Origin of the sequence: Chromobacterium indicum (assembly GCF_039708975.1) — a bacterium.
GTDB classification, from domain to species: domain Bacteria; phylum Pseudomonadota; class Gammaproteobacteria; order Burkholderiales; family Chromobacteriaceae; genus Chromobacterium; species Chromobacterium piscinae.
This window is the reverse complement of sequence record NZ_JAYFSJ010000002.1, coordinates 332868-389259: the sequence shown is the minus strand read 5'-3', so window position 1 is coordinate 389259 and position 56392 is coordinate 332868. Positions and strand designations below refer to the sequence as shown.

The window sequence follows — 56392 nt, the reverse complement described above, 5'->3', positions numbered from 1 at the left end:
TCGTATCCCTTTACCGTAATAGCCCGACTTCATGATTCCATCGCTGCCCACCAATCTTCCCGTCAATACGCAGGGTTCGGCGCCAACCGCCAACCAGCTGAGAACCTCGATAGACGGCTCCCGGCTGCTGGAGGCTCTCAGCCAGCCGTCCAAGCTGCCGTCGCTGATGGTGGGTGAGCTGCTGACCGCCAAGGTAGCGGATCAGCTGGGCAATAATCAGTTGGCTGTGCTGATCAAGAACGCGCTGTTCACGCTCAGCCTCCCGCAAGGGGCCAATCCTTCCGGTGACACTCTCAATCTGAAGGTGGTGTCGCTGCAGCCGTCGCTGACATTCGCTTTGCTGGACAGCGGCAAGGATGGCGCCGCCGCCGCGCCGCAGGATGGCTCGGTCGCAGTCAAGCTCAGCCAGGCGTCCCGTTACCTGACCGCGCTGCTTACGTCTTCCGAGTCGGCGACGCCGGATGCGGCAGGCTCTTCCGCGCGGGCTGCCGGCAAACCCTTGCAACTGGATGTCGCCCAGCAGCCGCCGGCGCAGGTGGCCAAGCAGCTGCAGCAGGACGTCAGGCAGAGCGGCCTGTTTTACGAATCTCATCTGAAGGACTTCAGCAACGGCCAGCACCCGTTGGAGCATCTGAAGCTTGAGCCGCAGGCCAAGCTGAGCGTGCCTTTGCATATTTTGGAGGATGACCAGAAAAGCAACCAGCTCAAGCCGCAGATGCAGGAGCTGGGAAGCTTGGTGCAACGCCAGCTGGACGGCCTGGAGAACAGGGCGATGCAGTTTCAGGGCCTGGCTTGGCCGGGGCAGCCGATGCAACTGCAGATCGAGCAGGAAAAGGCCGAGAACGAGAGGCAAGGCAGCGGGGAGGAGGAGATTCCAGTGTGGAACACCAGCCTGTCGCTGGAATTGCCATCTTTGGGCGGCATGGGTGTGCGGTTGAGGATGGTGGGACAGTCGGTGCAGGTGATGTTCAGCGCCGATGAAGGGGAAACCGGACAGATGATACAGCGCAACGCGGCCCGTTTGCAGAGCGGCATGGCCGCCGCGGGTCTGAATCTGGCCAGCCTGGTAGTGAAGCAGCATGAATCAGCAGAATGACGACAAGCGCCGCTCCGCGGTAGCCCTGTCCTATCGAGAGGGCCAGCACTCGCCGCAGGTGGTGGCCAAGGGCTACGGCCAGATGGCCCAGCGCATCATCGATTGCGCGCAGGACGCCGGCGTGTTCGTCCACGATTCGCCTGAACTGGTGTCGCTGTTGATGCAAGTCGACCTGGACAAGCATATTCCTCCCGAACTGTACCGCGCCGTCGCCGAAATCCTGGCTTTCATCTATTACCTGGAACGCCAGGCAGGCGGCAAGGACACGGCGTTCGAAGACTGGTCGGCCGGGCGCCGCGAACCCGCCGGCAATCCCTGAGCGCCTCTGGCGCCGTCATCGACAATCCCCTATCCTCGTCCGATCGCTGTTTTTCTATCGGAGAGCGGAATGCGCATTGGTTATATCGGTCTGGGCATCATGGGGCGTCCCTGCGTCCTCAATCTGTTGAAGGCGGGTTTTGACGTGAGCGTGTGGGCGCGCAAGCGGCAGAGCGCGGACGACGTGTTGGCGGCCGGCGCAGCCTGGGCGGCGAGTCCGGCCGAATTGGCTGGCCAGGTGGACGTGCTGGTGACCAATGTCTCGGACACCGCCGATGTCGAGGCGGTGTTGTTGGGAGAGCAGGGCGCGGCTCATGGCGCCCGGCCCGGCCTGGTATGCGTCGACATGAGCACCATCGCGCCCAATGGCGCGCGCCGCATCGCCGCCGCGCTTGAGAAAAAGGGTATCGATTTCTTGGATTGCCCGGTGTCCGGCGGCGAGGTCGGCGCGGTCAACGGCACGCTGACCATCATGGTTGGAGGCAAGGCCGAGGCGCTTGAGAAAGCGCGTCCGGCGCTGCAGGCGATGGGCCAGACCATCACCCACATCGGCGCCAGCGGCGCCGGCCAGGTGGCGAAGGCTTGCAATCAAATCGCGGTGGCGGTCGGCGTGGCCGCGGTCGCCGAGATCGTCAAGCTGGCGAAGGCCTGCGACGTGGATCCCGGCCCGGTGCGGGCCGCGTTGATGGGTGGTTTCGCTCAGAGCAGGGTGCTGGATGTCCATGGCCAGCGGATGATAGACGACAACTACGCGCCGGGCTTCAAGGCCAAGCTGCACGCCAAGGACATGCACATCGTGATGGACACCGCCCGCGAGCAGGGCATCAGCCTGCCGGCGGCGGAGCGCACGATGCAGCTGATAGACCAGCTGGTGGAGCAGGGCGACGGCGAGCTGGACTCCTCGGCCATTGCCAGATTGATCTGGCAGCAGAACTGACTTTCACGCTTGCACGCAAAAAGGGCCGCGATATCGCGGCCCTTTTCATATCCGTGTCATGCTCGCATCAGGCGATGCGGTCTTTCAGCTGTTTGCTGGCGACGAAGGAAACCTTGCGCTTGGCGGCGATCTGGATGGTTTCGCCGGTCTTCGGGTTGCGGCCGGTGCGGGCGGAGGTTTCCTTTACCTTGAACTTGCCGGCCACGATGCTGATCTCGCCGTTGCTGGCCAGGGTGTCCAGCAGCACTTCGTCGAAAGCGCCCAGAACGCGCAGCACATCGGCTTTGGTCAGGCCGGACTTGTCGGAGAGAAGGGCAATCAGTTCGGCTTTGGTCATGGCAATGAGTCTTTCAAGAGGAGTAAAACCTCATTTTCTGCGATTTTACGCTGCGAAGAAAGGTAAAAAAGATGGGCCGGCTTGTAAATGCCCATCCCATATCCTTGACCGTGGCATGGCCGCCGCAAGAAACAGAACGTTTCTATCTGATTTTCCATGGATTATCATGCTCGAGATAGTTTGGTTAAGTTTTGAATGCCGTGTTTGCGGCATGGAATCTCAAGGAGCGTGAATGTTGGCAGCAGCGAGAATCGCCGTGTTGGCGACAGTATTGGCCTTATCCTGGCAGCCTGCCATGGCCAAGCGAGTGGCGGGGTCCAGCAATCTGGTGACCGAAGACAGCTACGTCAATCATGATGGCGTGCGGGTGCATAAACCCATCCACGCCAAAAGCAAGCCGGCCAACGCCACCGCCCGCTGCCGAGATGGCAGCTACAGCTTCAGCACCTACCATCGAGGCACCTGTTCCGGCCATCGAGGCGTGGCGGAATGGTATCGCTGATGGCAGAGTGTGGTATTGAAATGTCGGTTGTGCAAGCCTTTGTCTGGTAAGGAATTTTATCGGATATTTCATGTCAAAGTAATTCACCGATCCAGGCACGGGATGGAGGAGCGAGCGATGAGGTCGATCAGTTGTTTATTGTGCGCGGCGCTCGCGCTGGCGGGACCGGCTGCGTGGTCTGCGCCTGGCGGGCATGGCGGTGGCCACGGACAGAGCGAGGGCAATGGCGCGGCCCACGCGGGAATGGGGGCGGCGGATGCGGCCTCAGGCAAGCGCGTCTCGGACAAGCTGGCCAGTGATTCCCGGCTGTCCGCCAGCTTGGCCGCGAAGTTGCCGCCGGGCGCCGATGTGCAGCAAGCCGCCGCCGGCTTCCGCAATCTGGGCAGCTTCGTGGCTGCGGTCCACGTCAGCAGCAATCTCGGCATTCCCTTCGGCGAACTCAAAGACAAGATGATGTCCGGTGATTCATTGGGCCAGGCCATTCATGCGCTGAGGCCGGGAGTGGATGCCGACGCAGCCGCTCGTCAGGCGCGAAGCCAGGCGCGGGCGCAACTAGCGGCGCGCTGACCGAGCGGTCAATTCGCTAGGCGGGGCAAGAGCCCCGCCGCCGTTTTATCGCCTGCCGGACTTGCGCTCACAATTTGAAGCGGGCGGTGACATGCTGCAGATTCTGCGACAGGGAATTGAGCTCGCTCGAAGTGGTGGCCAGCTCCTCCACCGTCGCGCTGTTCTGTTCCGCCATCTGCGACACCTGCTCCATGTTCTGCGCCAGCGTCAAACTGGCCGCCCGTTGCTCCGCCAGGCTGGAGGTGATGCTGGCGATGGTGCCGACGATGGATTGGGTGCTGCTCTCGATTTCCTGCATCGAGCTGCTCGCCTCGTTGGCGCTGCCCGAGACTGCCTCCACGCTGGTCAGGCTGCCCGCCATGCTGTCCACTACCCGGTGGGCGTTCTGCTGGATCGCTCCTATCATCTGGGTGATCTCCTGAGCCGAACTGGTGGTGCGCTCCGCAAGCTTCCGAACCTCGTCCGCCACCACGGCGAAGCCGCGGCCCATTTCTCCGGCGCGGGCGGCCTCGATCGCCGCGTTCAGGGCCAATAGATTGGTCTGGTCGGCCACGTCGCGGATCACGGTGACGATATTGCCGATGCGCTGCACTTCATCGGTCAGCGACCGCATCTGCTCCGAGGTGCTGGAGACAGACTGCGTCACGGTGCCGATCTGGCCGACGGAAGCTTGCACATTGTGGCCGCCGCGGCTAGCCAGCTCTCCGGCGGCGCGCGCCTGGCCGGATGCCTGATCGGCATTGTCGGCGACATGGTTGATGCTGACCGTCAATTGCTCGATGGTCGCGGCCGCCGACGTGGTGGCTTCGGACTGTCGCTGCGCGCCGCCGGCCACTTCTTCCGACATGCTGGCCAATTCGCGGGCGGCGTTGGACACGTTGTGCGCGTTTTGCTGGATGTTGGACACGACTTCGCGCAGTCCCTTGCGCATTTCCTGAATGTCGCGGGCGATGGTGATCGCCTCGTCGCGCGCGGTCGGCAGCGGCTCGTCGGATCCGGATAGGTCTCCCTGTTTGATCTGCTGTACCAGTTGCGCCGATCGGTGCAGCGGCGCGGTGATCAGGCGGGAGATGAACCATGCGGCCATCGCGCCCAGCGCCAGCGCGAGCAAGGTCACCATGATCATCAGGTGCCGGGCCTGGGTGTAGCTGTCCTGGCCGTCTTGCACCGCCTGTTGCATTTTATCGCTCTGATATTTGGCCAGTTCCTTCAATGCCGCCATGAAGGCATTGTTGGATGACGCGAAGTGCTGCTTCAGAAACAGATAGGCGGGCGTGCCCTTGTTGGTTCGGGCCAACTGGTACATCGGCGCGTATTGCTGAGCCAGCACGGCGCGCGTCTGCTTTACTTTGTCCATCAGCTCGCGGCCCTGCGGCGTCACTATGAGCGTGTCCAAGGCTGCCATGTCCTCGGTGTTGGACGCGCGCATGCTTTCCACTTTCGCGATCTCCGATTCGATCATCTCAGGATCAGGTGCGATGATAGCGTTGCGCACGCCTCGGCCGATGTCCAGCGTGGTGGTCGTGATGCGGTTGATCAGCACCACTTTGGGGTAGCGATTGCCAGTGATGTCCCTGGTTTTTTGTTGCAGGCCATCCATTTTGAATATCGCCATGCCCACGACGATCAACAACATCGCCAGTAGCGAGCCGAATCCGACGAAGAGCTTTTGCCTGACTGTCAGTTGATAAAGCATTGTACTTCTCCACTGTTGTTCTATCTGCGGGCTAAATGAATGGCCATCTTTATATTAGGTGCTTGATGCGGGACCAACAGGTTTTCGGCAAGGGCGGGTGCGGCTGCATCGGGGCTGAGAACCTGTTCGCAGTTTCGAGGGAGAGAGCGAACAGGTTTTGAGGCGTGCTTGGAGCGGGTTTGCCTGCTTCCCATCCCAAAGCAGAGCCAGGAGGCGGCTGGCATTTGGTCTAGAACAATAGAGATTCGCCTCGAGGTGCTTGCCGTGAAAACGGCATGCTGAAGCGCTCGCTGCGGCGCGCTGGTCCTTTGTGCGCTCGTACCGTGCATGCAGGGCCTGTCTGGCTGTGACAGCCGCGTGTGACCGTCGAAGAGCGGTGTGTCGTCGTCGTGTAGAGAGAGGCTTGAGATTGCCGGCTTGCCGCCGATATTCTGTAGGGAGCTTTGAAAAGAGTGTGCGAGAGCATGTGCCTGTCACCATCGCACATGCGGATACTGTTCTGCGGACCGGTCGGCTGGCGGTGATCCGGAATCATACTTTTGCGGGGATTGGGCGTAATATCTGCCAAGCCACGGTGGTGTTGCAATAAGGCAATAGATGTGACGTATAGAAGGCGTTGGAGAGCATGCCAATGCTTGATCTTGATGTAATCCTCTCATTGCAAGTTAGCGAGGTCGGTAATGTCTTCCAAGTGTTTATTGATTATTCCGCCTAACATCACCTTCGAGGCGTTTGTCAATCCGTCCGCAAACAGCAAATACTGGATGCACAAGAATGGACGGAAATATGGCGTTCTGATCACTGATGTTCCTCTCGGTGTCTTGACCATCAGCGCCTGGCTGAAAGATAGATGCAATGCCGAGGTCCAGGTCGTGGATTTCAATACGGAAATACATAAAACATGGGATAGCCCGGAGGCAACCTCATTCCATGACTGGTTTGAAGAGGTTTTCCTGTCTATAAAACAGTCTGGATTCGAGCCGGATTTGATAGGATTTTCATCTCTTTTCATTACCGGCTATGACAACCTGTTGGCATTGGCTGCAGTCGCTAAAAAGATTTTCCCGGGCGCGTTCAGAATATGCGGCGGTAACTTGCCGACAACCATGTATCGAGAGCTTTTCTCCGATAGCCCGGATGCGTTTGATGCGCTCTGCTTTGGCGAAGGCGAGTTGCCTATCACAGAACTGATGGCGGCGGAAAACAAGGCTGATTATTGCAATGGCTCTGCTCAATGGATCACTAAAGAGAATCTGAAGCAGGGTGCGATGTATCAGCATAACTTTATTTCTAATCTGGATGAGATCCCCGATTTGGATTATGACTGCATTGATCTGAAGGATTACCACCTTAATCCAACCATCAAGGCATACACTTCCATTGGTGATAGAACAAATTATATTACGTATATGGGGAGCCGAGGCTGTCCATTTCATTGCACATTCTGCGCCGCGCATACGGTGCACGGACGGAAAATGCGGAGCTTCACGATAGAGAGGATAGAGCGCGAGTTATTCGATCTATGTGAAAAGTATGCTCCCAATACGCTGGTTATCGAAGATGATATGTTTCTTTGGGATAAAGAATGGGCCGCCAGCGTTTTGAAAATCGCGCAAAAGCTGAATTTGACCTGTTTCTTCCCGAATGCGCTTGCATTGTATGCGCTGGATAGGCCCATGTTGGAGGAGTTGCACCGTACCGGCGTCAGGCAGTTGACGCTCGCAGTCGAATCAGGCAGCGCAAGAGTGTTGAAGGAGGTGATGAAGAAGCCGCTGAAGCTTTCCATTACCAACCGGGTTGTTGCGGATTGCCGAGATTTGGGAATCTACACCGACTGCAACATCATCATCGGCATGCCTGGCGAAACATTGAATGACATCAACGATACCCGGGAATTCCTGCGCTCTCTGGATGCGAACTGGTATCGGATCAATGTTGCGACGCCATTGGCGGGCAGCGAGATGTACATCAATGCGGTCAAGAACGGCCAGATAAAAGGCGATATACGCATGGCGGGCTATAAGCGATGCGTAGTCGAAACCAAGGACTTTACGCCTGCGCAAATTGAGTCCATTGCTTATGACATCAATCTGGAAATGAATTTTCTGCGCAACTCTGATATTAAATACGGAAACTATGAGCGTGCATTGGAGACATTCGAAAATGTCTTGTTGCTGCGTAATGACCATGCTCTGGCGATGTATAAAATCATTGAGTGCAAGAGATTGATGGGCGGTGGGCCGGTTAATGAGGAACTGTGGACCCGGTTGGAGGACATGGTGCAAGCGACGCCCTTCTGGAGTAAATATTTTCAGGATCATGCCTTGGCGTTCCGGGATTGGACTGAGGCCGAGTTGAAAACAGGGTAGCGCGGGATATATAGGCGGGAGCCATGAGCCGTCCTTTCAGGAGAGAGGGCGGCTCTTGGCATTTGGTCCCTGATGTGAGTCATGCGCTCATGGCGACTGCAGGGGGAGGCGGCGTTGTGAAAGCGCAGCCAAAGACCAGCGCCATGGAAATGGCGCTCAAATCGCTCCCTGGCTTTGATCCAGGCCTTGATTTGCTTACTCATGTTCCACCTCATACTGAGTGGCTGCTTCAAGCCCTCATTGCTGCTGGAACGTCAAAAATTTGAACAGCGAATAGATCGGGTGTATCCAAACGAGCCTGTGAATAGCACTCTGGGCACCCCTTGGGTACACGGCAAGCGTGCGCTTTGTTGACACTCAATGGCACGACTTGAAATGAATAAAGCCCCGGTTGACGGGGCTTTTGTGGTTTCAATGACACGCAGTGACGCGTCGTGAAAGCTTACTCGATGTTTTGGATCTGCTCGCGCATCTGCTCGATCAGCACCTTCAGCTCTACCGAGGCCTGGGTAGTGTCGGTGGAGACCGACTTGGAGCCCAGCGTGTTGGCCTCGCGGTTCAGTTCCTGCATCAGGAAATCCAACCGCTTGCCGGACTGGCCGCCAGACTTGAGGATACGGCGGACTTCGGAAAGATGGGTGGTCAGGCGCGATAGCTCCTCGTCCACGTCTATCTTTTGCGCGAACAGCGCGAATTCCTGTTTCAGCCTGTCCTCATCCACACTGCCCAGCGCTTCCTGCAGGCGGCCGGACAGCTTGGCCATGTAGTTCTCCAGGATTTGCGGCAGCTTGGGCTTGATGGCGGCGACGATGGCGTCCATCGCCTCGATGCGCTCGATCAGCACCGCCTTCAGCTTCTCGCCCTCGCGGCCGCGCGAGGCGTTGAAGTCTGCCAGCGCGGTCTGCAGCGCATCCAGGCACAGCTGGTGCAGCACTTCCGGCGCCAGTTCGTTGCTTTTCAGCACGCCAGGCCAGCGCATCAGTTCGCCGACCGTCAGGCCTTTGCTTTCACCGTTCTGCTTTTGCACCTCACGCGAGACTTCCAGCAGGCGGTTCAGGAAGGCCTGGTTCAATTCCAGCGTCGGCGCGGCGCTGTCCACCTGATTGAGGCCGACGCGGCACTCCAGCTTGCCGCGGGTGACGCGGGCGGCGATCTGCTCGCGCAGCTGCGGTTCGATGATCCGCAGTTCCTCCGGCAGGCGCATCTGGATGTCCAGGTAGCGATGATTGACGGCGCGGATTTCCAAGCTCAACATTCCGCCAGGGAATTCCCGGGTGGCGGCGGCAAAGCCAGTCATGCTCAATATCATGCGGAGCTCCTGTATCGGTATTTTCGAATGCTGGGCCCGAATTGCTTTGCTAAGCTCAATTCAGGGCCAGTGGACACTATAACAACTGCCATTCGATGACTCAATCCAGCAAGCAGACTCCGCTTCCGGCAGGCTATCGGCTCGCCGAGTATACGATTGTGCGCCAACTGTCGGTGGGTGGCTTCAGCGTTGTTTACCTGGCCTTGGATGATGACGATCGCAAGTTTGCCATCAAGGAATATCTGCCCCGCAATCTGGCGGAGCGCAAGCAGGATCGCGCGATAACGGTGCCGCACGAGCTGGATCGCGACGCCTTCAATTTGGGGCTGAAATGCTTTTTTGAGGAGGGCCGGGTGCTGTCGGGCATATCCCACCCGGCGGTGGTGAGGGTGAGCAACTTCTTTCGGGCGAACCAGACGGTTTACATGGTGATGGAGTATGCCGACGGCCGCTCGCTCGGGCGGGAGCTGGAGCTGGTTGGCGGGAGGATGGAGGAGAGGCTGATCCGCAAGTGGTTCGCCGCATTGTTGTCAGGATTGCGGGAGGTGCATAGCCAGCGACTGCTGCATCTGGACATCAAGCCGGCCAATATCTATCTGCGGCGCAGCGGCGTGCCCTTGCTGCTGGATTTCGGCGCCTCGCGGCAGACGCTGTCGCGCAAGGACAAGCACTTCGCCGCGATGTACACGCCGGGCTTCGCCGCGCCGGAGCAGTACGAGAAAGACCAGCCTCTGGGGCCATGGACTGATATTTACGGGATAGGCGCCTGTCTGTACGTCTGCATGGGAGGCGAGACGCCGCAGGCCGCCAGAGAGCGGCGAGAACAGGATTTGCTGGTGCCGGCCAGCCAGGCTTTCCGTTACCAGTATTCACGCGAACTGACCACCCTGTGCGACCGTTGCCTGACCCTGGAGCCGAACCAGCGGCCGGCATCGGTGCTGGAGATTCAGAAGATACTGCAGCAGACGGAGTACAGCCAACCGGAGCGCCCGTCAGCGGGAGAGGGCAATCGCCTGGTGGGCTGGATAAAAGGCTTGGCCGGCGGCCGGCATAGAGAGGGGCAGGGATGAAGCTTTCTATCTTTCAGGAAAGCCGGGTGGGGGGGCGCAGCTACAATCAGGACCGGTTGGCCATCGCGCATTCTCAGGAAACGGTGATGCTGGTGATGGCCGATGGCATGGGTGGACACATGCGCGGCGAGGTCGCCGCGCAGATCACGGTGGATCTGCTGTGCGAGCTGTTCTACCAGCAGGCGGCGCCGACGCTCAGCCATCCCAACCGCTTCCTGGTGAATGCCATCAGCTCGGTGCACCAGGTGATCCTGGAGTACGCAACCGACCATCGGCTGCCCGACGTGCCCAGCACCACGGTGGTGGTGGCTATTTTGCAGCATGGCTATCTGTATTGGTGCCACGTGGGCGACTCCCGGCTGTACTTGCTGGACGGCGGAGGGCTGCGCCTGCGCTCGCGAGACCATTCCCAGGTTCAGCGGTTGATCGACCAGGGCCTGCTGACCGAGGAGGCTGCCAAGACCCATCCCGAGCGCAACAAGATCTACAACTGCCTGGGGGCATCGGGCGAGCCGGACATCGACATCGGCGAGCGGCAGGAAATCGGTCCGGGCTGTTCCATCATGCTCTGCACCGACGGTCTTTGGTCGCAGGTGCAGGACGCCGAGCTGGAAAAAGTTTTCTCCGGCCGCAGCGTCAACCAGGTGATGCCGGCGCTGATCAATGTCGCCGAGCGCCGCGCGGGCAACGGCGGCGACAATCTGTCGGCGGTGGCGGTGACGCTGCTGGAGGACGGTTTGGCGCTGGGCGAGCGCGACGACGTCTTGGATACGGAAAAGACGCCGCCGCAGAAGGCCGGCAGGCTGATCCTGGAGTCCAATCTGGCGACCATGCACCAGGAAATATTGGCCAGCCAGGTGGGCAAGGACAGCTGAGCGCGCGCGGCTGCTATAATCGCCATCGATATTTCTTCCTCCAAGGGCCATCATGCGACCTTCCGAACGTAGTGCCGACGCGATGCGCGTTGTGCGTCTGACCCGCTCTTACACCAAGCACGCCGAGGGTTCGGTGCTGGTGGAGTTCGGCGACACCAAGGTGATCTGCACCGCCAGCGTCGAGGAAACGGTGCCGTCTTTTCTCAAGGGCAAGGGGCAGGGCTGGGTGACCGCCGAGTACGGCATGCTGCCGCGCTCCACCGGCAGCCGGATGCGCCGCGAGTCCGCCGCCGGCAAGCAATCGGGCCGCACCCAGGAGATCCAGCGCCTGATCGGCCGCTCCCTGCGCGCGGTGACGGACCTGGCCAAGCTGGGCGAGCGCCAGATCGTCATCGACTGCGATGTGATCCAGGCGGACGGCGGCACCCGCACCGCCAGCATCACCGGCGCCTATGTCGCGCTGGCCGACGCGATTCAGGGGCTGATCGACGCCGGCAAGCTGAGCGTCACCCCCTTGCGCGACCAAGTGGCGGCGGTGTCGGTCGGCGTATACCGGGGACTGCCGGTGCTGGATCTGGACTATCTGGAAGATTCGGACTGTGAAACCGACATGAACGTGGTGATGACTGGCAGCGGCCGCTTCGTCGAAGTGCAGGGCACTGCAGAGGGCGAGCCGTTCAGCGAGGAGGAGATGGCGGCGATGCTGGCGCTGGCGCGCAACGGCATCACCGAATTGCTGGAGCACCAGCGGCGGGCATTGAAAGCCTGAAACCCGCTGACTGACGTTCGCTGGATAGAGAAAAGCCGCCCTTGGGCGGCTTTTTCATTTCTTGGCCGATTTGGCGATGAAGGCCTGCAGCGCCTTCTGGAATACCGGTGCGGACACGCTCATATTGTCTTCCAGTTTGCGGCGGGCGGCGGGTGGAGCCGAGCTTTGAACTGCGACGATGGTGGCCTGGCCCTTGGCGTCGATGATGAAGATCGGCGAGCCGCTATTGCCCTCCAGCGTGTCGCAGCGATGGGTGAGGCGGCCGTCGCCGCGCAGCGCGGTAGCCTTGCAGCCATGATGGGCGCGCAGATGGCGCTGATCGTCTACCGGGTAGCCGCCCTGGGTGATGGTCCAGTTCTGTCTGGACAGCAGCGTTTTCAATGCCTGGGCGTCGCCGGAGAATACCGGCACCGTGCCCTGGCTGTTGCCCAGCGGCGTGGCCAGCCGCACGAAGGCGAAGTCGCGCGGCGCGATGCGCGGCGGGATGTACAAGCCGTCGCGTTTGCGGATCAGGCCTTTGAGGAAGGCTTTGTCCACCTGCACTTCCTTGATGCGGCTGAGCGCCGTGTATTCGTCGCCCCACAGGCCGACGGTGAAGCTGGTGGCGGGGTCGAAACGGCCCTTCTCGTCGACGAAGCAGTGGCCGGCGGTCAACACCACGTCCGGGGCGACCAGGGTGCCGGTACAGATGGTGCGGGAACGGGTTTCCAGCTGGCCCACGCTGCGCCAGGGCGCGCGTTCGGGCTTTTCCAGCACGCGGTCATCCTTGCCGAAGAACAGGATCTTGTGCTCTTTGCTGAGCGGCGCGGAATGGGCGAGGGCAGGGATCAGGGCGAGGCAGAGGGCAATGCGCGGCAGCTTCATCGTGGTGGCACCTGGAAATGGAAACGGGGCGCCGAAGCGCCCCGTGCAATGCTATGCCGCTGAGTGATCAGACGGCGTCGGCACTGGAATTACTTGGCAGCGGAAGCGGCCTTCTTCTTACCGGCTTTCTTGGCCGGAGCGGAAGCTTCTTTCTTGGCAGCTTGAGCCTTTTGAGCAGCGGAAGCTTCTTTCTTGGCTACGTGCTTTTTGGCGTGCTTGTGGGCAACCTTCTTAGCCGGAGCGGAAGCGTCGGCCTTGGCGGCTTGGGCTTTCTGAGCAGCGGAAGCTTCTTTCTTGGCAGCGTGCTTCTTAGCGTGGTGCTTGTGAGCCTTCTTGGCCTTCGGAGCGGAAGCGTCGGCCTTGGCGGCTTGGGCTTTCTGAGCGGAGGCTTCTTTCTTGGCTACGTGCTTCTTGGCCTTCTTGGCCTTCGGAGCGGAAGCGTCGGCCTTGGCGGCTTGGGCTTTTTGAGCAGCGGAAGCTTCTTTCTTGGCAGCGTGCTTCTTAGCGTGGTGCTTGTGAGCCTTCTTGGCCTTCGGAGCGGATGCGTCGGCCTTAGCGGCTTGGGCTTTCTGAGCGGAGGCTTCTTTCTTGGCTACGTGCTTCTTGGCCTTCTTGGCCTTCGGAGCGGAAGCGTCGGCCTTGGCGGCTTGGGCTTTTTGAGCAGCGGAAGCTTCTTTCTTGGCAGCGTGCTTCTTAGCAGCGTGCTTGTGAGCCTTCTTGGCCTTCGGAGCGGAAGCGTCGGCCTTGGCGGCTTGAGCCTTCTGAGCGGAAGCGTCCTTCTTGGCTACGTGCTTCTTGGCCTTCTTGGCCTTCGGAGCGGAAGCGTCAGCCTTGGCGGCTTGAGCTTTTTGAGCGGAAGCTACTTTTTTCTTTTCGGCCTTCTTGGCCTTGTGGATTGCCGGAGCGGAAGCGGCGGCCTTTTCAGCGGCGAAGCCGTTAGCGGACACCAGGCTGAAAGCAGCGGTCAGGGCGAGCAGAGCCAGCTTTTTCATTTACGAAACTCCTAAGTTTCTTTCGATTGGGTTGAAACGGACCCGAAGAAGTCCTAATTCAGGGCGAATGCTATCGGTGGCAAGATGTAGCGTCTAGGGCAGGCATGTATCTCAATGTTACAAAATGTACATTAAGCTGTCGGCCAGCGAAGCAGAAAGCGCGCGCCGCCCATCGGCGAACTTTCCACCTTGATGCTGCCCCGGTGGGCGCGGGCGATGCCGGCGACGATGGCCAGCCCCAGCCCGTGGCCGCCGGTCTTGCGGCCGCGGCTTTCATCCAGCCGGATGAAGGGGTCGAACACCCGCTCGCGGTCTTCCTCCGGGATGCCGGGGCCGTCATCGTCGACGATGATGCAGCATTGCTGCTTGTCGACCAGGATGTGGGTGGCGACGACCGCGTTGGCGTGGCGGCGGGCGTTGGACAGCAGGTTGTCCAGCGCGCGGGTGATCAGGTGTTCGTCGGCGGTGATGGTGAGCTCTTCGCCGGCCGGTTCGATCCAGTGGATTTCCTGCGCCAGCGCCGCCTGGCCGGCGATGCGGTCGCGCGCCCAGGGCAGCGCGTTGAAGCTGCTCAGGGTCAGCGGCGCTTCCGGCCGGTCCAGCCGGGCGTGGAACAACAGCTCCTCCACCAGCTTGTCGATGGCGGTGAGGTCGCGCTCTATGGCTTGCCGCTCCGGCGCTTCTTCATCTCCCTCCAGCAGCGCCAGCCGGTAGCGCAGCCGCGCCAGCGGCGTGCGCAGCTCGTGGGCGACGGCGTTGGTCAGCGTCTTCTTGCTGTTGATCAGCGCGCCGATATTGTCGGCCATGTGATTGAAGGCGACGCCGAGATGGTGGACGCCCGAATGCGGCGGCAGGTCGACGCGGGCGGACAGGTCGCCGTTGGCCAGCAGGCCGGCGGTGCGTTCCAGCGCCACCAGGTCGCGCCAGTGGGGGCGCATCCACAGGAACACCGGAATCGCCAGCGACAGGCCCAAGAGGCCCAGCAACGCGTAGTCGAACCACTTGAGCCGGTGCAGGAAGAACAGGTAGCGCAGCGGGCCGGCCACTAATAGATAGTTGCTGTCCTGCAGCTTCTGCAGGAACAGGTATTTGTCCTCCAGCATCACGATTTCGCCGCGGTCGAGCGCCTCTCTCGATTCTTCGTCGAGGATGTAGTTGCTCATCTTCTCCACCTTCACGCGGAAGGTGAAGCCGTAGTCGGCGTTGGCCAGGGTCTCGCTCCAGCGATCTTCCGGCACGCCGCGCAGGTCGGCCTCGATCAGCGACAGCGTGGTGCGCAGCAGATCGGCCAGATAGCGTTCGCCGACGTCGTCGACAGCCTGCTTGTACACCACGCCGACCATCACCACCGCGACCAGGAAGCAGGCCATCAGCAGCAGGTAGAACTGGACGAAAAGGCGGCGCATCCGCGCTTACTCCCAGCCGGACAGCGAGAACAGGTAACCGCGGTTGCGCACGGTCTTGATGCGGAACGGCTCGCTGGGGTTGTCGCCCAGCTTCTTGCGCAGGCGCGAGATGGCCACGTCGATGCTGCGGTCCAGGCCGTCGTAATCGACGCCGCGCATTTCCTTCAGCAGCAGGTCGCGGTTCAGGGTTTCGCCGGCGTGGCTGGCCAAGAGCCACAGCAGGTCGAAGTCGGAGGTGGACAGCGGGATCTTCTCGCCGGCCAGCACCACGTCGCGGCTGACCGGGTCGATCGACAGCTGGCCGAACACCGCCTTGCGCGAACCCTTGGCCGGCAGCGCCTCGGCGGGCTGGGCCGGTCGCAGATTGCGCAGCTGCGCGCGCAGCCGGGCCACCAGCACAGACGGCGGCGTGGTTTTCAGGATGTAGTCGTTGGCGCCCAGCTCCAGGCCCAGGATCTGGTTCATGTCGCTGTCCAGCGAGGTCAGCATGATGATGGGGCCGTCGAATTTGGGCCGCAGCTCGCGGCAGATCGACAGGCCGTCCTTGCCCGGCAGCATGATGTCCAGCAGCACCATGTCCGGCGCTTCGCGGGCGATGGTGTCCAGCGCGGCGTCGCCGCGCGGCTCGATCACCACTTCCATTTCGTGGCGGGACAGGAAATCGCTGATCAGTTCGGCGAGGTCGGCGTCGTCTTCGACGAATACGATGCGATGGGTCATGCGGGTATCCATGCGGTTGATTGGCGGTTTGCCGGCAAGTATCTCGCGCCGGGGGCCGCGGCTCAAGTGCGGACAACCGCTCAGGCGGGCTCCCGGCCGGGCAGGAACAGCGGATTGAAGCCGATGCGCGCGAAACCGGCCTCGCCGGCCAGCAGGTCCAGCGCCAGGCTGGCCAGGTCGTCGGCGCCGGCCTCCGCGCCGGCGTCCAGCAGCAGGGAAATCTGCTTGAGCGCGCCATGGCATTCGCCGCAAGCCTCCACTTCTCGCGCGCTTCGCTCCTGGTGCGGCTGCTGGTGGTCGGGCGCGGCGGGAACGTGGTCCTGCGCCGCCAGCGAGTAATAGCTGAGATCGCGGCTGTTGCCGCAGGACAGGCAGCGCACCCGGCCTACCGGCCAGGCATGGCTGCACATCGAGCACACCACGTAGCGCTGGGCATGGCCGCTGTCGCCGCGCAGCAGCTGCGAGGCCAGCGGCAGGCCGCCGCAGCATGGGCAGCGCGCTTCCTGGCTTTGCGGCTCGGGCAGCGGGCGCTGGCGGATGCTGCGGGTGGCCTGAGCCTGCAAGGCTGCGCCCAGCAGCGGCAGCGCGGCGAACAAGGGGCCGTCGGCTGGATAGTCGCCGTTGATCAGATGCTCGGCCAGCCGGCTGAGTGCGGCGGCGTCCAGCGCCAGCAGGGCATCAAGACTGGCCTGGACGGGGGCGGGCAGCTGCGGCGCCAGCGCCTGGGCCAGTTTTTCCAGCGCGGCGCGCGGATCGAGCCGGGACGCGTCGTGCAAGGCTTGCTGCTGTTGGCAGATGGCGGCGCACAGCCGCAGAAAATCGGCCATCGCGTGGCCGTCGGCCAATTGCAGCAGCCGCGCGGCGCGGCGGGCGAAGATGTCGGTCGACGGCCGCAGCACGGCCGGGCTCATCAGCGGGGCGTCGCCGGCGCGGATCTGTTCGGCTGGCAGGATGGGTTGGGTGGGGGTCATGGTTGGTCGCGGCGATTTATTTTGAGAGTAGCCTAGCGTATTGAGACAGTATCTGGGTTGTGTCCGCTGCGCGGACGATATTTAGGTGGCGGTTCCGCTCGCCGGACGGGCCAGGGGCTGTGCGGCCAGCCCTGTCGCTGAGCGAATCGAAGATTCGCACGCAGAGGCGATCCCCGGCCGCCCCTGCAGCCCGCGAAACCCCGCTCAAAAAGCGGTTGGCAAGGCGCCGCCGAAACTAGCCGCGCGCTAGCGTCGCGCGGCGTCGAACAAATCGGCGGCTTAAAACCTTGCCAGCCGCTTTCTGGGCGGCGCGTGCTGAAGGGGATGATGGTCGCGCCGTTGTCCAGGCGCTCATGCGGCCAAGCGCTAAGGCCCGCCTGCCATTGCCGGATCATGATCCTATTTCTTCCCCGTCATTTCCTTATACCAGCCTGGATGATGCTTCTTGGCCCAGGCATGGGTGACCACCCCCTCCACCATCGCCCGTATCGTGCCCTTCACCCACAGCGCGGCGTAGACGTGAACGATGATGCTGGCGATCAGCGCGGTGGCGGCCCAGGCGTGCAGCAACAGGGCGAGGCGGATCACCGGGATGGGGAAATAGCCGGAAAAGTACTGTCGCCAGGCGATCAGGCCGGTGACCAGCATGGTGGCCACGCACAGGGTCATGATCCAGAACATCGCCTTCTGGCCGCCGTTGTACTTGCCCACCTCCACCGTCTCATGGCCGCGCAGCACGTCCTTCACCGCCATCATCCATTTGATGTCCTGGCCGTTGACCAGATTGCGCCGCCAGTAGCGGAAAAACTGGACGAAAAAGCCGACGAACATCAGCACGCCGACGAAGGGGTGCACCATGCGCGCCAGCTGCGGGGTGCCGAACACGCCGGTCAGCCAGAAGAAGGCCGGGTAGAACAGCGCCAAGCCGGACAGCGCCAGCAGCACGAAGCAGATGGCGACGATCCAGTGGTTGATCCGTTCGGCGGCGCTGTAGCGCTGCAGCAGCTTTTCCTTCATCGCTTGTCCTCCTCGCGGGTTTCGCTTTCCTCGTCATCGGCGCGGTTGGGGCCGACGGTGATGTAGTGCAGGAAGCCGAACAGGCCGGCGGCGGCGATGCCTATCGTCGCCAGCGGCTTGAGCAGGCCTTTCCACAGCTGCACGGTGGGGCTGATTTCCGGGTTATTGGGCAAGCCGGAATACTGCTCCGGCTTGTCGGCGTGGTGCAGCACGTACATCACGTGGGTGCCGCCCACGCCTTGCGGGTCGTACAGGCCGGCGTGTTGATAACCGCGCCGCTGCAAGTCGGCCACCCGTTCCGCCGCCACTTCCTTCATGTCTTCCTTGGAGCCGAACTGGATGGCTCCGGTGGGACAGGTCTTGACGCAGGCGGGCTCAAGGCCGACGGCGACGCGGTCCGAGCACAGCGTGCATTTGTAGGCCTTGTTGTCTTCCTTGCTGATGCGCGGAATGTCGAACGGACAGCCGGCGATGCAGTAGCCGCAGCCTATGCAGTTTTCCTGGTGGAAGTCGACGATGCCGTTGCTGTACTGGACGATGGCGCCCGGCGACGGACAGGCTTTCAGACAGCCGGGGTCGGCGCAGTGCATGCAGCCGTCCTTGCGGATCAGCCACTCCAGCTTGCCGTTGCTTTCCTCCTCGGCGAAGCGCATCACCGTCCAGGCTTTGGCGGACAGGTCGGTGGGGTTGTCGTAGACGCCGATGTTATGGCCGACCTCCTCGCGGATGTCGTTCCATTCGGAACAGGCTACCTGGCAGGCCTTGCAGCCGATGCAGGTGGAGGTGTCGATCAGCTTGGCCACTTCCAGCGTCTGGCGGACCTTGGGGCTTTCGGTCGGGCTGGCGGAGCGGCGGTGGATATCCAGGGATTGCAATGGCATGAGCCGGGCTCCTTACAGTTTTTCCAGCTTGACCAGGAAGGCCTTGTACTCGGGCGTCTGGGTGTTGCAGTCGCCCACGGCCGGCGGCAGCGAGTTGGTCAGATAGCCTGGCCGCGCCACGCCTTCCCATCCCCAGTGCAGCGGGATGCCGATCTGGTGCACGGTCTGGCCGTTGACCTTCAGCGCCATCAAGCGCTTGGTCACCACCGCCTTGGCCTTGACGAAGCCGCGGTTGGAGCTGACCTTGACCATGTCGCCCTGGACGATGCCTTTTTCGCGGGCCAAGGCTTCGCCGATCTCGACGAATTGCTCGGGCTGGGCGATGGCGCTCAAGAGCACCGACTTGGTCCAGAACTGGAAATGCTCGGTCAGGCGGTAAGTCGTCCCGACGTAGGGGAAGTCTTTATGCGTGCCCAGCCGCTTCTTGTCGCTGTCGAACAGCCGCACCGCCGGGCTGGAGACGACTTTGGGATGCAGCGGGTTGGTGCCGATCGGGCTCTCCATCGGCTCGTAGTGTTCGGGGAAGGGGCCGTCCACCAGCTTGTCGGCGCAGAACAGCCGGCCCACGCCTTCCGGGTTCATGATGAAGGGCATCATGCCGGAGTCTGGGGCGGCGTCGGCCTTGAAGTCCGGCACGTCGCCGCCCACCCATTTGTCGCCGTTCCAGCTGATCAGCTTGCGCTTCGGGTCCCACGGCTTGCCGGACGGATCACAGGAGGCGCGGTTGTAAAGGATGCGGCGGTTGGCCGGCCACGACCACGACCAGCCCGGCGTGTTGCCAAGGCCGGTGTCGGTGTTGTCTCGGCGCGCCATCTGGTTGCCGGCCTGCGGCCAGCAGCCGGAGAAGATCCAACAGGCGCAGGCGGTGCGGCCGTCGTCCTGCAGCACGGCGAAGCCGGGAATCTGCTCGCCCTTCTTCACCAAGGTCTTGCTCGGGTCGGCCGGGTCCGGCAGATCGGCCAGCGCCTTGCCGTTCATTTCCATCGCCAGCTCGCTCGGCGTCGGGGCCTTGGGGTTGCGGTAGTTCCAGTTCACTTTCAGGATGGGGTCGGCCAGCTTGCCGCCTTCCTTGCGGTAAAGATCGCGGATGGCGACGAACAACTCGCCGATGATCTCGTTGTCGCCCCTGGCCAGGCCCGGCGGCTCAGCGCCTTTCCAATGCCATTGCAGCCAGCGCGCGGAGTTGACGATGGAGCCGTCCTCCTCGGCGAAACAGGTGGACGGCAGCCGGAATACCGTGGTTTGGATCTTGGCCGGGTCGACGTCGTGCGCTTCGCCGTGGTTCTGCCAGAAGGTGGAGGTCTCGGTGGCGATCGGGTCGATGATCACCATGTACTTGAGCTTGGAGAAGGCCTCGGTCACCTTGGCGGCGTCCGGGAAGCTGGCTAGTGGATTGAAGCCCTGCACGATGAAGCCGTTCATCTTGCCCTGGTACATCAGCTCGGCCATGTGCAGCACGTCGTACATCTTGTCCCACTTGGGTAGCCAGTCGTAGCCCCAGTCGTTTTCCTTGCTCGCGTTGTCGCCCCACATCCATTTCATCAGGCTGACGAAGAACTTGGGCGTGTTGCTCCAGTAGTTGAACTGGTTCGCCTGCAGGGTCTTGGGCGTGGTCTTGGCGAGGTAAGCGGCCAGGTCGGGGTGGTCGGCTTCGCTTGGCAGCGTCAGGTAGCCGGGCAGGCTGGTGGACAGCAGGCCCAGATCGGACAGGCCCTGGATGTTGGAGTGGCCGCGCAGCGCGTTGACGCCGCCGCCGGGCATGCCGATGTTGCCCAGCAGCAATTGGATCATCGCCATGGTGCGGATGTTCTGCGAGCCGGTGGTGTGCTGGGTCCAGCCCAGCGCGTACAGGATGGTGCCGGCCTTGTCCGGGCGGGCGGTCTCGCCCAGTTCCTTGCACACCTGCAGAAAGCCGTCCACCGGCGTGCCGCAGATGTTGTTGACCACTTCCGGCGTGTAGCGCGAGTAGTGCTGCTTCAGCAGCTGCCACACGCAGCGCGGATGTTGTAGCGTGGGGTCGGTCTTGGCGTAGCCGTCGTCGCCCAGCTCGTAGTTCCAGCTGCTCTTGTCGTACTTGCCCTTGGCGGCGTCGTAGCCGGAGAACAGGCCTTCGTCGAAGCGATAGTCGTCGCGGACGATCAGCGCGGCGTTGGTGTAGGCCTTGACGTAGTCCCAGTGGATCTTGTCGTTCTTGATCAGCCAGTTGATCACGCCGCCCAGAAAGGCGATGTCGGAGCCGACGCGGATCGGCAGGTAGAGGTCGGACACCGAGGCGGTGCGGTTGTAGCGCGGATCGACCACGATCAACCGCGTGCCGCGCGTCTTCTTCGCCTCTATCGCCCACTTGAAGCCCACCGGGTGCGCCTCGGCGGCGTTGCCGCCCATCACCAAGATGAAGTCGGCGTTCTTGATGTCCACCCAGCTGTTGGTCATCGCGCCGCGGCCGAAGGTGGACGCCAGCGCGGACACGGTCGGGCCATGGCAGACGCGGGCCTGGGCGTCGGTGGCGACGATGCCCAGGCTGCGGATGAATTTCTGCGAGATGATGCCGGTTTCGTTGGAGCCGGCCGACGCGGTCAGCATCGCGGTGGACAGCCAGCGGTTGATCGGCACGCCGGCGGCATTTTTTTCGACGATATGCGCGTCGCGGTCATCTTTCATCAGCCGGGCGATGCGGGCAATCGCCTCGTCCCAGCTGACGCGTTTCCACTCGCTGCTGCCGGCCTCGCGCACTTCCGGGTATTTCAGCCGCTTGGGGCTGTGGATGAAGTCGAGCAGGCCGGCGCCCTTGGGACAGAGCGAGCCGCGGCTGACCGGATGGTCCGGGTCGCCCTCGATATGGTAGATCTCGCCGTGCGTGTTCTTGGCGCCGTCGCCCAGCCCGTACAGGATCAGGCCGCAGCCGACGGAGCAGTAGGTACAGGTGTTGCGGGTTTCGCGCGCGCCCATCAGCTTGAACTGCCTGACTTCGGCCAAGGCCAGCTGCGGCGCGAAGCCCATGGCGACCAGGCTGGATGCGCCCAGCTGAGCGGCGGTCAGCTTGAACAGCTGGCGTCGGGTGACTTGCATCGTCTTTCCTCCAGAGTACCCGCGCTACCGGAGGCGAACGGATAAACCAAGTGGATTTTATTTCTGAATCTTTATTCTTTTATGCTACTCCGATGAAGGGCTAATGACCACCTTGTTGACATGGCTTTTGCGGGGCAAGCCGGAACCTGGGGCGGGGAGGCTGCGCGATGAATGGCGCGAATGGAACCAGACCGCTGCGGTAAACCGGCTGGCGGCGGGGAGGTGTCCCGCCGGCCCGTCCTGTTATTTGTAGCAGTTTTATTACTATTTTCAGTTTATTGATTAAAACTATCAGTTTGGCGAATCATTGTGCCAGCCTCCGCCTAGCGCCTTGAGCAGACCGACGCTGGCTGCCAGTTGGCCGCCGCGCAGCTGCGCCAGTGTCCGTTGCGCCGCCAACTGGCTTTGACGGGCGCTCGCCAAAGCCAGCGCGCTGTCCAGGCCTTCGCGGTAGCGCAGCTGGCTGACGGCGTAGGCTTTGTCCTGATTGCGCACCGCCTCGTCCTGTTGGCGGCGCGCCTGATCCAGCCCGTGCAGCGAGCCCAGCGCGTCCTGGGTTTCCTGCACCGCCTGCAGCACGGTTTGGCGGTAGCTGGCCAGCGCGGCGCGGTAGCCGGCTTCGGCGTAGTCGACGCCGGCGCGGGTCTTGCCGTTGTCGAACAAGGTTTGCGTCGCCTGCAGACCGATGCCCCAGATCAGCGCCGGCGTGGAGAACAGATTGGCGAGGCCGGTCGATTCGCTGCCGATGTAGGCCGGAGCCAGCGTCAGTTGCGGGAAGTAGGCGGCCTTGGCGACGCCGATCTGGGCATTGGCGGCGGCCATCGCCCGCTCGGCGGAGGCGATGTCGGGCCGGCGCTGCAAGAGATCGCTGGGCGCGCCGCTCGGCAACGCCGGCAAGGCGGCGGGCAGTTGTCCTGGAGCAAGCCGGAAGGAGGCGGCCGGCGCGCCGCTGAGCGTGGCCAGCAGGTCTTCGCCCGCGCGGCGCTGGTTGAGCAGCAATTCGCGCTGGGCGCGGCTGGCGGCCACGGAAGCGGTCTGCTGCGCCTCGTCGCCGGCGGAGGCCAGGCCGGCCCGGTGGCGGACGCGGGTCAGATCCAGCACGCGCTGCTGCGCGTCCAGGATGCCGTCCAGCAGCCGGATTTCCTCGTCTTCTTGGCGCAGCTGCAGGTAGGCGCTGGCCAATTGGGCGGTCAGCAGCAGCTCGACGTTGGCGCGGTCGGCGGCGGCCTGCTCGGCGCTGGCGCGCGCGCTTTCGATGTCGCGCCGCACCCGGCCCAGCCAGTCGATCTCGTAGCTGACGCTGAGCATGGGTTTCAGATCGCTCTGCACCGTGCCGCTGTTGCCGGCGCCGTAGGCGGACTGGGGCCGGTCGGCGGAGACGCGGCTGCGCGATGCCGCCGCGCCCAGGCTGGCGGCGGGCAGCGCGGCGGCGCCGTGGACGCGGCTTTGCGCCTGGGCCTGGTCCAGCCTGGCCAGCGCCAGCTGCAGCGTCGGGCTGCGGTTTAGGGCGTCGGCCTCCAGCCGGTTCAAGTCCTCGTCGCCGAATATCCGCCACCAGTCGCGCTTGGGCAGCGCATCGGCGGGCGCGGCCGGCAGCCAGCCGGCGTCGCTTTTCCATTGCGCCGGCAATTCGCTGGCGGGGCGCTGGTAGTCGGGGCCGACGGCGCAGCCGCTCAAGGCGGCGGCGATCAGCAGAGAGAGCGCGCGCATCGGCTTACTCTCCCTCGGCCGGGGCCACGACGCTGACCAGTTGGCCGTCATTGATCGAGTCCGGCGGGTTGATGATCACCCGGTCGCTCGGCTTCAGGCCGGCGCGGATTTCCACTTCATGGCCGTAGTCGGTGCCGACAGCCACCGCTTGCAGATGGACCTTGCCGTCGGCGCCGGCCAGCGCGACGCGGGGGCCCTTGGCGCCGAACTGCAGGGTGTTGGTGGGCAAGGTCAGGCTGTCGCCGGCGGGCAGCTTGAACGAGGCGTCGACATACTGGCCGGGCATCAGGCCGTGGTCGGCGTTGGCTACCGTCACCTCCACCTGCAGCGTGCGGGTGGACGGATCGATGGCGCCGGCGGTGCGCGCCACCTTGCCGGAGACCGGATGACTGGGGGCCTCTTGGCGCGAGATGCGCACGGTTTGGCCGACGCGGATGTCGGCCGCGCGCGATTGCGGCACGTAGGCGTACAGATGCAGCTTGTCGATCTGCGCGGTGGCGAACAGCGCTTGCGCGCTGCCGCCGTTGCCGGCGTTGACCAGGCTGCCGGTGTCGATGTTGCGGCGGGTGACGATGCCGTCGAACGGCGCGACGACTCGGGCGAAGTCCTGCTGGTCGCGCAGCCGCTTCAACTCGGCCTCGGTTTGCTGGTAGGCGGCCTGCTTCTCGTCGAATTCCTGCTGCGACACCGCGTCCTGCGCGCGCAGCGCCTTCCAGCGCAGGTAGGCGGTTTTGGCCAGGCCGAAATTGGCTTGGGCTTCCTGCACCTGTTTGTCGATGTCGGGGATGTCCAGCTCGGCCAGCAGCTCGCCTTTCTTCACCGGCTGGCCGATGTCCTTGTACCAGCGTTTGATGTAGCCGTTGGTGCGGGCGTAAATCTGCGCCTCGGCCATGCCTTGCAGCGTGGCTGGCAGCGTCAGCATGGCTTCGCCGTGGCCCTGGCGCGGCGTGACCACGCTGACGGTGAGCGCCTCGTGGCGGGCGGCTTCGCGGGCCAGCGTCTCGGCGTCGGCGTGGCGGACCAGCAGCGTGCGGCCAAGGCCGATCAGCAGCAGCGCGACGGCGACGATGGCGGCGACGCGCGCCTTGCGCACCACCGCGCCGCGACGGGTGTGGTGCAGGTGGAGTTCGGGCAGGCCCTGGCGGTCATGGCGTGGGTCGGTCATTTCAAGCGTCCTGTGCGGGAGCCGCGGGGGCATCGGCTGCGTGTTGTTTGCGTTGAGCCAGGTAGCGGTGGAAGCTGGCGAACACCACCGGTACGAACAGCAGGGTGGATACGGTGGCGAACAGAAGGCCGCCGATCACGGCGCGGCCGAGCGGAGCGTTCTGCTCCGAGCCTTCGCCGATACCGATGGCCATCGGGATCATGCCGATGATCATCGCCAGCGCCGTCATCAGCACCGGCCGCAGCCGGGTGGCGCCGGCCTCCAGCGCCGCCGACAGCGGCGGCAGGCCGTCCTGCAGCCGATGCCGCGCGAACGACACCACCAGGATGCTGTTGGCGGTGGCCACGCCCATGGTCATGATGGCACCGGTCAGCGCCGGCACCGACAGGTCGGTGCCGGTGACGATCAGCATCCAGGCGATGCCGGCCAGCGCCGCCGGCAGCGCGCTGATGATGATGAAGGGGTCCAGCCAGGACTGGAAATTCACCACGATCAGCAGGTAGACCAGCGCGATGGCGCCGAGAATGCCGACGCCGAGGCCGATGTAGGACGAGCGCATCGTCTCCACCTGGCCGCGCAGCGCGACATGACTGCCCTTGGGCAGGCCGGCTTCTTCCTCGTTGATCACCTTCTGGATGGCCGAGGCCACCGAGCCCAAGTCGCGGCCGCGCGCGCTGGCGTAAATGTCGATAGACGGCAGGATGTTGTAGCGGGTGACGATGGCGGCTTCGCGGCCGGGCGCGGCGCTGACCAGATTGCCCAGCGTCTGCTCGCCGGCGCCGCGGCTGCCCGGCGCGTTGACCGGCAGCTGCAGCAGCTGGTCCATGCTGCCGATCCGGTACTGCGGCGCTTGCGCCTGCAGGTTGTAGACGATGCTGTTGGATGGATTGAGCCAGAACGCCGGCTGGGTTTGCTGGCTGCCGGACAGCGGCAGCAGCAGGTTCTGCGCGACGTCGAACGGCGCGATGCCCATGCCCTGCAAACGGGCGCGGTCCATGTTCAGCTTGATCGCCGGCGCGTCCAGCCGCTGGTGCACATGGACGTCGGCGGCGCCGGGAATCGCCTTGATCCGAGACAGCAGGCGGCCGGCGAAAGCGGCGTTGGCGGCGTAGTTCTTGCCGAAGATCTGCACGTCGATGGCGGCCGGCGAGCCGAAATTCAGGATCTGGGTGATGATGTCCGCCGGCTGGAAGAAGAATTCCACGCCGGGGAAGCGGCGCTCCAGCCTGGCCGGCAGCGCGGCGATGTAGTCGGCGCTCGGCTGGTGGCCGGGCTTCAGCGAGATCAGCACGTCGGTGTCCAGCGTGCCGATGGTGCCGGAGTTGCTGTACGACAGGTTGATGCCGCTATAGGGCAGGCCGATGTTGTCGATGATGGAGTCCAGCTCGCCCGGCGGGATTGCCTTGCGGATCTCGGCGTCCACCTGATCGGCCAGGACGGCGGTGTCCTCGATCCGGGTGCCGGTGGGCGCGCGCACGTGCAGCTTGATCTGGCCGGTGTCCATCTCGGGAAACAGGTCGCGGCCCAGCAGCAGATACAGGCCGCAGGAGGCCAGGCAGAAGCCGAGAAAGGCCGAGATGAAGCCTTTGCGGTGCGTCAGCAGGTGGCTGAGCAGGTGCACGTACCACTCGCGCAGCCGTTCGAAGCGGGCGTTGAAACCCTGGTGCACGCGGTGTATCCACGCCGACACGCGGCCGTCGTGGTGGCGATGGCCCATCAGCAGCAACGCCAGCGTCGGCACCAGCGTCCGCGACAGCACGTAGGAGGCCAGCATCGCGAACACCACCGCTTCGGCCATCGGCACGAACAAGTAACGCGCCACGCCTTCCAGGAAGAACATCGGCACGAAGACGATGCAGATGCACAGCGTGGAGACGAAGGCTGGAACGGCGATCTCGCCGGCGCCGTCCAGAATGGCGGTGTACAGCGGCGAGCCCATGTGCAGATGACGCTCGATGTTCTCAATGGTCACCGTGGCATCGTCCACCAGGATGCCCACCGCCAGCGCCAGGCCGCCCAGCGTCATCACATTGATGGTTTCGCCTATCATGTGCAGCGCGACGATGGACGAGAAGATCGACAGCGGGATGGAAACGGCGATGATGGAGGTGGTGCGCCAGTTGCCGAGGAACAGCAGCAGCATCACCGCGGTCAGCGCGGCGGCCACCAGCGCTTCGTGGATCACGCCTTCCACCGCCGTTGTCACGAAGATGGACTGGTCGGCCAGCAGGCTGACGCGCAGGTCCTTGGGCAGCAGAGGCAGCAGGCCGGGCAGCTTGTCCTTCAGATGGCCCACCACGTCCAGCGTCGACGCGCCGCCGTTCTTGTAGATGGACATCATCAGGCCGCGCTGGCCGTTCTGCTTGACGATATTGGTCTGCGGCGAGAAACCGTCGCGCACGTGCGCTACTTCGCGCAGGAAGACCGTGGCGCCGTTGGCCGACCGCACCGGGATGTCGTTCAGCCCGGCGATGGTGTCCGGCGAGCCGTTCAGCTCGACGTTGTACTCGGTGCCGCCGATCTTGGCGGTGCCGGACGGCAGAGCTAGGTTCTGGCTGTTGACCGCGTTGATCACGTCGGCCGGCGTCAGGCCCTTGGCGGCGATGGCGCGGGTGTCCAGGTCCACCGACAGCAGCCTCACCTTGCCGCCGTAGGGGTAGGGAATGGCGATGCCCGGTATCGTCACCAACTGCGGCCTGAGCGTATTGATGGCGGCGTCGAACACGTCCTGTTCCGACATCGATTTGCTGGCCAGGCCGATCTGGATCACCGGCACGCTGGACGCGGTGTACTTGATCACCAGCGGCGGCGTGGCGCCGGGCGGCATCTGCTTGACCACCGCCTGCGATACCGACACCACCTGGGCGATGGCGGTCTGGATGTTGACGTTGGGCTGGAAGAAGATCTTGATGATGGCGATGCCGGCCAGCGATTGCGACTCGATGTGCTCGATGTCGTTGACGGTGGTGGTCAGCACCCGCTCGTGGGTCTGGGTGATGCGGTCGGCCATCTGCTGCGGCGCCAGGCCGCCGTAGCCCCAGATCACGCTGATCACCGGGATGTCGATCTCCGGCAGCACGTCCACCGGCGTGCGCATGATCGCCAGCGGCGTGGCCAGCAGGATGACGATGGCCATCACGATGAAGGTATAGGGCCGTTTCAGGGCCGTTTCGACGATCCACATATTGGACGGTGCGTCCTCTCTTCAGATTGCCGCGCCCGGGCGGCGGATTTCCGGCGCGGAGGTCCCGGTCCGGGCGGCTCGGCGGCGCGGTTGTTGCGATCCGCGCCATGCCTTGTTGCAGCTTATGCCAGCTTGAAGGCGTGTTGTGGGCGGATCGTGCTGGGTTGCGATCGGGTTTTGTTAATGAGTGATGCGAGGCCGCCGCGCGCAGCGCGCTGGCATATTCGCCGCGTTCAAGCAGGATTAACTGGCCAGGCGGCTATGGCGTTGACACTTTTCGGCTGGGTAGTAAAAAAATAATCTACTTTACTATTTTAGCCAGTAGAAACCCCGCCGCGCGCAGGGCGGGGCGGGGTTGGAGACGGGCGGAAAGCGCGCTCAGGCGTGATGCTTGCGCGCGTAGCTGTTGAGCGAGACCACCCGGGTCTTGCCGATGCGGTGGCGGTAGATCTCGCGCAGGTAGCACACTGCTTTCTGCACGTGCTCGCGGGTCAGCCGGATGTCGTTGATGGACACGAACTTCTTGCTGTCGCGGATCAGCTCGCGGTACTTCTTCTCGTACATCGGCTTGATCGCGAACCAGTTGGTGTCGAGGATCTTGGCCGGGTTCTCGTACTCGTTCAGCAGCCGCTCCAGCACCGTTTCGTCGAAGGTGTCGGCGGTGATCAGGTCCAGAATCACGTTGTCCAGGCTGTCGTCGAAGCGATGATTGCCGTGGGCGAAGCAGCGCTTGATGTAGGCGACGATCAGCGTCAGGAAGTCGTCGCTCAGACAGGGGCTCTTGGCCACCAGCGTGGTCAGCGACAGATTGGTGGACGCGCCGATCACCAGCGCGTAGCGCTTCAGCGTGGTGCTGGGGAACAGGTCGTTCAGGTGGCGCTTCAGCCGGTTCAGGTCCAGGTAGGACAGCTTGTAGCCCTTGGGCAGCGACAGGATGGCCACCACCGACGAGCAGTTCTGGAAGAAGAACAGCTGGTTCAGCTTGTCGGCCGAGTAGCCGGACTGCTTGTAGTCGGCCAGCGCCGCGCGGTAGTTGGCCGACTCGATCGGCAACAGGCTGATGCCTTCTATCGCTTGGGTCTGCTGGTTGAAGTGCGGCAGGTCGATCGAACGGTAGAACAGATCGTCGATGTCCAGCTTGTTGACGAAGCCGTCCGAGCCCAGCGGATCGGACACCACCGATTCGGCGTAGGCCACCGCGACCGGGCCGGCCAGGCTCATGAACAGGTCGTTGGCGTCCAGCCGTATGGTTTCGCCCATGTCGATGCCGGCGCGCAGGAAGTAGTTTTCGTCGTAGTCGCTGGTGACGGCCTGCGCGGTCAGGATGTTGAAGATCTGCTGCGAGATGTACTGGTTGGCGTGGCGCTCCATCGCGTTGACGTCGAGATGCTCGATGTTGCCGCCTTCGCTCTCCTCGGCGTAGCGCATGATGTCGTTGGAGATCAGCATCATCGCGTTCCACGGCCGGATGCGGCGCATCACGCTCTCGGCGCCGGCCTCTTCGTTGTCGAAGTTGTAGGAGAAGTCCCACTCCTCGGACAGGTATTTGCACAGCAGCCGGCCGGCGTTGATGTGCAGCGCCTCCGAGCCCTCGGCGTGCTGGCCGGAGATGTTGGGCAGGATGCAGATGCCGCTGGTGAAGATGGGCTCGAACACGAAGCCGTAGTCGTCGCCCTGATCCCCCTTGCCCTCGTTGCGGGTCTCGAAGGTCTTGCTCATGTAGGCGTACTGCTGGGCCAGGCCGAATTCGGACGCCATGCCGGAGCCGGTGCCGCCGCCCGCGCTGAAGATGTAGAAATACAGCCGCGACTGGTTGGCCTTGATGCCGCAGGAGTCCACCAGATAGGAGTGGATCAGCGTCCAGTCCGGGTCGGAGAAGCTCAGCGTGTCCTTGTTGAGGATGATCTTGGCCAGGTACTGGCCCAGGATGGGCGCGTTGCCGGCGCCGCCGGCGTGGACCTCGGCCAGGTCCATGATCTTCAGCTTGTTGTAGTTGTTGATGAAGTCGCCCTGCTCGCCGCGGCGGGAGAAGCGAATGCGGCCCTTGATGTCCTTGTCCAGGTCGCCCAGCATCACCATCGGCTCGATCAGGAAGGCCGGCTTGGCCTCCTTGTGCTGCGACAGCAGGTTGCGGCGTATCCAGCGCCGCGGCCGCTGCTCCTGCTCGGGCGCGCTCTTGTCGTCCTGGTTGAACTCGTTCAGGTAGAACTTGCGCGCGTTGTACACCAGGGTGGCCACATCCAGCGCGATATTGGAGCCGCAACGGCCCAGGCCGATCAGGCAGACCGAGGGGAAGGGCTTTTCCGGCGGGCCGATCTGGCCGTCTTCGGCATCGCGGGTGAAGGCCATGCCGCGCAGCGTGTCCAGATGTTGCAGGATGCGGTTGGTGTCGTGCTCGATGAAGTATTGATACAACCCGTTCTGGCCACGCTCATTCAGATTCAGCAATTGGCGCGTGGTGGCTGCCTGCGGGGTGGCGGGAGCCGGCTCGTCGGGGGTTGTCGGGGGATTCGAGGACTGGTCGTACATAGATTGCATGATCATCCATTCTCTCTTCAAGGTTACCCTTGGTTCGGGCGGCCGGGCCGAAGCGGCCGGCCGTTCCTGTCAGCAGCGTGCTTATGGTGTTTTGGTGTTATTCACATTCCATTGTCAGGTCCAATTGGCATTTTGACCACTAAATTCTGTGTAATGGATGGCGGGGGAAAGGCAAGGTGCGGCTAACTTGCCGCAATGGCGGGGCGTTGACGGGGGGCGGAAAGAAAAACGCCGCCCGGAAGGGCGGCGCTGAGGGATGCGGCGGGGAGGGCGCTCAGATGCGGCGCGCCAGTTCCTCGGCCTTGCCCAGGTAGTTGGACGGGGTCATTTCCAGCAGGCTGGCCTTGACCGGGTCCGGCAGCTCCAGGCTGCGGATGAAGGCGTGCAGCGTTTCGCGGGTGATGCCGCCCTTGCCGCGGGTCAGCTCTTTCAGCTGCTCGTACGGGTTGGCGATGCCGTAGCGGCGCATCACGGTCTGCACCGGCTCGGCCAGCAGCTCCCAGGCGCCGTCCAGTTCGGCGGCTATCAGGGCCGGATTGATCTCCAGCTTGTTCAGGCCCTTCAGGCAGGACTTCAGACCCAGGATGGTGTAGCCGAAGCCGACGCCCATATTGCGCAGCACGGTGGAGTCGGTCAGGTCGCGCTGCCAGCGGGAGATCGGCAGCTTCTCCGCCAGATGGCCCATGATGGCGTTGGCCATGCCCAGATTGCCTTCGGAGTTTTCGAAGTCGATCGGGTTGACCTTGTGCGGCATGGTGGAGCTGCCCACTTCGTCCTTCTTCACTTTCTGCTTGAAGTAGCCCAGCGAGATGTAGCCCCAGATGTCGCGGTTCAGGTCGATCAGGATGGTGTTGACGCGCATCGCCACCTGGTACAGCTCGGCCATGTAGTCGTGCGGCTCGATCTGGATGGTGTACGGATTGAAGGTGATGCCGAGGCCGGTGACGAAGCGGCCGCACAGGCTTTCCCAGTCGATGTCCGGATAGGCGGCCAGGTGGGCGTTGTAGTTGCCGACCGCGCCGTTGATCTTGCCCAGGATTTCCTGGTGCACCAGCTGCTCGCGCTGGCGCTTCAGGCGGTAGACGGCGTTGGCCAGTTCCTTGCCCATCGTCGACGGCGTGGCCGGCTGGCCGTGGGTGCGGCACATCATCGGCGTGTCGGCCAGCTCATGCGACAGCTTTTGCAGCTTGTGGATCACCTCGTCCAGCATCGGCAGCAGCACGGTGTTGCGCGCGGTCTTCAGCATCAGCGCGTGGCTGAGGTTGTTGATGTCCTCGGAGGTGCAGGCGAAGTGGATGAATTCGCTGGCGGCCATCACTTCCGGATTGCCGGACAGGCGCTCTTTCAGCCAGTACTCGATCGCCTTGACGTCGTGGTTGGTGCGGACCTCGATCGCCTTCACCTCTTCGCCGTGCTCGACGCTGAAATTGGCGATCACGTCGTCGATCTCGCGGATGGTGGCGTCGGAGAACGGTTTGACCTCTTCGATGCCCGGCTCGGCGGCCAGCATCTTCAGCCATTCCAGTTCCACCTTGACGCGGCACTTCATCAAGCCGAATTCGGAGAACAGGTTGCGCAGGCCTTCCACTTGGGCGGCGTAGCGGCCATCCAGCGGGGAGAGGGCGGTCAACGTAGTCAGATTCATGCTGAGTATTTCCAAACGTGGTTTGCCAAACTGCGGCGGGTTGCTAGTACAGATTCGTTTCAGGCCGCGCTGTCCGCCAGCCTGCGCCTGAGGCCGGCGGCCAACAGGCCGGCCGCTTCGGGGCGGAAGCGGAAGAACAGCTCGGGCTCTATCATTTCCAGCTCCATGACGGCGAGGCGGCCTTGTCCGTCGCGGACCAGATCGACGCGCGCGTACAGCACGTCGAACGGCACCGCGCGCACGGCGGCTTCGGCGAAGGCGATTTCTTCGGCGCTGGCCTGGTGCGGATGCACGCTGCCGCCGTGGTCGTCCTGCACGCGGAAGTCGCCGGGCTTGGGCGTCTTGCGTATCGCGTGGCTGTAGCGGCCGTCCACCACCATCAGCGACAGCTCGCCTTGTTCCAGCACCTGGCGCTGGAAGGGCTGCAGCAGCATCGCTTCGCGCTCGACCAAATCGCCGAACGCGCACTCCAGGCGCAGGCCGTCGCCAGCGTCGAAACGGTAGGTGTGGCGCGCGTTTCCGGACACCGCCGGCTTGAGGATCAGCTCATTCCAGCCGCTGGCGTCGGCCAGTTGCGTCAGGGTGCGCCGCTCGCCTTTTTCAATGTAGAGGGTGGGCACCACGGCCACGCCCTTATTTTGCAGTTCGACGAGGTAGCGCTTGTCCAGATTCCAGCGGATCAGTTCGGCGGCGTTGAACAGCCGGCATTGCCGGGACACGCGGGACAGCCAGGGCGAGAATTCGCCGAGGCGCTCGAAATAGTCCCAAGTGGTGCGGAACAGCAGCGAGCGGGCCTGGCGCCAGTCGAAACCGGCGTCGTCCCAGGCGAGGCGGCAAACCGTCAGGCCGGCGTCGCGCAGCGCGTCCAGCACCAAGCCATCCTCATGATGCACCTGACGGCTGTACCAGTCCTCAGGCTTGTGTTCCAGCTGGCGGCTGTCGGTCAGCACCGAGACGTCGAACAACATGTCTTTATCTCAAAAGAAACGGGCGACTGGCGCCCGTTTGTTTTCGCTTACATGCCGGGCATCATGCCCTTCATGCCTCGCATCATCTTCATCATCCCGCCCTTGGACGAGAACTGCTTCATCATCTTCTGCATCTGCTCGAACTGGTTCAGCAGGCGGTTCACCTCCTGCACCGTGACGCCAGAGCCGGCGGCGATGCGGCGCTTGCGGCTGGCCTTCAGCAGTTCCGGTTTGCGGCGCTCTTCCATGGTCATCGAGTTGATGATGCCTTCGATGCGGCGCATCGACTTCTCGGCCTCGGCGCCCTGGACGCCCTTGGCCATCTCGCCCAGCTGGCCCGGCATCTTTTCCAGCAGGTTGGCCATGCCGCCCATCTTCTTCATCTGCTGCATCTGGGCCTTGAAGTCCTCGAGGTCGAAGCCCTTGCCGGACTTCAACTTCTTGGCCATCGCTTCGGCTTCCTTCTGATCGATGCCCTTCTGGACTTCCTCGATCAGGGACAGCACGTCGCCCATGCCCAGGATGCGGCTGGCTATGCGGTCAGGATGGAAGGGCTCGATGCCGGTGACCTTCTCGCCGACGCCGATGAACTTGATCGGCTTGCCGGTGACGTGGCGCACCGACAGCGCGGCGCCGCCGCGGGAGTCGCCGTCCATCTTGGTCAGCACCACGCCGGTCAGCGGCAGCGCTTCGTTGAAGGCCTTGGCGGTGTTGACCGCGTCCTGGCCCTGCATCGCGTCGACGACGAACAGCGTTTCCACCGGATTGATCGCGGCGTGCAGCGCCTTGATCTCCTCCATCATCGCTTCGTCGATGGCGAGGCGGCCGGCGGTGTCGACCAGCAGCACGTCGAAGAAATGGCGGCGCGCGTGGTCGATCGCGGCGCGGGCGATGTCGACCGGCTTTTGCGACGCCTCGGACGGGAACCATTCGACGCCCACTTGCGAGGCCAGCAGCTTCAGTTGCTCGATGGCGGCCGGACGGTAGACGTCGGCGGACACCACCAGCACCTTCTTCTTCTGGGTTTCCTTCAGCCTTTTGGCCAGCTTGCCGACGGTGGTGGTCTTGCCGGCGCCCTGCAGGCCGGCCATCAGCACGATGGCGGGCGGCACGGCGGCCAGGTCGAGCTCGTCGTTCTTCTCGCCCATCAGCTTGACGAGCTCTTCGTTCACCACGCCTACCAGCGCTTGGCCCGGGGTCAGGCTGCCCATCACGTCCTGGCCCAGCGCGCGCTCTTTCACCTGGGCGATGAAGGTCTTGATGACGGGCAGCGCCACGTCGGCTTCCAAGAGCGCCATGCGCACTTCGCGCATCGCGTCCTGGATGTTGGATTCGGTCAGCCGCGCGTTGCCGCGCAGGGTTTTCATCACGCCGGACAGGCGGCTGGTCAAGTTGTCTAGCATGGTGCTGTCCTTACTCTCTGCCAACGAACGGCAGCTTGGTGTAGACTTTCAAATCCATCGATTTTACCACGAGCCGCCCGGGCCGCGCCCGGATTTGATCACATACCTAATATGACCAGCCTACTGCTCGTTCTGTCCTTGCTCCTGATCCTGTCCTACGGGGCCTTCACTTGGCATTACCTGGCCAACTGGAAAGGCGCGGCGCGCTGGCCGCGCAATCCACGGCTGGAGCACAGCCTGCTGGGGCTGCTGCTGCTGGTGCAGGCCTTCGTCGTCGTGGCGCCGCTGAGTACCAGCGGCGGCCTGTCGCTGGGTGTGGGCCATGCGCTGAGCGTGGTGGTGTGGATCATGCTGCTGATCTACTGGACCTGCAGCTTCTTCTACAAGGTGGAGGGCCTGCAGTTGTTCATGATGCCGCTGGCCATGGCCGCGCTGGCCTTCGCCATCGCCTTCCCGGGCCGGCACATGGTGAGCGACCTGTCCAATCCCGCCTTCGTGATGCACATCCTGGTGTCCATGCTGGCCTACAGCCTGTTCGCGATCGGCGCGTTGATCGCGGTGCTGATGCTGATCCTGGAGCGGGCGCTGCACCACCGGCGGGTGTCGATGCTGGCCAAGCAATTGCCGCCGCTTTTGACGCTGGAAAAGATGATGTTCCAGGTGATCGCCGTCGGTTTCCTGCTGCTGACGCTGACGCTGCTGACCGGCGTCTTGTTCTCCGAGGAAGTGTTCGGCCAGGCCGCCGCGCTGACCCATAAGACGGTGTTCGGCGTGATCTCGTGGCTGATCTTCGCCGGCCTCCTGGTGGGGCGCCGCCTCAAGGGCTGGCGCGGCAAGGTGGCGATACGCTGGGCGCTGGCCGGTTTCCTGTCATTGATGCTGGCATACGTGGGCAGCAAGGTGGTCTTAGAATTGATCCTGCAGCGCGGGTGAGTCCGCTCGCCTCGCGCTGACGCATACCAATACATTTCACGACTGCACTTTCATTAGGAGCTTGCCATGAAGAAGCTGTTCGCTGTCTTTGCCGGTTTGCTGTTGCTGTGCAATCTCGCCTGGGCCGCCGTTAATCTGAACACCGCGACGCCGCAACAACTGGAAGCCTTGAAGGGCATCGGCCCGGCCAAAGCCAAGGCCATTGTCGATTACCGGACCAAAAACGGCCCGTTCAAGACGGTCGACGATCTGAAGAAGGTTTCCGGCATCGGCGACAAGACGCTGGAAAGCCTGCGCAAGGAAGTCACCGTAGGCGGGGCCGCCCCGGCCGCCAAGCCTGCTGCCGCGAACGCGAAGCCGGCAGCTGCCAAGCCCGCCGCCAAGTAAGGGCCTGCCGGCCAGAGCCGGCGCCGCATTTAAACCGCCATGCCGTTCTGGATGGCGGTTTTTCATTTTTCGCGGATTTTTTAATTTGCCGATTTGATTGATGAGGGGAGTTCTTGTTGCTAATTGGCAACAATGTGACAGTTTTGTTGTTTTTGCGCGTCTTCTTGGCACTGTGCAGGCTGTGACAAGTATTTTGTAAACAAGTAGATAGCGCTGTCCTGTTGTTTTTTTGCTGATTTTTACCTGTCATGACGGGGCTGTCTTTGTTTTTTTGCAACGCCAGTCTTATATTGGCTACAGCGATCGACGGAACATACCGTCGGCACATAAATGTCCAGGCAAACGGTTTCGCCGGGAAGCCCACAGGACAAAATCAACTGACTTGAAAGGATTTGCAATGAACAAGAAGCTCATCGCCTTGGCGTTGGCTGCCCTGCCTGCGGCGGCCATGGCCGACGTGACCATCTACGGTCAGATCCGTGGCGGTTACGAATACAACAAAACCTACAACTCCACTCTGAGCAAGGATGCCAATGGCAAGCCGCAAGGCAGCTCCGAGGTCAATGACTGGACGTCGCGCCTGGGCTTCAAGGGCAACGAGGATCTGGGTAATGGCCTGAAAGCGATCTGGCAGGTGGAAAGCGCGATCAGTGTCGATGGCACCAATTCGACCGGTTTTGGCACCCGCGACACCTTCATTGGCCTGGCTGGCGACGGCTGGGGGCAGATTCGCTTGGGCCGGCTGTCCAACTATCCGAACATGGATATGGAACAGGTGGATCCGGGCTATTACAGCACTCAGAGCGTAGGCGGCCTTGGCATGTTCACTCGCCTCGATACCCGCGTGAATAACGCCATTCGCTATGACAGTCCCAACTGGTCTGGCTTCAGCTATATGGCGTTGTGGGGCGCTGACGAAAATAGGAACATTGCAACTGATGGCTCTGGCACTCGTACCAACAACCAACTGATCAACATTGGTTTGAGCTACGAGAACTCCGGTTACTTTGCCAAGTACAGCTTCGTCAACCAGGGCGATTCCAACAAAGTGGGCGCGGGCTTGAAGGATTGGCATCGTCTGGAAGCTGGTTACAATGCCAACAATATTTATGCCGCGTTTGGTTATCAGCAAGTTCGCGGTTATGTAGGCGGAGTGGCCGGAGCGTATTCAGACCAGACGGGGGTGTTGTATAACGTCAAGGCGTTGAATGCCAGTGGCGCGTCGCTTGGTTCTACTCAGGCGGTTAAGACCAAGGAACTGGCTTTGACTGGCGGTTATACCTTTGGCGCGTTTACTCCGTACCTGAGTTATGCCAAGGGGTATGACCTCAGCGTCGGCGGCAATACCGTGTCCAAATCTGGTTATGACCAGTTTGTGCTGGGTCTGGACTATGCGCTGTCCAAGCGCACCGATGTTTACACCTCTTATGGTCACGTGAACTGGAAGGCTGATAACCTGACGAGCGAAAGCTCCTTCGGCCTGGGCCTGATCCACCGCTTCTAACAAACGGTATTCTTTTCCTCTGAAAAAGGGCTGCCTCGGCAGCCCTTTTTTTGTCCGGTCAACTAGAGAGCCTGATGGACAGGGATTTGCCAGTTCGATTCGCATATAATACCGTCACAGCCTATACCTGATCACGACCGCAAGGTTCGAACCGGATCGATTTCGCTTATGGAAGCTACCGCAGGGATTTCAGGCCTGGGCAGGGCCCTGGTCCAGCACAATATGCTGTTGCAGCAGGATGCGGACGCCATTTCGAAACAGGCGATCACTTCCCATCTCAGCTTTGTCGAGCAACTGATCCAGAGCAAGAAGATGGCCGCGCGCGACATCGCGATGTTTTCATCCAGAGTGTTCGGTTACCCGCTGCTGGATCTGGCTTCGCTGGATACCGACCAACTACCCAAGGGGCTGGTGGACGACGAGGTGATCGCCAGCCGCCGGCTGCTGCCGTTGCTCAAGCGCGGCAATAAGCTTTACATCGGCACTTCCGATCCCACCCAGACATCCGCCTACCACGCGATCACTTTCAAGACCGGCCTGACGGTAGAAGTGGTCGTGGTGGAAGAAGACAAGCTGTCCAAGCTGATCGGACGATATCAGGACAATTCGACTTCGGCGTTGAAAGAGCTGGAGAGCGAGGATTTCGGCGATCTGGAGTTCGCCGATCCCGAGGCGCAACTCGACAGCGGTCCTCAGACCGAGGTCGACGACGCGCCGGTGGTGAAGTTCATCCACAAGATGTTGCTGGATGCGATAGGCCTTGGCGCGTCCGACATTCACTTCGAGCCATACGAGAAGTACTACCGCATCCGCTACCGGGTGGATGGCGTGTTGAAGGAGGTGGCGCAGCCGCCATTGCTGCTGAAGGAAAAGATCGCCTCCCGCATCAAGGTGATTTCCAGGCTGGATATTTCGGAAAAGCGGCTGCCTCAGGATGGCCGGCTGAAGCTGGTGATTTCCAAGACCCGGGCGATAGATTTCCGCGTCAGCACCTTGCCCACCTTGTTCGGCGAGAAAATCGTGATGCGTATCCTGGATTCGTCGGCGGCCTCGCTGGACATCGAGCAGCTGGGCTTCGAGCCGGAGCAAAAAACGCATCTGTTGAGGGCGATAGCCCGGCCCTACGGCATGGTGCTGGTGACCGGCCCTACCGGCAGCGGCAAGACCGTATCGCTTTACACTTGTCTGAACATTTTGAACAAGCCGGACACTAATATCTCCACTGCGGAGGATCCGGTGGAAATCAACCTGCCCGGCATCAATCAGGTCAATGTCAACGAAAAGGCGGGCTTGACCTTCGCCTCGGCGTTGAAAGCTTTTCTGCGACAAGATCCTGACGTGATCATGGTGGGCGAGATTCGCGATTTCGAGACCGCCGACATCGCGATCAAGGCCGCGCAGACCGGCCACATGGTGTTCTCGACGCTGCATACCAACGACGCGCCGTCCACCTTGACGCGGATGCTGAACATGGGCGTGGCGCCGTTCAACATCGCCAGTTCGGTGTTGCTGATCATGGCGCAGCGCTTGGCGCGCAAACTATGCAGCCATTGCAAGCAGCCGGTGGAGATTCCCGAGGAGGCGCTGCTGCGCGCGGGTTTCTTGAAGGAGGAGTTGGCCGGCGGCTGGCACCCCTACGGGCCGGTTGGCTGCGAGGAGTGCAGGAACACCGGCTACAGGGGGCGCGTCGGGATTTTCGAAGTGATGCCGATCAGCGATGCGATGATGCGGCTGATCATGAAGAACGGCACTGCGGTGGACATCTCCGATCTGGCCAAGGAGGAGGGCATGGTCGATCTGCGCCGCGCCGGCCTGCTGAAGGTGATTGCCGGCATGACCTCGCTGGCCGAGGTCGAGGCGGTGACCAACGATTGAACGGCGACCCACGGCGTTAATTAAAGGAAATGGGGCGATGGCGACCACGGCGGCCAAGAAAGCGAATCCAGGCTATATCTGGGAATGGGAAGGCAAGGACAAGTCCGGCAAGATGATACGGGGCGAACTGCGCGCCGAGTCCGAGACTGTCGCCAAGACCCAGCTGCGGCGGCAGGGCATCAATGTCGCCAAGATCCGTCGCCGTCGCAGCGGTTTCGGCAAGAGAATCACCGAGAAAGACATCACGCTGTTCGCCCGCCAGTTGTCGACGATGATGCGGGCTGGCGTGCCGCTATTGCAGGCTTTCGACATCGCGGCCAAAGGGCACGGCAATCCGGCGGTGACGCGGATGCTGCTGGAGGTGAGGGCGGATGTCGAAACCGGCATGTCGCTGGCGGAGTCGTTCCGCAAGCGCCCGCTGTATTTCGACAAGCTGTTCTGCAACATCATCGCTGCCGGTGAGGCGGGAGGCGTGCTGGACACGCTGTTGGACAAACTGGCCACCTACAAGGAAAAGGTGATGGCCATCAAGTCCAAGATCAAATCGGCGATGATCTATCCCTCGGCCATCGTCGGCACCGCCTTCATCATTACCGCGGTGATCATGATTTACGTGATCCCGGCGTTCAAGGACCTGTTTTCCAGCTTCGGCGCCAATTTGCCGGCGCCGACGTTGTTCGTGATCTGGCTGTCCGATCAATTCGTCCATTTTTGGTGGCTGATCTTCGGCACCCTGTTCGGCGCGATTTTCGCTTTTTTCTACGCGTTCAAGCGCACGCCCAAGATGCAGGAGCAGATGGACCGCATCCTGCTGCGGCTGCCGGTGATCGGCGACATCATACGCAAGGCCACCATCGCGCGCTGGGCGCGCACGTTGTCGACGCTGTTCTCCGCTGGCGTGCCGCTGGTGGAGGCGCTGGACTCGGTCGGTGGTGCCGCGGGCAACCAGGTTTATGCGGAGGCGACGCGACGCATCCAAGCTGACGTCAACACCGGCTCCAGCCTCAGTTACTCAATGCAGCGTTCCGATCTGTTTCCCAATATGGTGCTGCAGATGACCTCGATCGGCGAGGAGTCCGGCTCGCTGGACCAGATGCTGGACAAGGTGGCCGACTTTTACGAGGAAGAAGTGGATAATGCGGTGGCCGCGTTGTCCAGCCTGCTGGAGCCGGCGATCATGGTGATTTTGGGTATATTAATAGGCGGGCTGGTGATCGCGATGTACATGCCGATTTTCAAGATGGGCCAGGTGGTGGGTTGATGCTGGACGACATGACATGGTTGTTGGCCACCCATCCTGCCTGGTTGACCGGCGCGGCGCTGCTGTTGGGCTTGATGGTGGGCAGTTTTCTGAATGTGGTGATCCATCGCCTGCCCAAGATGCTGGAGCGGGAGTTTTTAGCGGATAGCGTCGAATACCTCGCCGAAGGCGACGCGTCGTCCGCGCTGCGGCTGGCCGCCCAGCAGGCCAGGAATGAGCTGGACGATGGGAAGGGCTACAATTTGTGGCGGCCCGCCTCGCATTGCCCGGCTTGCCATGCGCCGGTGCGGCCCTGGCACAATGTGCCGCTGCTGAGCTTTCTGTTGTTGCGCGGCCGTTGCGGCGATTGCGAAGCGGGCATCGCCTGGCGCTACCCGCTGGTGGAGCTGCTGAGCGGCGCATTGTTCGGCTTTCTGGCTTGGAAGCTGGGCTGGGGCTGGCCTCTGGCCGGCGCTTTGGCGTTGACGGCTTGTCTGCTGGCATTGGCTTTCATCGACTTCGACACCAAGCTGTTGCCGGACAGCCTGACCTTGCCGTTGCTGTGGGGCGGCCTGCTGTTCAACCTGCAGACAGGGCTGGTGCCGCTGAGCGACGCGGTGTGGGGCGCGGTATTCGGTTATCTGTCGCTGTGGCTGGTGTTCCACGGATTCCGGCTGCTGACCGGCAAAGAAGGTTTCGGCTACGGCGATTTCAAGTTGCTGGCGGCGCTGGGCGCATGGCTGGGCTGGAGCATGTTGCCGCTGATCATCCTGTTGTCGTCGCTGGTGGGCGCGTTGTTCGGTGTCGCGCTGATGGCGGCTTCCAAAGTCCGGGGCGGGCAGCAGATTCCCTTTGGCCCCTATCTGGCGGCGGCAGGCTGGATCGCGCTGGTGTGGGGGCCGCAGATCATGAATGGATATTTGGCATGGCTATCCCGGTAGTGGGATTGACCGGGGGAATAGGCTCCGGCAAGAGCGCGGCGGCGGATCGCTTCGCCGAACTGGGCGTGCCGGTGGTGGACACGGACCAAATCGCCCATCTGCTGACCGGGCCTGGCGGCGCGGCGATGGCGGCTATCGAGCGCGCGTTTGGCCCGTCGGCGCTGGCCGGCGATGGTTCGCTGGACCGCGCGGCGATGCGGGCGAGAGTGTTCGCGGATCCAGAGGAGCGGCATAGGCTGGAGGCCATCCTGCATCCGGCCATCTACGCGGAAAGCTTGAGCCGGCTTGAGGACGCTGTCGGGGATTACGCGGTGCTGGTGGTGCCGCTGCTGTTTGAAAGCAACCGTTATCTGCCCTTGCTGGCGCGGACGCTGGCGGTGGATTGCCGCGAAGAGGTCCAGGTGGAACGGGTGATGCGGCGCAACGGATTGAGCGCGGAGGCGGTGCGTGCGATCATGGCCGCGCAACTGCCGCGCGAGCAGAGGCTGAGCCGCGCCGACGATGTCATCGACAATAGCGGCGGCTTGGCAGAATTGAGGCTTCAAGTTGATGCCAAACACAGTTATTATCTGGCAAATCTTGTCAAAGCATTGTTATAAGGCTTGCTGCAAGCCGTGGAGAAGGGCAGATCTGCCGTGATCAGTTTCGAATTTCCTGTCACCGAGCGCACCCGTATTCTGCTCCGTCTGGAGTATCTGTACGGGCGGTTGGCCTACTTTATCGGCAAGGATCACCCGCATGATCATCACGCCGCGCTGCAGGTTCTGTTCGAGCTGATGGAGACGGCGTCCCGCGCCGACCTGAAGGCCGACCTGCTGCAGGAGCTGGAGCGGCAGAAGCAGATGTTGGAAGCCTTGCGCGACAATCCCAATGTGGCGGAGGAAACGCTGGAAGGCGTGCTGGAGGAGATCGAGCGCGCGTCGTCGCAGCTGCTGGCGCTGACCGGCAAGTTCGGGCAGAACCTGCGCGAGAACGAGTGGCTGATGGCGATCAAGCAGCGCGCCGGCATTCCCGGCGGCACCTGCCAGTTCGACTTGCCGTCCTACCATCTGTGGCAGCAGCGCTCCGCCGAAGTCCGGCGCCAGGATCTGCGCCGTTGGGCCGCGCCGCTGATGCCTACCGCCGACGCCGCCGAAATCCTGCTGCACCTGCTGCGCGACAGCGGCAAGACCTATCATTACGTTGCCCGCAAGGGCGCGTTCCAGCAGATGTCCGGCGGCAAGGTGGTGCAGCTGATCCAGGTCGCCTACGACGATAATCTGGAACTGCTGCCCGAGCTGTCCGCCAACAAGTACGCGCTCAACATCCGCTTCGTCAACGCAGTGACCGGCGAGACCCGGCCGCGGCAGACCGAGCAGGATGTCGAGTTCCAACTGACCAATTGCAAGTTTTGAGCATCATGTCCGAATCCGTACGCATCGTCGCCTGTCCCACCTGCAAAGCCGAAGTGCGCTGGGAGCCGCAGAGCCGTTACCGCCCGTTCTGCAGCGAACGCTGCCGCCTGATCGATCTGGGGCAGTGGGCCAGCGAGACTTACCGGGTACCGGCGGAGGAGGACTCTCCGCCCGGAGAAGCGCCGCCGACGCACTGAAGCGCGCAGGCAAACGAAAAACCGCCAGGCCAAGCAGCCCGGCGGTTTTGTTTTGGCGGCTGGCCGTTCAGGCGCGAGCGGCCAGCGCGGCGCCGGAGGCGAAATAGCGTTTGACGCCGCTGAAGATGGCATTGGCCATCTGCTGCTGAAACTCGGCGGTGATCAGCCGCTGCTCTTCTTCCGGATTGGAGATGAAGGCGGTTTCCACCAGAATGGACGGAATGTCCGGCGCTTTCAGCACCGCGAAGCCCGCTTGCTCCACCGCGTTCTTGTGCAGCTTGTTCAGGCCGCCCAGCTGGCCCAGCACGGTTTTGCCCAGCTTCAGGCTGTCGTTGATGGTGGCGGTCTGGGTCAGATCCAGCAGCGTGTGCGCCAGATACTTGTCCTTGCTGCCGATCTTGACGCCGCCGACCAGGTCGGAATTGTTCTCGGTCTGCGCCAGCGCCTTGGCGAAGGCGCTGGTGGCGCCTTTCTCGGACAGCGCGAACACCGAGGAGCCGCGCGCGGCGCGGTTGGGCGCGGCGTCGGCGTGGATGGAGACGAACAGGTCTGCATTCAGCTTGCGCGCCTTGGCCACGCGCACGCCCAGCGGGATGAACACGTCGTCGCTGCGCGTCATGTAGGCGCGCATATTGGACTCGGCGTCGATCAGCTGTTTCAGCTGATGGCCTATCTTCAGCACCACGTCTTTTTCGCGATTGCCTTGCAGGCCGATGGCGCCGGGGTCTTCGCCGCCGTGGCCGGGGTCCAGCATCACCACGATGGGGCGGTCGCTGTTCTTGGCCTTGGGCTTGATCTGCGCAGGGGGCTGTTCCATCTTGCCCTTGTTGTAGTCCTGCAGCAGCGCGAGTAGCGGATCGTCTTGCTGGCCGCTGGCCGGATACAGGTCCACCACCAGCCGGTGCTGGTATTCGGCCACCGGCGCCAGCGCGAAGGCCTGTGGTTTGACGTCGGTCTTCAGATCCAGTACCAGGCGCACCGTATCCGGGTCGAACTGGCCGGCGCGGGCGGTGCGGATATAAGGATCGGCGGCGGCGATCTGGCCGCTGATGTCCTTCAGCACGCCGTTCAGCTGCACGCCTTGCAGATCGATCACCAGCCGGTTCGGATTGGCCAGCGTGAACTGCTTGTATTGGATGGCGGCGCTGGACTCCAGCGTGATGCGGGTGTAAGTGGACGACGGCCAGATGCGCAAGGCGACGATCTGGCTGCCGGCCGCCCAGCCTTTTCGGCTGACGGCGATCAGAAAGGTGGCTGCCGCTGCGCCTAGCAGCGTGCGGCGTTTGGGGTCGAAAGTCGAATCAGGCATGACTGTCCGGTTTGGCTCAGGGCTTGAAAGTGATAGGTGCGACCGTCTCCGGCGACGGCAAGTTCCAGCACGATGTCGGGCGCGGGCGCGAGTCCGCGGGCCTTGTCCGGCCACTCCACCAAGCATAGGCTGTCTTGTCCGAAATATTCGCTGAAGCCGGCGTCGTTCCATTCTTCGGGATCGGCGAAGCGGTACAGGTCGAAGTGATGGACACTATATTCAGGTAAGGCGTAGCTTTCCACCAGGGTGTAGGTGGGACTTTTCACCTTGCCGCGGTGGCCCAGCGCCGCCAGCAGGCCGCGGGTGAACGTGGTCTTGCCCGCGCCCAGATCGCCCAGCAGGTGGACGGTCAGGCCGGGTTCTGCGGCGGCGGCGAAGGCTGCGCCCAGCGCCAGGGTCGCGCTCTCGTCGGGCAGGCCGCCGCTTTGAACGCTGGTATCATCCATCGCCATGACTGAGAATCCTCCTCAAAAACCGGATTATCCCGAATTGTCGCGCCAAATCAAAGCCTGGGCGCGCGAAGCCGGTTTCGCCGACGCCCGCGTCACGCGCGCGGCGCTGCCGCCGGAGGCGGAACAACGGCTGGAAGCCTGGCTGGCGGCAGGCCATCACGGCGAGATGGACTATATGGCCCGGCATGGCGCGATGCGCGTGCGGCCGGCCGAACTGGTGCCCGGCACGCTGTCGGTGATTTCGCTGCGGATGAACTACTGGCCGGGGGGCGAGTCCGCCGAGCAGGTGCTGGCGGACCCGTCGCGCGCCTACCTGTCGCGTTACGCGTTGGGGCGCGACTATCACAAGGTGCTGCGCAACCGGCTGCAGAAGCTGGCCGAGCGCATAGAAGGCGCGGTCGGATCGTTCGGCTACCGGGTGTTCACCGACAGCGCGCCGCTGGCCGAGGTGGCGCTGGCGTCCCAGGCCGGCCTGGGGTGGCGCGGCAAGCACACGCTGTTGCTGACCAAGCGCCAGGGCTCGCTGTTTTTTCTGGGCGAGATCCTGACCGACCTGCCGCTGCCGCCGGATGAGGCCGAAGACGGCCATTGCGGCCGCTGCACGCGCTGTCTGGATGTCTGTCCCACCGGCGCCATCATCGAACCCTACACGGTGGACGCGCGCCGCTGCATTTCCTATCTGACCATCGAATTGAAGGGCCCGATTCCGGAACCGCTGCGGCCCTTGATCGGCAACCGGGTGTACGGCTGCGACGATTGCCAGCTGTTCTGTCCGTGGAATCGTTTCGGCGCTTTAACAGCAGAAGCTGATTTTGCGGTGCGTCATGGTCTGGATGGCGCCAGTCTGGTAGAACTGTTCGACTGGAGCGCGGACGAGTTCCGCGAGCGGATGGCCGGCAGTCCGATCTACCGCATCGGCTACCACAAATGGCTGTCCAATCTGGCGGTGGGCCTGGGCAACGCGCCGACCACGCCGGAAGTGGTGGCCGCGTTGCGCCGGCGGCTGGATTTTCCCGATGAGCTGGTGGCCGAGCCGGTGCGCTGGGCGCTGGCCCGGCACGGCCAGTCCTGTTGATTTCAATTGCGGGACGGCGCGATCACCAGCGATTCCCCTTCCAGCACCACCTTGTCGCCGACGCGGCATTGCGTGGAGAGGCGCACCCGTTTCTTTTCCGGGATCAGCTCTTCTACGGTGACGCGGGTGATGACGGTTTCGCCGATGCGCACCGGCGCCTTGAAGCGGGTGGATTGAGACAGGTAGACGGTGCCGTAGCCGGGGAGGCGGGTGCCGATCACGCCGGAGATCAGGCTGGCGGTCAGCATGCCGTGGGCGATGCGGGTCTCGAATGGGGTGGTGGAGGCGTAGGTCTGGTCCAGATGCACTGGATTGTTGTCGCCGCTGACGGCGGAGAACAGAAGCACATCGGCCTCTGTGATGGTTTTGCCGGTTTCGGCGCTGGCGCCGACGGCCAGATCCTCGAAATAGACGGTCATGACAACTCCCTGCGAGATTTATGACGGGGAAATGTTGCAGTGCATTGTGACAGCTTTGGCCTGAAATGCAAACCGCAGGGAAATGACGTACTATCGACGCCGAGTTGCATTTTCACCACGCGCCGCGCCGGCGCGTACAAACCAAACGCTCGTTTGAATTTTGCTTGGGGCATAATCAGGCTCTGCTGGCCGTCGTTGCCTTCCGCGTTCGATTAACCCACAGAAGTTTGCTGGAGGAATATGAAAGTTCTAGTCGCAGTGAAACGCGTTGTCGATTACAACGTGAAAGTCCGCGTCAAAGCCGACGGCAGCGACGTTGATATCGCCAATGTCAAGATGTCGATGAACCCTTTCGACGAGATCGCCGTGGAAGAGGCGGTGCGTCTGAAGGAAGCCGGCAAAGTGAGCGAGATCATCGCCGTGTCCATGGGCGTCAAGCAGTGCGAGGAAACCCTGCGCACCGCGCTGGCGATGGGCGCCGACCGCGCCATCCTGGTGGAGACCGATGTCGAGCTGCAGCCGCTGGCCGTGGCCAAGCTGCTGAAGGCCGTCGCCGACAAGGAACAGCCGCAGCTGGTGATCCTGGGCAAGCAGGCGATCGACGACGACGCCAACCAGACCGGCCAGATGACTTCCGCGCTGCTGGGCTGGTCTCAGGGCACGTTCGCCTCCAAGGTGGACCTGGCGGCCGAGACCGTGGATGTGATCCGCGAGATCGACGGCGGCCTGGAGACCGTCAAGCTGCGCCTGCCGGCCGTGGTCACCGCCGACCTGCGCCTGAACGAGCCTCGCTTCATCAAGCTGCCCAACATCATGGCCGCCAAGAAGAAGCCGCTGGACAAGACCACGCCGGCCGACCTGGGCGTCGACGCCGCTCCGCGCCTGAAGACGCTGAAAGTGGCCGAACCGGCCAAGCGTTCCGCCGGCATCAAGGTGGCCAATGCCGCCGAACTGGTCGCCAAACTCAAGAACGAAGCAAAGGTGCTGTAAGACATGGCTATTCTCGTTATCGCTGAACACGACAACCAGAGCCTGAAGACAGGCACCCTGAACACCATCACCGCCGCAGCCAAGCTGGGCGAAGTGCACGTGCTGGTGGCCGGCCACAACGCCGCCGCAGCAGCCGACGCCGCCAAGAGCGTGGCCGGCGTGGCCAAGGTGCTGCTGGCCGACGCCGCCCACTACGCGCATGGCCTGGCCGAAAGCCTGTCCGCGCTGGTCGTAGGCCTGGCCAAGGGCTACAGCCATGTGCTGGCTCCGGCCTCGTCCTTCGGCAAGAACCTGCTGCCGCGCGTCGCCGCGTTGCTGGACGTCGCCCAGATTTCCGAAATCGTCGCCATCGAATCCGCCGACACCTTCGTGCGTCCGGTCTACGCCGGCAATGTGCTGGCCACCGTGCAGTCGGCCGACGCGATCAAGGTGATCACCGTGCGCACCACCGCCTTCGACGCGGCGGGCCAGGGCGGTTCGGCCGCGGTGGAAACCATCGCCGCCGGCGCAGACAGCCAGTTGTCAGCCTTCGTCGGCCAGGAGCTGACCAAGTCCGACCGTCCGGAGCTGGGCTCGGCCAAGGTCATCGTGTCCGGCGGCCGCGCGCTGGGTTCGGAAGAGCAGTTCAAGGCCGTGATCGGCCCGCTGGCCGACAAGCTGTCCGCCGCCGTCGGCGCCTCGCGCGCCGCGGTGGACGCCGGCTACGCGCCGAACGACTACCAGGTCGGCCAGACCGGCAAGGTGGTGGCGCCGCAGCTGTACTTCGCCGTCGGCATCTCCGGCGCGATCCAGCACCTGGCGGGCATGAAGGATTCCAAGGTGATCGTTGCGATCAACAAGGACGAGGAGGCCCCGATCTTCCAGGTGGCCGACTACGGCATCGTCGGCGACCTGTTCGCCGTGGTGCCGGAACTGATCGCCGAACTGTCGAAGTAAGCGACAGCCGGGGGCGCGGCCGCAAGCGCCCCCGACCGAGCAGGCAGCATAGCCGCCGGAACCAACAACAGCAGCCGGCGCCCTATCAGGGAGCGCCGGTTTTTTTTATGGCCCGCGGCGCGGGCCGACGCGAGAGAAGCAGAGGAGAAGCGCGATGATTTATCACGCCCCAATCAAAGACATCCGATTTGCATTGAACGAGCTGGCCGATCTGGCGGCGATCTGCGGGCTGCCGGGCTACGGCGAGTGCTCGGTGGAGCTCACCGACGCGGTGCTGGAAGAGGGCGCCAAGTTCGCCGAGGGCGTGCTGGCGCCGATCAACAAGCAGGGCGACCAGGGCGCCAAGTGGAAGGACGGCGAAGTGACCGCCGCGCCGGGCTTCAAGGATGCCTGGCGGCAGTACGTCGAATCGGGCTGGGTGGGCCTGCGCGCGCCGGAGGAATATGGCGGCCAGGGCATGCCGGCGCTGGTGGCGGCGGCGGTGGAGGAAATGTGGTGTTCGTCCAACCTGGCGTTCTCGCTGGCGCCGCTGCTGACGCTGGGCGCGGTTGAGGCCATCCATCATCACGCATCGGATGAGCTGAAGAGCGTCTATCTGCCGATGATGGCCAGCGGCCAGTGGACCGGCACCATGAACCTGACCGAGCCGCAGGCCGGCTCCGACCTGGCCCAAGTGCGCTCCAGGGCGACGCCGGCCGCCGACGGCAGCTATCGCGTAAGCGGCCAGAAGATCTTCATCACCTGGGGCGAGCACGACATGGCCGAGAACATCGTCCACCTGGTGCTGGCGCGCCTGCCGGACGCGCCGGCCGGGGTGAAGGGCATCTCGCTGTTCATCGTGCCCAAGTTTCTGGTGCAAGCCGACGGCTCGCTCGGCGCGCGCAACGACGTGCGCTGCGTGTCGCTGGAGCACAAGCTGGGCATCCACGGCAGCCCGACCGCGGTGATGAGCTTCGGCGACAACGACGGCGCGGTCGGCTACCTGGTCGGCGAGCCGAACAAAGGGCTGAACTACATGTTCACCATGATGAACCACGCTCGCTTGGGCGTGGGCATCGAAGGCGTGGCGGTGTCCGAGCGCGCCTACCAGAAGGCGGTGGAATACGCGCGCGATCGGGTGCAGAGCCGCGCGGTCGGTTCGCCCGACCCGGCCGGCGTGGCCATCATCCGGCACCCGGACGTGCGCCGCATGCTGATGACGATGCGCGCCCAGATCGAAGCGCAGCGCGCGCTGACCTTCTACGCCGCGGCCGCGCTGGACCGCGCCGCGCGCCATCCGGTGGCGGACGAGGCCGCCCGCAACCAAGCGCTGCTGAATTTCCTGATTCCCATCGTCAAGGGCTGGAACACCGAGCAGGCCAACGAGATCACCAGCCTGGCCATCCAGGTGCACGGCGGCATGGGCTACATCGAGGAGACCGGCGTCGCCCAGTACTACCGCGACGCCCGCATCACCGCCATCTACGAAGGCACCACCGGCATCCAGGCGCTGGACCTGATCGGCCGCAAGACGGCGATGGATCAGGGCGCGATCGCCCGCGCGCTGCTGGCCGAGGCGCAGTCGACGGCGAACAAGCTGCAGGCCGCGGGGTTCGATTCCGCCGCCGGCAACCTCTCCGCGGCGATCGCCGACGCCGAACGCTGTGTCGCCTTCATTCTGGAAACCTTCGGCGCCCAGCCGCAACTGGCCGCCGCCGGTTCGGTGCCGTTCCTGAAGCTGATGGGCATCGTGCTGGGCGGCTGGCAGCTGGGCCGCGCTGCGCTGATCGCCAAGGAAAAGCTGCAGGACGCCGATGCGGACAGCGATTTCCTGAACGCCAAGATCATCACCGCGCGCTTCTTCGCCGAGCACTTGCTGCCGCAGGTTTCCGGTCTGGCGGCGGCGATTCTGAATGGCGCCGATAGCGCGCTGGCGCTGGATGACAGCCAGTTTTGACCAGCTAGATCCGATATGCCGACGCCGCGGCCTCGCCGCGGCGTTTTTTTATGCGAAAATGCCGAAAGTTTGCTTTTTACCGATGTAAATTTCTTGTTTTGATGCGATGAGAATCAAGCGGCAAGCGAGTCGGCTGTAAATATTAACGATGACTAAATTTTCATCTGTCATCAAATATTCAGGCAACCTATTGCAAAATCGTGCTCTTGCTGCTTAATCTAGCGTGCCTGCTGTGACAGTCGCTCAGCAAATTTACGATACGGAAGGCCGATGGTTTCAGGGGACAAGACAATCATGCGCCGCAAGCTGGACTTCAGCCGCTGGCGGCTGCCGGGCCGGCAGTGGCACAAGGCCCTGCCCGCCGCGGCGCTGGGACTGGCCGCTTTCTGGCTGGGCCAGCAGTTGAGCGCGCTGCTCGCGCCTTCCGCGCCCGGCTACCGCGATCTGGCGCCGGCCCAGCCGCAGGCCGCCGCGGCCGCGGCCGCGCAGGGGCATTGGTTCGGCGAGGCGCCACAGCAGCCGGTGGCGGCTTTGCCGCCAGTCCGGCTGTTGGGCGTGTACGCGCCCAGCCGCGACGGTGTGCAGGGCTTCGCCATCATCGACAGCAACGGCCACCCCGAGCCGCTGTTGCAGGGCAAGCAGACGCCCGACGGCTGGGAGCTGGTCAAGGTCGCGCCCAATGGCGTCACCCTGCGCTCAGGCGGCAACGAGCAGTTCGTTCCGCTGCAGCGCCAGAGCGGCGGAGGCGACATGCAGCAATCCGCGCCGTCGCAGCCTCCCGCGATGCAGCCAGCCCAGCCCATGCCCGGCGCCGTACCCATTCCGATTCCGGGCCAAAACGCCGTACCCGATGCCCAGCCTCAACCCGCGGTGGATCCTGCCGCGATGATTCGCCAATAAGAGAGTGCAATGCGAATTTCCAAGCTCGTCGCCGCCCTGGCCCTGGTTTACAGTTGCAATCTGCTCGCCGCGCCGCAAAACGATACGGTCATGCTCAACTTCGTCAATGCCGACATCGAAACCGTGGTCAAGGCGATAGGCGAGATCAGCGGCAAGAACTTCATCATCGATCCGCGCGTCAAGGGCACGGTCAACATCGTTTCCAGCCGGCCGGTGCCGCGCGCGCTGTCCTACCAGGTGCTGTTGTCGTCGCTGCGCCTGCAGGGATTTTCCGCGGTGGAGGGCAACGGCGTGATCAAGATCGTGCCGGAGGCGGACGCCAAGCTGCACGCCAAGGCGAGCAAGAGCATTCCGCGCGGCGACGGCGACCGGCTGATCACCAAGGTGTTCGCGCTGAAAAACAGCAACGCCAACCAGCTGGTGCCGGTGATACGGCCGCTGGTGTCGCCCAACAACACGGTGGCGGCCTATCCGCAGTCCAACGCGCTGATCGTCACCGACTACGCGGACAACATCCAGCGCATCGAATCCATCATCGAATCGGTGGAGTCGGCGGCGGCGGGCGACACCGTGGTGATGCCGGTGCTGTTCGGCTCAGCGGTGGAGCTGGCCAATTCGCTGAACAAGCTGATGCAGGAAGGCGGCGCCGACGGCGGCAAGACTACCATCCTGGCCGACGCGCGCGCCAATGTGCTGATGGTGCGCGCCGATACCCCGGGCAAGATCGGCAAGGTCAAGAGCCTGCTCAAGGTGCTGGACCAGCCCAGCCAGGCCGGCTCCAACGTCCGCGTGGTCTACCTGAAGAACGCCCAGGCGTCCGAGGTGGCCAAGACGCTGCGCCTGCTGCTGGCCAGCGAGGGCAGCCCGGTGCAGACGCGCAGCACGATCAATACCGCAACGTCTACCGGGGGCAGCGCGAGCCTGATGCCTTCCTCCACCGGTGCCGGCAGCGGCAGCGGCGCTTCGGCCCAGAATCCGGTGTCGTCGCCGGACGCGGGAGCGGCCGCGGCGGCCTCCTCGTCCTCCTCTTCCGCGCCGTCCGGCGCCGGCATCGGCACGATGATCCAGGCCGACAGCAACAGCAACGCGCTGATCCTCAACGTGCCGGATCCGATGTATCAGAATCTGCGCAACGTGATCGACCTGCTGGACAAGCGCCGGGCCCAGGTTTATGTCGAAGCGCTGGTGATGGAGGTGACCGCCAGCCGCACCACCAAGATCGGCGTGCAGTGGGCGGCGAATGTGCATGGCAACGGCCTGATCGGCAACAGCCTGCCCAGTCCTTCCCCGTCCATCGTGCCGGGAAGCGGCGGCGCGACGCCGACTTCGCCGTTGTCGGGTCTGGTCAACAGCCTGACCGGCGGTGGTTTGACCGCCGCCATCATCAACACCATCACCGTGGGCGGGCAGCAGATTCCGACGCTTGGTCTGCTGGCCCAGGCCTTGGAGCAGGAGGCGCAAGGCAATCTGGTGGCCAGCCCTCAACTGGTGACGATGGACAACGAGGAGGCCAAGATCGTGATCGGCCAAGAGATCGGAGTGCCGACCGCCACTTATCCAGCCGGAACCAATGGCACCTCCAACGCGCCTTACAGTACCTATGACCGCAAGACGGTGGGCTTCGGCCTGAAGATCACGCCGCAGATCTCCGAAGGCGGCACCATCCGGATGAAGATCAGCCAGGCGGCCGACTCCATCGACCAGACCACGCTGAGTGCGGCCGCGGGCCCCACCTTCAACCGCCGCACGCTGGACACGGTGGTGACAGTCGGCGACGGCGGCCTGGTGGCGCTGGGAGGGTTGACCCAGGAAACCACGAGCAATGCCGAGGACAAGGTGCCGCTGCTGGGCGACATCCCGGTCATCGGCAACCTGTTCAAGTACCAGGGCAAGGAGCGCAAGAAGACCAACCTGATGATCTTCATCCGCCCCACCATCATCCGCGACGAGATCGGCAACCGCGCGGTGGCCGGCGAGCGCTACGGCTACGTGATGGACGACGCGACGCGGAATGCGGGACGCAAGCTGCCGCTGAGCCTGAACGATCAGCTGAAGGCGCCGGCGGCCGGCAGCATCCACGGCGCGTTGAACGCGCTGGATGCGCTGAACAAGTCGGAAGACAACGCCAAGGCCAAGCAATGATGCAAGCCAAGTTCGCGACGCTGCTGCCCTTTCCCTTCGCCCGCGCCAACGGGGTCATCCTGCTGGACGGCGAGGTCGGCCGGGTGCTGCTGCTGCGCGAGGACGCCAAGCCGGCGGCCTGGGCCGAGGCGCTGCGGGTGCACGGCGGCGAGCTGTCGGGCGTGGAGACGCTGACGGCCTCCCAATTCGAGAAGCGCCTGTCCGAGCACTACGCCAGCCGCGACGGCGCGGCGGCGGAGATGGTGGACGACATCGGGCAGGACATGGACCTGAACCAGATGGTCGAGTCCTTGCCGACGGTGGAGGACCTGCTGGAAAGCGAGGGCGACGCGCCCATCATCCGCATGATCAACGCGCTGCTCACCCAGGCGCTGCGCGACGGCGCGTCCGACATCCACATCGAGGCCTTCGAGGATCGATCCACCGTGCGCTTCCGTCTGGACGGCACGCTGCGCGATGTGGTCAGTCCGCACCGCGCGCTGCACGCGGCGATGGTGTCGCGGATCAAGATCATGGCCAACCTCGACATCGCCGAGAAGCGCATTCCGCAGGATGGCCGCATCTCGCTGCGCTTGGGCGGGCGGCCGGTGGACGTGCGGGTGTCGACGCTGCCCACCAGCCACGGCGAGCGCGTGGTGCTGCGTCTCTTGGACAAGGAAAACGCCAAGCTGGACCTGGCCACGCTGGGCATGGCCGCCGACACGCTGGCCTCGGTGGACACCTTGATCCGCCAGCCGCACGGCATCCTGCTGGTCACCGGCCCCACCGGTTCCGGCAAGACCACCACGCTGTACGCGGCGCTGTCGCGGCTGGATTCGGCCCACACCAACATCATGACAGTGGAAGACCCGGTGGAGTACCACCTGGACGGCGTCGGCCAGACCCAGGTCAACGCGCGCATCGACATGACCTTCGCCAAGGCGCTGCGCGCGATCCTGCGCCAGGACCCGGACGTGGTGATGATAGGCGAGATCCGCGACCTGGAAACCGCGCAGATCGCGGTGCAGGCGTCGCTGACCGGCCACCTGGTGCTGGCCACGCTGCACACCAACGACGCCGCCAGCGCGGTGACCCGCCTCACCGACATGGGCGTCGAGCCCTTCCTGCTGGCTTCCAGCCTGCTGGGCGTGATGGCGCAGCGGCTGGTGCGGCGCGTCTGCCCGCAATGCAAGGCGCCGCATCCGGTGCCGCTGGACGACGCGCCGGAGACGGTGCATTACCGTCCGGTCGGTTGCCCGGCCTGCAGCCAGTCCGGCTACAAGGGCCGTTATGGCATCTATGAGCTGATGCTGATCGACGACACCATGCAGCGGCTGATCCACGACCGCGCCTCCGAACATCGGCTGCGCGACCACGCCAGCCGCCACGGCATGCGCAGCCTGCGCGACGATGGCATGCGCTGGGTCAAGGCCGGCGAGACCAGCCTGGAAGAAATCCTGCGGGTGACGAGGAGCTGATGGCGGCCTTCAAGTACACCGCCTACGACGCGGCGGGCAAGGAGCAGAGCGGCCTGTTGGAGGCGGATTCCGCCCGCGCGGCGCGCGGGCAGCTCAGGGAGCGCGGCCTGCTGCCGGTGACGGTGGACAGCGTCAACGCCAAGACCGGCGGCGCCGGCAGCAATGTGCTGCGCCGCGGCCTGCCGCGCGCCGAGCTGGTGATGATCACCGAGCAGCTGTCGACGCTGCTCAACGCCGGCCTGACGCTGGAAAAGGCGTTGACCGCCGTCACCGAGCAATCGGAAAACGCCCGCAGCCGCACCGTGCTGGCGGCCCTGCGCAGCGACATTCTGGAGGGCAAGGGCTTCGCCCAGGCGCTGTCGTCGGCGCCCGGGGTGTTCTCGCCGCTGTACCGCTCACTGGTGCAGGCCGGCGAGCAGTCCGGCCATCTGGACATGGTGATGTCGCGGCTGGCGGAATACCTGGACAAACGGCAGAACACCCAGCAGAAAGTGACGCTGGCGCTGGCCTATCCGGCGGTGGTGACGCTGGTCGCCATCCTGGTGGTGGGCGGCCTGATGAGTTACGTGGTGCCGCAGGTGGTCAGTGTGTTCGCCCAGACCAAGCAGACCTTGCCTTTCCTGACCCGCGCGCTGGTGGCCTGCAGCGATTTCCTGCGCCAGTGGGGCGTGGTCATGCTGATCGGCATTGTCGCGGCGGCATTCCTGATCGTCCGCGCCTTGCGCGCGCCGGCGCTGAAGCGGCGTTTCCACGCCCGGGTGCTGAAGCTGCCGGTGTTCGGCCGGCTGTTCCGCGCGCTGAACACCGCGCGGATGGCCAGCACCCTGTCCATCCTGGTCGGCTCCGGCGTGCCGTTGCTGACCGCGCTGGAAACCGCGCGCGGCCTGATGACCATGCTGCCGATGCAGGACGCGGTGGCCGACGCGATGGCCAAGGTGCGCGAGGGCGTGTCGCTGTCGCGCGCGCTGAACGCCACCCGCCAGTTTCCGCCGGTATTGATCCACCTGATTTCCAGCGGCGAGGCCAGCGGCACGCTGTCCCACATGCTGGACCGCGCCGCCCAGCAGCAGGAGCAGGAGGTGGAGCGCAAGCTGGCCACCTTCACCACGCTGATGGAGCCGCTGCTGATTCTGGTGATGGGCGGCATGGTGCTGCTGATCGTGCTGGCCATCATGATGCCGATCATCGACATGAACCAGATGGTGCATTGAGCGTTCGCATGGATAGAGAATGGGCCCGCCGCGGCGGGTGCAATGATTTGGAAGAGACGCCGGGAAGCATTCCCGGCATGCATTTGGGAGAAAACATGAAAGCAGTTCGTCGCGCCGCTCAACGCGGTTTCACCCTGATCGAGATCATGGTGGTGATCGTCATCCTCGGCGTGCTGGCCGCGCTGGTGGTGCCCAAGGTGATGAGCCGCCCGGACGAGGCGCGCATCGTCGCCGCCAAGCAGGACATCGGTGCCATCAGCCAGGCGCTGAAGTTGTACCGGCTGGACAACGGCCGCTACCCCAGCACCGACCAGGGCCTGTCGGCGCTGGTGCAGAAGCCTACCGCCGCGCCGGAGCCTAAGAACTGGAAGCCGGGCGGCTACCTGGAGCGCCTGCCCAAGGATCCGTGGGGCAACGCCTACCAGTACGCCAATCCGGGCACCCACGGCGAGATCGACATCTGGAGCTTCGGCGCCGACGGCGAGCCGGGCGGCGAGAACAACGACGCCGACATCGGCAACTGGGACAGCGGCAAGTAAGCCGGGGCCGGAGAGAGGCAACGTGACTTCCGCCGCGCGCGCGCGCGGCTTCACGCTGATCGAGGTGATGGTGGTGATGCTGATCATCGGCGTGCTCGCCACCACCGTCACGCTCAGCCTGAGGCCGGACACCCATCGCCAATTGAATGACGAGGGCTACCGCTTCGCGCGCGTGCT

The 56392-nt window shown here is 63.4% G+C and carries 51 protein-coding genes (2 of these 51 only partly in view); 30 read left to right on the top strand and 21 right to left on the bottom strand.

What is annotated here, in order from left to right; translation table 11 throughout:
* The 4 genes from VA599_RS04495 to VA599_RS04480 all read left to right on the top strand — a co-directional run.
* Positions 1 to 35, top strand: the final stretch of a protein-coding gene (locus VA599_RS04495; RefSeq protein WP_021475327.1) for a DUF2802 domain-containing protein. It extends 319 nt beyond the left edge of the window; only the last 35 of its 354 coding nucleotides appear in the window; the start codon falls outside the window, past its left edge; it ends in the stop codon at positions 33 to 35.
* Positions 32 to 1096 carry a flagellar hook-length control protein FliK gene (gene fliK / locus VA599_RS04490; RefSeq protein WP_346787771.1) on the top strand — a complete coding sequence of 355 codons (1065 nt, stop codon included), beginning with the start codon at positions 32 to 34 and terminating at the stop codon, positions 1094 to 1096. Before VA599_RS04495 ends, fliK begins: the two co-directional genes overlap by 4 nt.
* The gene (locus VA599_RS04485; RefSeq protein ID WP_346787770.1) at positions 1080 to 1415 is read left to right on the top strand and encodes an EscU/YscU/HrcU family type III secretion system export apparatus switch protein; all 336 of its coding nucleotides are present in this window, start codon (positions 1080 to 1082) and stop codon (positions 1413 to 1415) included. The genes fliK and VA599_RS04485 overlap by 17 nt, the downstream gene beginning before the upstream one ends.
* 69 nt (positions 1416 to 1484) lie before the next feature.
* Positions 1485 to 2351 (top strand): NAD(P)-dependent oxidoreductase, encoded by an 867-nt coding sequence (locus VA599_RS04480; protein WP_346787769.1) that lies wholly within the window; start codon positions 1485 to 1487, stop codon positions 2349 to 2351.
* Positions 2352 to 2418: 67 nt separating this feature from the next.
* Here VA599_RS04480 and VA599_RS04475 read toward each other — a convergent pair whose 3' ends face one another.
* Positions 2419 to 2688 carry an HU family DNA-binding protein gene (locus VA599_RS04475; RefSeq protein WP_021475323.1) on the bottom strand — a complete coding sequence of 90 codons (270 nt, stop codon included), beginning with the start codon at positions 2686 to 2688 and terminating at the stop codon, positions 2419 to 2421.
* Positions 2689 to 2983: 295 nt separating this feature from the next.
* On the opposite strand from VA599_RS04475, the gene VA599_RS04470 reads away from it, so the two are divergent.
* Positions 2984 to 3190 carry a DUF3761 domain-containing protein gene (locus tag VA599_RS04470; protein WP_488153979.1) on the top strand — a complete coding sequence of 69 codons (207 nt, stop codon included), beginning with the start codon at positions 2984 to 2986 and terminating at the stop codon, positions 3188 to 3190.
* Between the two features lie 117 nt (positions 3191 to 3307).
* Positions 3308 to 3757 carry a hypothetical protein gene (locus VA599_RS04465; protein ID WP_346787767.1) on the top strand — a complete coding sequence of 150 codons (450 nt, stop codon included), beginning with the start codon at positions 3308 to 3310 and terminating at the stop codon, positions 3755 to 3757.
* Positions 3758 to 3824: 67 nt separating this feature from the next.
* On the opposite strand, the gene VA599_RS04460 is transcribed toward VA599_RS04465, so the two are convergent.
* On the bottom strand, positions 3825 to 5453 hold the full coding sequence (locus VA599_RS04460) for a methyl-accepting chemotaxis protein (RefSeq protein ID WP_346787766.1): 1629 nt from the start codon (positions 5451 to 5453) through the stop codon (positions 3825 to 3827).
* A 680-nt stretch (positions 5454 to 6133) separates the two neighbouring features.
* On the opposite strand from VA599_RS04460, the gene VA599_RS04455 reads away from it, so the two are divergent.
* Together VA599_RS04455 and VA599_RS04450 are read left to right on the top strand one after the other, a co-directional pair.
* Positions 6134 to 7822 carry a B12-binding domain-containing radical SAM protein gene (locus VA599_RS04455; RefSeq protein WP_081665800.1) on the top strand — a complete coding sequence of 563 codons (1689 nt, stop codon included), beginning with the start codon at positions 6134 to 6136 and terminating at the stop codon, positions 7820 to 7822.
* 23 nt (positions 7823 to 7845) lie between these two features.
* Positions 7846 to 8088: a hypothetical protein gene (locus tag VA599_RS04450; protein WP_346787765.1), complete on the top strand. Its 243-nt coding sequence runs from the start codon at positions 7846 to 7848 to the stop codon at positions 8086 to 8088.
* 176 nt (positions 8089 to 8264) lie between these two features.
* Here VA599_RS04450 and VA599_RS04445 read toward each other — a convergent pair whose 3' ends face one another.
* A complete protein-coding gene (locus VA599_RS04445) occupies positions 8265 to 9131 on the bottom strand; it encodes a YicC/YloC family endoribonuclease (RefSeq protein ID WP_346787764.1) in 867 nt (288 codons plus the stop codon).
* A 158-nt stretch (positions 9132 to 9289) separates the two neighbouring features.
* On the opposite strand from VA599_RS04445, the gene VA599_RS04440 reads away from it, so the two are divergent.
* From VA599_RS04440 to rph, 3 genes are read left to right on the top strand one after another with little or no spacing between them, the layout of a single operon-like run.
* Entirely contained in the window at positions 9290 to 10201 is a 912-nt protein-coding gene (locus VA599_RS04440) for a serine/threonine protein kinase (protein WP_234004441.1), read from the top strand.
* Positions 10198 to 11076 (top strand): PP2C family protein-serine/threonine phosphatase, encoded by an 879-nt coding sequence (locus VA599_RS04435; protein ID WP_021475316.1) that lies wholly within the window; start codon positions 10198 to 10200, stop codon positions 11074 to 11076. The genes VA599_RS04440 and VA599_RS04435 overlap by 4 nt, the downstream gene beginning before the upstream one ends.
* Before the next feature lie 52 nt (positions 11077 to 11128).
* Positions 11129 to 11845 carry a ribonuclease PH gene (gene rph, locus VA599_RS04430; RefSeq protein WP_021475315.1) on the top strand — a complete coding sequence of 239 codons (717 nt, stop codon included), beginning with the start codon at positions 11129 to 11131 and terminating at the stop codon, positions 11843 to 11845.
* Positions 11846 to 11899: 54 nt separating this feature from the next.
* On the opposite strand, the gene VA599_RS04425 is transcribed toward rph, so the two are convergent.
* The 15 genes from VA599_RS04425 to ffh form a co-directional block, all read right to left on the bottom strand.
* Positions 11900 to 12709 (bottom strand): trypsin-like serine peptidase, encoded by an 810-nt coding sequence (locus tag VA599_RS04425; RefSeq protein ID WP_346787763.1) that lies wholly within the window; start codon positions 12707 to 12709, stop codon positions 11900 to 11902.
* 89 nt (positions 12710 to 12798) lie between these two features.
* Positions 12799 to 13701, bottom strand: a complete 903-nt coding sequence (locus tag VA599_RS04420; protein ID WP_346787762.1) for a hypothetical protein — start codon at positions 13699 to 13701, stop codon at positions 12799 to 12801.
* Positions 13702 to 13832: 131 nt separating this feature from the next.
* Positions 13833 to 15107: a two-component system sensor histidine kinase RstB gene (gene rstB, locus VA599_RS04415; protein ID WP_031295477.1), complete on the bottom strand. Its 1275-nt coding sequence runs from the start codon at positions 15105 to 15107 to the stop codon at positions 13833 to 13835.
* Positions 15108 to 15113: 6 nt separating this feature from the next.
* Complete coding sequence (gene rstA / locus VA599_RS04410) at positions 15114 to 15827, bottom strand: two-component system response regulator RstA (protein WP_021475312.1); 714 nt, start codon at positions 15825 to 15827, stop codon at positions 15114 to 15116.
* Between the two features lie 80 nt (positions 15828 to 15907).
* Entirely contained in the window at positions 15908 to 16798 is an 891-nt protein-coding gene (gene fdhE / locus VA599_RS04405) for a formate dehydrogenase accessory protein FdhE domain-containing protein (RefSeq protein ID WP_346787761.1), read from the bottom strand.
* A 399-nt stretch (positions 16799 to 17197) separates the two neighbouring features.
* On the bottom strand, positions 17198 to 17815 hold the full coding sequence (locus VA599_RS04400; RefSeq protein WP_231150956.1) for a formate dehydrogenase subunit gamma: 618 nt from the start codon (positions 17813 to 17815) through the stop codon (positions 17198 to 17200).
* The gene (gene fdxH / locus VA599_RS04395; RefSeq protein WP_346787760.1) at positions 17812 to 18696 is read right to left on the bottom strand and encodes a formate dehydrogenase subunit beta; all 885 of its coding nucleotides are present in this window, start codon (positions 18694 to 18696) and stop codon (positions 17812 to 17814) included. Before fdxH ends, VA599_RS04400 begins: the two co-directional genes overlap by 4 nt.
* A 12-nt stretch (positions 18697 to 18708) precedes the next feature.
* Complete coding sequence (gene fdnG / locus VA599_RS04390; RefSeq protein WP_346787759.1) at positions 18709 to 21765, bottom strand: formate dehydrogenase-N subunit alpha; 3057 nt, start codon at positions 21763 to 21765, stop codon at positions 18709 to 18711.
* A 291-nt stretch (positions 21766 to 22056) separates the two neighbouring features.
* Positions 22057 to 23475 carry an efflux transporter outer membrane subunit gene (locus tag VA599_RS04385; protein ID WP_346787758.1) on the bottom strand — a complete coding sequence of 473 codons (1419 nt, stop codon included), beginning with the start codon at positions 23473 to 23475 and terminating at the stop codon, positions 22057 to 22059.
* Positions 23476 to 23479: 4 nt separating this feature from the next.
* Positions 23480 to 24640 (bottom strand): efflux RND transporter periplasmic adaptor subunit, encoded by a 1161-nt coding sequence (locus tag VA599_RS04380; RefSeq protein ID WP_346787757.1) that lies wholly within the window; start codon positions 24638 to 24640, stop codon positions 23480 to 23482.
* 1 nt (position 24641) lies between these two features.
* Entirely contained in the window at positions 24642 to 27824 is a 3183-nt protein-coding gene (locus VA599_RS04375; protein WP_346787756.1) for an efflux RND transporter permease subunit, read from the bottom strand.
* 378 nt (positions 27825 to 28202) lie between these two features.
* Positions 28203 to 30368, bottom strand: coding sequence for a hypothetical protein (locus tag VA599_RS04370; protein ID WP_046168360.1), 2166 nt, complete (start codon positions 30366 to 30368; stop codon positions 28203 to 28205).
* A gap of 268 nt (positions 30369 to 30636) precedes the next feature.
* Entirely contained in the window at positions 30637 to 32007 is a 1371-nt protein-coding gene (gene purB, locus VA599_RS04365) for an adenylosuccinate lyase (protein WP_346787755.1), read from the bottom strand.
* A gap of 59 nt (positions 32008 to 32066) precedes the next feature.
* Positions 32067 to 32975 carry an ATP-grasp domain-containing protein gene (locus tag VA599_RS04360; protein ID WP_346787754.1) on the bottom strand — a complete coding sequence of 303 codons (909 nt, stop codon included), beginning with the start codon at positions 32973 to 32975 and terminating at the stop codon, positions 32067 to 32069.
* Between the two features lie 47 nt (positions 32976 to 33022).
* Complete coding sequence (ffh, locus tag VA599_RS04355) at positions 33023 to 34378, bottom strand: signal recognition particle protein (RefSeq protein WP_021479147.1); 1356 nt, start codon at positions 34376 to 34378, stop codon at positions 33023 to 33025.
* A 111-nt stretch (positions 34379 to 34489) separates the two neighbouring features.
* Between ffh and VA599_RS04350 the strand changes: the two genes are divergently transcribed.
* From VA599_RS04350 to yacG, 9 genes are all read left to right on the top strand, one after another.
* Positions 34490 to 35311: a cytochrome C assembly family protein gene (locus tag VA599_RS04350; RefSeq protein ID WP_021479148.1), complete on the top strand. Its 822-nt coding sequence runs from the start codon at positions 34490 to 34492 to the stop codon at positions 35309 to 35311.
* A 66-nt stretch (positions 35312 to 35377) separates the two neighbouring features.
* Entirely contained in the window at positions 35378 to 35698 is a 321-nt protein-coding gene (locus tag VA599_RS04345) for a ComEA family DNA-binding protein (protein ID WP_021479149.1), read from the top strand.
* Positions 35699 to 36095: 397 nt separating this feature from the next.
* Positions 36096 to 37202, top strand: coding sequence for a porin (locus VA599_RS04340; protein ID WP_346787753.1), 1107 nt, complete (start codon positions 36096 to 36098; stop codon positions 37200 to 37202).
* 168 nt (positions 37203 to 37370) lie between these two features.
* A complete protein-coding gene (pilB, locus tag VA599_RS04335; protein ID WP_346787752.1) occupies positions 37371 to 39077 on the top strand; it encodes a type IV-A pilus assembly ATPase PilB in 1707 nt (568 codons plus the stop codon).
* Positions 39078 to 39114: 37 nt separating this feature from the next.
* Positions 39115 to 40338 (top strand): type II secretion system F family protein, encoded by a 1224-nt coding sequence (locus VA599_RS04330; RefSeq protein WP_346787751.1) that lies wholly within the window; start codon positions 39115 to 39117, stop codon positions 40336 to 40338.
* An 11-nt stretch (positions 40339 to 40349) separates the two neighbouring features.
* Complete coding sequence (locus tag VA599_RS04325; protein ID WP_200862109.1) at positions 40350 to 41258, top strand: prepilin peptidase; 909 nt, start codon at positions 40350 to 40352, stop codon at positions 41256 to 41258.
* A complete protein-coding gene (coaE, locus tag VA599_RS04320) occupies positions 41243 to 41857 on the top strand; it encodes a dephospho-CoA kinase (RefSeq protein WP_021479154.1) in 615 nt (204 codons plus the stop codon). The genes VA599_RS04325 and coaE overlap by 16 nt, the downstream gene beginning before the upstream one ends.
* Positions 41858 to 41893: 36 nt before the next feature.
* Positions 41894 to 42652, top strand: coding sequence for a cell division protein ZapD (gene zapD, locus VA599_RS04315; protein WP_031297029.1), 759 nt, complete (start codon positions 41894 to 41896; stop codon positions 42650 to 42652).
* 5 nt (positions 42653 to 42657) lie between these two features.
* Positions 42658 to 42849, top strand: a complete 192-nt coding sequence (gene yacG, locus VA599_RS04310; RefSeq protein WP_031297030.1) for a DNA gyrase inhibitor YacG — start codon at positions 42658 to 42660, stop codon at positions 42847 to 42849.
* A gap of 67 nt (positions 42850 to 42916) precedes the next feature.
* On the opposite strand, the gene VA599_RS04305 is transcribed toward yacG, so the two are convergent.
* Positions 42917 to 44158 (bottom strand): N-acetylmuramoyl-L-alanine amidase, encoded by a 1242-nt coding sequence (locus tag VA599_RS04305; protein WP_104945277.1) that lies wholly within the window; start codon positions 44156 to 44158, stop codon positions 42917 to 42919.
* A complete protein-coding gene (tsaE, locus tag VA599_RS04300) occupies positions 44116 to 44610 on the bottom strand; it encodes a tRNA (adenosine(37)-N6)-threonylcarbamoyltransferase complex ATPase subunit type 1 TsaE (protein WP_021479158.1) in 495 nt (164 codons plus the stop codon). Before tsaE ends, VA599_RS04305 begins: the two co-directional genes overlap by 43 nt.
* Before the next feature lie 37 nt (positions 44611 to 44647).
* On the opposite strand from tsaE, the gene queG reads away from it, so the two are divergent.
* On the top strand, positions 44648 to 45685 hold the full coding sequence (gene queG / locus VA599_RS04295) for a tRNA epoxyqueuosine(34) reductase QueG (RefSeq protein ID WP_346787748.1): 1038 nt from the start codon (positions 44648 to 44650) through the stop codon (positions 45683 to 45685).
* A 2-nt stretch (positions 45686 to 45687) separates the two neighbouring features.
* Here the strand turns inward: queG and VA599_RS04290 are convergent, their stop codons facing one another.
* On the bottom strand, positions 45688 to 46104 hold the full coding sequence (locus VA599_RS04290; RefSeq protein ID WP_021479160.1) for a MaoC family dehydratase: 417 nt from the start codon (positions 46102 to 46104) through the stop codon (positions 45688 to 45690).
* 240 nt (positions 46105 to 46344) lie between these two features.
* Here VA599_RS04290 and VA599_RS04285 point away from each other — a divergent pair, with 240 nt between their 5' ends.
* The 9 genes from VA599_RS04285 to VA599_RS04245 form a co-directional block, all read left to right on the top strand.
* Positions 46345 to 47094, top strand: a complete 750-nt coding sequence (locus VA599_RS04285; protein ID WP_021479161.1) for an electron transfer flavoprotein subunit beta/FixA family protein — start codon at positions 46345 to 46347, stop codon at positions 47092 to 47094.
* 3 nt (positions 47095 to 47097) lie between these two features.
* On the top strand, positions 47098 to 48030 hold the full coding sequence (locus tag VA599_RS04280) for an electron transfer flavoprotein subunit alpha/FixB family protein (protein WP_021479162.1): 933 nt from the start codon (positions 47098 to 47100) through the stop codon (positions 48028 to 48030).
* Positions 48031 to 48184: 154 nt separating this feature from the next.
* Positions 48185 to 49966, top strand: a complete 1782-nt coding sequence (locus VA599_RS04275; RefSeq protein WP_346787746.1) for an acyl-CoA dehydrogenase — start codon at positions 48185 to 48187, stop codon at positions 49964 to 49966.
* 294 nt (positions 49967 to 50260) lie between these two features.
* Entirely contained in the window at positions 50261 to 50866 is a 606-nt protein-coding gene (locus VA599_RS04270; protein ID WP_346787745.1) for a type II secretion system protein N, read from the top strand.
* A 9-nt stretch (positions 50867 to 50875) separates the two neighbouring features.
* Positions 50876 to 53008 (top strand): type II secretion system secretin GspD, encoded by a 2133-nt coding sequence (gene gspD / locus VA599_RS04265; RefSeq protein WP_346787744.1) that lies wholly within the window; start codon positions 50876 to 50878, stop codon positions 53006 to 53008.
* A complete protein-coding gene (gene gspE / locus VA599_RS04260) occupies positions 53005 to 54465 on the top strand; it encodes a type II secretion system ATPase GspE (protein ID WP_166439750.1) in 1461 nt (486 codons plus the stop codon). Before gspD ends, gspE begins: the two co-directional genes overlap by 4 nt.
* The gene (gene gspF / locus VA599_RS04255) at positions 54465 to 55676 is read left to right on the top strand and encodes a type II secretion system inner membrane protein GspF (protein ID WP_046155574.1); all 1212 of its coding nucleotides are present in this window, start codon (positions 54465 to 54467) and stop codon (positions 55674 to 55676) included. Before gspE ends, gspF begins: the two co-directional genes overlap by 1 nt.
* A gap of 95 nt (positions 55677 to 55771) precedes the next feature.
* Complete coding sequence (gene gspG, locus VA599_RS04250; protein ID WP_160300405.1) at positions 55772 to 56215, top strand: type II secretion system major pseudopilin GspG; 444 nt, start codon at positions 55772 to 55774, stop codon at positions 56213 to 56215.
* A gap of 22 nt (positions 56216 to 56237) precedes the next feature.
* Positions 56238 to 56392 carry the start of a prepilin-type N-terminal cleavage/methylation domain-containing protein gene (locus VA599_RS04245; RefSeq protein WP_115617776.1) on the top strand. 322 nt of this gene lie beyond the right edge of the window, so the window shows 155 of its 477 coding nt (coding positions 1–155); the start codon lies at positions 56238 to 56240; the stop codon falls past the right edge of the window.

Excerpts from the sequence above, each read along its gene's own strand:
- gspD (WP_346787744.1), top strand. The coding sequence starts at position 50,876 with ATGCGAATTTCCAAGCTCGTCGCCGCCCTGGCCCTGGTTTACAGTTGC.
- VA599_RS04370 (WP_046168360.1), bottom strand. The coding sequence starts at position 30,368 with ATGATCATGCAATCTATGTACGACCAGTCCTCGAATCCCCCGACAACC.
- VA599_RS04485 (WP_346787770.1), top strand. The coding sequence starts at position 1,080 with ATGAATCAGCAGAATGACGACAAGCGCCGCTCCGCGGTAGCCCTGTCC.
- VA599_RS04280 (WP_021479162.1), top strand. The coding sequence starts at position 47,098 with ATGGCTATTCTCGTTATCGCTGAACACGACAACCAGAGCCTGAAGACA.
- VA599_RS04345 (WP_021479149.1), top strand. The coding sequence starts at position 35,378 with ATGAAGAAGCTGTTCGCTGTCTTTGCCGGTTTGCTGTTGCTGTGCAAT.
- fdxH (WP_346787760.1), bottom strand. The coding sequence starts at position 18,696 with ATGCCATTGCAATCCCTGGATATCCACCGCCGCTCCGCCAGCCCGACC.
- VA599_RS04450 (WP_346787765.1), top strand. The coding sequence starts at position 7,846 with ATGAGCCGTCCTTTCAGGAGAGAGGGCGGCTCTTGGCATTTGGTCCCT.
- VA599_RS04475 (WP_021475323.1), bottom strand. The coding sequence starts at position 2,688 with ATGACCAAAGCCGAACTGATTGCCCTTCTCTCCGACAAGTCCGGCCTG.
- VA599_RS04460 (WP_346787766.1), bottom strand. The coding sequence starts at position 5,453 with ATGCTTTATCAACTGACAGTCAGGCAAAAGCTCTTCGTCGGATTCGGC.
- fdnG (WP_346787759.1), bottom strand. The coding sequence starts at position 21,765 with ATGCAAGTCACCCGACGCCAGCTGTTCAAGCTGACCGCCGCTCAGCTG.
- VA599_RS04445 (WP_346787764.1), bottom strand. The coding sequence starts at position 9,131 with ATGATATTGAGCATGACTGGCTTTGCCGCCGCCACCCGGGAATTCCCT.
- gspF (WP_046155574.1), top strand. The coding sequence starts at position 54,465 with ATGGCGGCCTTCAAGTACACCGCCTACGACGCGGCGGGCAAGGAGCAG.
- VA599_RS04325 (WP_200862109.1), top strand. The coding sequence starts at position 40,350 with ATGACATGGTTGTTGGCCACCCATCCTGCCTGGTTGACCGGCGCGGCG.
- rph (WP_021475315.1), top strand. The coding sequence starts at position 11,129 with ATGCGACCTTCCGAACGTAGTGCCGACGCGATGCGCGTTGTGCGTCTG.
- VA599_RS04385 (WP_346787758.1), bottom strand. The coding sequence starts at position 23,475 with ATGCGCGCGCTCTCTCTGCTGATCGCCGCCGCCTTGAGCGGCTGCGCC.
- VA599_RS04350 (WP_021479148.1), top strand. The coding sequence starts at position 34,490 with ATGACCAGCCTACTGCTCGTTCTGTCCTTGCTCCTGATCCTGTCCTAC.
- ffh (WP_021479147.1), bottom strand. The coding sequence starts at position 34,378 with ATGCTAGACAACTTGACCAGCCGCCTGTCCGGCGTGATGAAAACCCTG.
- rstB (WP_031295477.1), bottom strand. The coding sequence starts at position 15,107 with ATGCGCCGCCTTTTCGTCCAGTTCTACCTGCTGCTGATGGCCTGCTTC.
- tsaE (WP_021479158.1), bottom strand. The coding sequence starts at position 44,610 with ATGGCGATGGATGATACCAGCGTTCAAAGCGGCGGCCTGCCCGACGAG.
- fliK (WP_346787771.1), top strand. The coding sequence starts at position 32 with ATGATTCCATCGCTGCCCACCAATCTTCCCGTCAATACGCAGGGTTCG.
- rstA (WP_021475312.1), bottom strand. The coding sequence starts at position 15,827 with ATGACCCATCGCATCGTATTCGTCGAAGACGACGCCGACCTCGCCGAA.
- VA599_RS04465 (WP_346787767.1), top strand. The coding sequence starts at position 3,308 with ATGAGGTCGATCAGTTGTTTATTGTGCGCGGCGCTCGCGCTGGCGGGA.
- VA599_RS04435 (WP_021475316.1), top strand. The coding sequence starts at position 10,198 with ATGAAGCTTTCTATCTTTCAGGAAAGCCGGGTGGGGGGGCGCAGCTAC.
- coaE (WP_021479154.1), top strand. The coding sequence starts at position 41,243 with ATGGCTATCCCGGTAGTGGGATTGACCGGGGGAATAGGCTCCGGCAAG.
- VA599_RS04455 (WP_081665800.1), top strand. The coding sequence starts at position 6,134 with ATGTCTTCCAAGTGTTTATTGATTATTCCGCCTAACATCACCTTCGAG.
- VA599_RS04270 (WP_346787745.1), top strand. The coding sequence starts at position 50,261 with ATGCGCCGCAAGCTGGACTTCAGCCGCTGGCGGCTGCCGGGCCGGCAG.
- gspE (WP_166439750.1), top strand. The coding sequence starts at position 53,005 with ATGATGCAAGCCAAGTTCGCGACGCTGCTGCCCTTTCCCTTCGCCCGC.
- VA599_RS04360 (WP_346787754.1), bottom strand. The coding sequence starts at position 32,975 with ATGTTGTTCGACGTCTCGGTGCTGACCGACAGCCGCCAGCTGGAACAC.
- VA599_RS04285 (WP_021479161.1), top strand. The coding sequence starts at position 46,345 with ATGAAAGTTCTAGTCGCAGTGAAACGCGTTGTCGATTACAACGTGAAA.
- VA599_RS04470 (WP_488153979.1), top strand. The coding sequence starts at position 2,984 with ATGGCCAAGCGAGTGGCGGGGTCCAGCAATCTGGTGACCGAAGACAGC.
- VA599_RS04330 (WP_346787751.1), top strand. The coding sequence starts at position 39,115 with ATGGCGACCACGGCGGCCAAGAAAGCGAATCCAGGCTATATCTGGGAA.
- VA599_RS04290 (WP_021479160.1), bottom strand. The coding sequence starts at position 46,104 with ATGACCGTCTATTTCGAGGATCTGGCCGTCGGCGCCAGCGCCGAAACC.
- VA599_RS04380 (WP_346787757.1), bottom strand. The coding sequence starts at position 24,640 with ATGACCGACCCACGCCATGACCGCCAGGGCCTGCCCGAACTCCACCTG.
- fdhE (WP_346787761.1), bottom strand. The coding sequence starts at position 16,798 with ATGACCCCCACCCAACCCATCCTGCCAGCCGAACAGATCCGCGCCGGC.
- VA599_RS04340 (WP_346787753.1), top strand. The coding sequence starts at position 36,096 with ATGAACAAGAAGCTCATCGCCTTGGCGTTGGCTGCCCTGCCTGCGGCG.
- VA599_RS04305 (WP_104945277.1), bottom strand. The coding sequence starts at position 44,158 with ATGCCTGATTCGACTTTCGACCCCAAACGCCGCACGCTGCTAGGCGCA.
- VA599_RS04425 (WP_346787763.1), bottom strand. The coding sequence starts at position 12,709 with ATGAAGCTGCCGCGCATTGCCCTCTGCCTCGCCCTGATCCCTGCCCTC.
- VA599_RS04275 (WP_346787746.1), top strand. The coding sequence starts at position 48,185 with ATGATTTATCACGCCCCAATCAAAGACATCCGATTTGCATTGAACGAG.
- pilB (WP_346787752.1), top strand. The coding sequence starts at position 37,371 with ATGGAAGCTACCGCAGGGATTTCAGGCCTGGGCAGGGCCCTGGTCCAG.
- purB (WP_346787755.1), bottom strand. The coding sequence starts at position 32,007 with ATGAATCTGACTACGTTGACCGCCCTCTCCCCGCTGGATGGCCGCTAC.
- VA599_RS04400 (WP_231150956.1), bottom strand. The coding sequence starts at position 17,815 with ATGAAGGAAAAGCTGCTGCAGCGCTACAGCGCCGCCGAACGGATCAAC.
- VA599_RS04480 (WP_346787769.1), top strand. The coding sequence starts at position 1,485 with ATGCGCATTGGTTATATCGGTCTGGGCATCATGGGGCGTCCCTGCGTC.
- gspG (WP_160300405.1), top strand. The coding sequence starts at position 55,772 with ATGAAAGCAGTTCGTCGCGCCGCTCAACGCGGTTTCACCCTGATCGAG.
- VA599_RS04375 (WP_346787756.1), bottom strand. The coding sequence starts at position 27,824 with ATGTGGATCGTCGAAACGGCCCTGAAACGGCCCTATACCTTCATCGTG.
- yacG (WP_031297030.1), top strand. The coding sequence starts at position 42,658 with ATGTCCGAATCCGTACGCATCGTCGCCTGTCCCACCTGCAAAGCCGAA.
- VA599_RS04420 (WP_346787762.1), bottom strand. The coding sequence starts at position 13,701 with ATGAAAAAGCTGGCTCTGCTCGCCCTGACCGCTGCTTTCAGCCTGGTG.